The organism is Pantoea sp. E956-1 (assembly GCF_982223955.1).
Map to the genome: position 1 here is coordinate 1 of NZ_CEUYZP010000012.1, position 56,295 is coordinate 56,295.

At 55.3% G+C, this 56,295-nt stretch carries 54 protein-coding genes, 1 other RNA gene and 1 pseudogene (1 of these 56 only partly in view); 28 read left to right on the top strand and 28 right to left on the bottom strand.

Annotation, left to right across the window (positions count from 1 at the left end; translation table 11 throughout):
- Positions 1-1,474 precede the first annotated feature (1,474 nt).
- From AC0T7J_RS21335 to ddlA, 5 genes are all read left to right on the top strand, one after another.
- On the top strand, positions 1,475-2,161 hold the full coding sequence (locus tag AC0T7J_RS21335) for a DUF1120 domain-containing protein (protein WP_473796803.1): 687 nt from the start codon (positions 1,475-1,477) through the stop codon (positions 2,159-2,161).
- Positions 2,162-2,216: 55 nt separating this feature from the next.
- Positions 2,217-2,906 (top strand): fimbria/pilus chaperone family protein, encoded by a 690-nt coding sequence (locus AC0T7J_RS21340; protein ID WP_473796806.1) that lies wholly within the window; start codon positions 2,217-2,219, stop codon positions 2,904-2,906.
- Positions 2,907-2,924: 18 nt separating this feature from the next.
- Positions 2,925-5,288 carry a fimbria/pilus outer membrane usher protein gene (locus AC0T7J_RS21345; protein ID WP_473796809.1) on the top strand — a complete coding sequence of 788 codons (2,364 nt, stop codon included), beginning with the start codon at positions 2,925-2,927 and terminating at the stop codon, positions 5,286-5,288.
- Positions 5,285-5,836: a DUF1120 domain-containing protein gene (locus AC0T7J_RS21350; RefSeq protein ID WP_473796812.1), complete on the top strand. Its 552-nt coding sequence runs from the start codon at positions 5,285-5,287 to the stop codon at positions 5,834-5,836. The genes AC0T7J_RS21345 and AC0T7J_RS21350 overlap by 4 nt, the downstream gene beginning before the upstream one ends.
- Positions 5,837-5,929: 93 nt before the next feature.
- Positions 5,930-7,027, top strand: a complete 1,098-nt coding sequence (gene ddlA / locus AC0T7J_RS21355; RefSeq protein WP_473796816.1) for a D-alanine--D-alanine ligase — start codon at positions 5,930-5,932, stop codon at positions 7,025-7,027.
- A gap of 20 nt (positions 7,028-7,047) precedes the next feature.
- On the opposite strand, the gene AC0T7J_RS21360 is transcribed toward ddlA, so the two are convergent.
- From AC0T7J_RS21360 to AC0T7J_RS21375, 4 genes are all read right to left on the bottom strand, one after another.
- The gene (locus AC0T7J_RS21360; RefSeq protein WP_473796819.1) at positions 7,048-8,469 is read right to left on the bottom strand and encodes a GGDEF domain-containing protein; all 1,422 of its coding nucleotides are present in this window, start codon (positions 8,467-8,469) and stop codon (positions 7,048-7,050) included.
- Positions 8,470-8,738: 269 nt separating this feature from the next.
- The gene (locus AC0T7J_RS21365; protein ID WP_473796822.1) at positions 8,739-10,214 is read right to left on the bottom strand and encodes a SulP family inorganic anion transporter; all 1,476 of its coding nucleotides are present in this window, start codon (positions 10,212-10,214) and stop codon (positions 8,739-8,741) included.
- Positions 10,211-10,846 carry a carbonic anhydrase gene (locus tag AC0T7J_RS21370; protein ID WP_473796825.1) on the bottom strand — a complete coding sequence of 212 codons (636 nt, stop codon included), beginning with the start codon at positions 10,844-10,846 and terminating at the stop codon, positions 10,211-10,213. The genes AC0T7J_RS21365 and AC0T7J_RS21370 overlap by 4 nt, the downstream gene beginning before the upstream one ends.
- Before the next feature lie 580 nt (positions 10,847-11,426).
- Complete coding sequence (locus tag AC0T7J_RS21375) at positions 11,427-12,236, bottom strand: 5'-nucleotidase, lipoprotein e(P4) family (protein WP_473797053.1); 810 nt, start codon at positions 12,234-12,236, stop codon at positions 11,427-11,429.
- Positions 12,237-12,342: 106 nt separating this feature from the next.
- On the opposite strand from AC0T7J_RS21375, the gene AC0T7J_RS21380 reads away from it, so the two are divergent.
- The gene (locus tag AC0T7J_RS21380) at positions 12,343-13,050 is read left to right on the top strand and encodes a purine nucleoside phosphorylase YfiH/LACC1 family protein (RefSeq protein ID WP_473796828.1); all 708 of its coding nucleotides are present in this window, start codon (positions 12,343-12,345) and stop codon (positions 13,048-13,050) included.
- 4 nt (positions 13,051-13,054) lie between these two features.
- Here the strand turns inward: AC0T7J_RS21380 and AC0T7J_RS21385 are convergent, their stop codons facing one another.
- Positions 13,055-13,201: a hypothetical protein gene (locus AC0T7J_RS21385; protein WP_473796831.1), complete on the bottom strand. Its 147-nt coding sequence runs from the start codon at positions 13,199-13,201 to the stop codon at positions 13,055-13,057.
- A 116-nt stretch (positions 13,202-13,317) separates the two neighbouring features.
- Between AC0T7J_RS21385 and AC0T7J_RS21390 the strand changes: the two genes are divergently transcribed.
- The gene (locus AC0T7J_RS21390; protein WP_473796834.1) at positions 13,318-15,336 is read left to right on the top strand and encodes a 2,4-dienoyl-CoA reductase FMN-binding domain-containing protein; all 2,019 of its coding nucleotides are present in this window, start codon (positions 13,318-13,320) and stop codon (positions 15,334-15,336) included.
- Here the strand turns inward: AC0T7J_RS21390 and rlmG are convergent, their stop codons facing one another.
- Positions 15,337-16,455 (bottom strand): 23S rRNA (guanine(1835)-N(2))-methyltransferase RlmG, encoded by a 1,119-nt coding sequence (rlmG, locus tag AC0T7J_RS21395; protein WP_473796836.1) that lies wholly within the window; start codon positions 16,453-16,455, stop codon positions 15,337-15,339.
- Positions 16,456-16,538: 83 nt separating this feature from the next.
- Here rlmG and AC0T7J_RS21400 point away from each other — a divergent pair, with 83 nt between their 5' ends.
- Positions 16,539-17,042, top strand: a complete 504-nt coding sequence (locus AC0T7J_RS21400) for a M48 metallopeptidase family protein (RefSeq protein ID WP_473796839.1) — start codon at positions 16,539-16,541, stop codon at positions 17,040-17,042.
- Here AC0T7J_RS21400 and AC0T7J_RS21405 read toward each other — a convergent pair.
- A complete protein-coding gene (locus AC0T7J_RS21405) occupies positions 17,039-18,727 on the bottom strand; it encodes a chloride channel protein (protein WP_473796842.1) in 1,689 nt (562 codons plus the stop codon). The genes AC0T7J_RS21400 and AC0T7J_RS21405 overlap by 4 nt on opposite strands.
- Positions 18,728-18,873: 146 nt before the next feature.
- Here AC0T7J_RS21405 and AC0T7J_RS21410 point away from each other — a divergent pair, with 146 nt between their 5' ends.
- From AC0T7J_RS21410 to sstT, 3 genes are all read left to right on the top strand, one after another.
- Entirely contained in the window at positions 18,874-19,860 is a 987-nt protein-coding gene (locus AC0T7J_RS21410) for a Gfo/Idh/MocA family protein (RefSeq protein WP_473796845.1), read from the top strand.
- Positions 19,861-20,117: 257 nt separating this feature from the next.
- Entirely contained in the window at positions 20,118-21,086 is a 969-nt protein-coding gene (locus AC0T7J_RS21415) for a TerC family protein (protein WP_473796848.1), read from the top strand.
- A gap of 235 nt (positions 21,087-21,321) precedes the next feature.
- Positions 21,322-22,554, top strand: coding sequence for a serine/threonine transporter SstT (gene sstT, locus AC0T7J_RS21420; protein ID WP_473796851.1), 1,233 nt, complete (start codon positions 21,322-21,324; stop codon positions 22,552-22,554).
- Between the two features lie 295 nt (positions 22,555-22,849).
- On the opposite strand, the gene AC0T7J_RS21425 is transcribed toward sstT, so the two are convergent.
- The 3 genes from AC0T7J_RS21425 to uxaC are packed head-to-tail and all read right to left on the bottom strand — an operon-like array spanning position 22,850 to position 27,211.
- Positions 22,850-24,340 carry a UxaA family hydrolase gene (locus AC0T7J_RS21425; RefSeq protein WP_033769824.1) on the bottom strand — a complete coding sequence of 497 codons (1,491 nt, stop codon included), beginning with the start codon at positions 24,338-24,340 and terminating at the stop codon, positions 22,850-22,852.
- A 4-nt stretch (positions 24,341-24,344) separates the two neighbouring features.
- Entirely contained in the window at positions 24,345-25,793 is a 1,449-nt protein-coding gene (locus AC0T7J_RS21430; protein ID WP_473796855.1) for a tagaturonate reductase, read from the bottom strand.
- 2 nt (positions 25,794-25,795) lie between these two features.
- Positions 25,796-27,211, bottom strand: coding sequence for a glucuronate isomerase (uxaC, locus tag AC0T7J_RS21435; RefSeq protein WP_473796858.1), 1,416 nt, complete (start codon positions 27,209-27,211; stop codon positions 25,796-25,798).
- A 399-nt stretch (positions 27,212-27,610) separates the two neighbouring features.
- Here uxaC and AC0T7J_RS21440 point away from each other — a divergent pair, with 399 nt between their 5' ends.
- The 10 genes from AC0T7J_RS21440 (at position 27,611) to AC0T7J_RS21485 (ending at position 34,382) form a co-directional block, all read left to right on the top strand.
- Complete coding sequence (locus AC0T7J_RS21440) at positions 27,611-28,915, top strand: MFS transporter (protein WP_473796861.1); 1,305 nt, start codon at positions 27,611-27,613, stop codon at positions 28,913-28,915.
- An 86-nt stretch (positions 28,916-29,001) separates the two neighbouring features.
- Positions 29,002-29,778: a transcriptional regulator ExuR gene (gene exuR, locus AC0T7J_RS21445; RefSeq protein ID WP_022623920.1), complete on the top strand. Its 777-nt coding sequence runs from the start codon at positions 29,002-29,004 to the stop codon at positions 29,776-29,778.
- Positions 29,779-30,101: 323 nt separating this feature from the next.
- Positions 30,102-30,776, top strand: a complete 675-nt coding sequence (locus AC0T7J_RS21450) for a DedA family protein (protein ID WP_003850219.1) — start codon at positions 30,102-30,104, stop codon at positions 30,774-30,776.
- Positions 30,776-31,123: an EnvZ/OmpR regulon moderator MzrA gene (mzrA, locus tag AC0T7J_RS21455; RefSeq protein WP_473796864.1), complete on the top strand. Its 348-nt coding sequence runs from the start codon at positions 30,776-30,778 to the stop codon at positions 31,121-31,123. The genes AC0T7J_RS21450 and mzrA overlap by 1 nt, the downstream gene beginning before the upstream one ends.
- Positions 31,124-31,317: 194 nt before the next feature.
- Positions 31,318-31,692, top strand: a complete 375-nt coding sequence (locus AC0T7J_RS21460) for a DUF1090 domain-containing protein (protein ID WP_473796867.1) — start codon at positions 31,318-31,320, stop codon at positions 31,690-31,692.
- Positions 31,693-31,727: 35 nt separating this feature from the next.
- Positions 31,728-32,033, top strand: a complete 306-nt coding sequence (locus AC0T7J_RS21465; protein ID WP_010256532.1) for an ElaB/YgaM/YqjD family protein — start codon at positions 31,728-31,730, stop codon at positions 32,031-32,033.
- Positions 32,034-32,035: 2 nt separating this feature from the next.
- Positions 32,036-32,431 carry a phage holin family protein gene (locus AC0T7J_RS21470; RefSeq protein WP_010256529.1) on the top strand — a complete coding sequence of 132 codons (396 nt, stop codon included), beginning with the start codon at positions 32,036-32,038 and terminating at the stop codon, positions 32,429-32,431.
- Entirely contained in the window at positions 32,431-32,715 is a 285-nt protein-coding gene (locus tag AC0T7J_RS21475) for a YqjK-like family protein (protein ID WP_473796871.1), read from the top strand. The genes AC0T7J_RS21470 and AC0T7J_RS21475 overlap by 1 nt, the downstream gene beginning before the upstream one ends.
- A 202-nt stretch (positions 32,716-32,917) precedes the next feature.
- Complete coding sequence (locus AC0T7J_RS21480; protein ID WP_473796874.1) at positions 32,918-33,331, top strand: DoxX family protein; 414 nt, start codon at positions 32,918-32,920, stop codon at positions 33,329-33,331.
- A gap of 76 nt (positions 33,332-33,407) precedes the next feature.
- Complete coding sequence (locus tag AC0T7J_RS21485) at positions 33,408-34,382, top strand: glutathione S-transferase family protein (protein ID WP_473796877.1); 975 nt, start codon at positions 33,408-33,410, stop codon at positions 34,380-34,382.
- A 165-nt stretch (positions 34,383-34,547) separates the two neighbouring features.
- Here AC0T7J_RS21485 and AC0T7J_RS21490 read toward each other — a convergent pair whose 3' ends face one another.
- The 4 genes and pseudogenes from AC0T7J_RS21490 to rsmI all read right to left on the bottom strand — a co-directional run bounded on the left by AC0T7J_RS21490 (position 34,548) and on the right by rsmI (position 37,823).
- On the bottom strand, positions 34,548-34,961 hold the full coding sequence (locus tag AC0T7J_RS21490; RefSeq protein WP_473796880.1) for a hypothetical protein: 414 nt from the start codon (positions 34,959-34,961) through the stop codon (positions 34,548-34,550).
- A gap of 13 nt (positions 34,962-34,974) precedes the next feature.
- A pseudogene (locus AC0T7J_RS21495) lies at positions 34,975-35,667 on the bottom strand (hypothetical protein).
- An 877-nt stretch (positions 35,668-36,544) separates the two neighbouring features.
- An RNA gene (rnpB, locus tag AC0T7J_RS21500) (RNase P RNA component class A) lies at positions 36,545-36,923 on the bottom strand.
- A gap of 33 nt (positions 36,924-36,956) precedes the next feature.
- Positions 36,957-37,823 carry a 16S rRNA (cytidine(1402)-2'-O)-methyltransferase gene (rsmI, locus tag AC0T7J_RS21505; RefSeq protein ID WP_045139595.1) on the bottom strand — a complete coding sequence of 289 codons (867 nt, stop codon included), beginning with the start codon at positions 37,821-37,823 and terminating at the stop codon, positions 36,957-36,959.
- 62 nt (positions 37,824-37,885) lie between these two features.
- Between rsmI and AC0T7J_RS21510 the strand changes: the two genes are divergently transcribed.
- The 4 genes from AC0T7J_RS21510 to dolP are packed head-to-tail and all read left to right on the top strand — an operon-like array spanning position 37,886 to position 41,452.
- Complete coding sequence (locus AC0T7J_RS21510) at positions 37,886-39,910, top strand: penicillin-binding protein activator (protein ID WP_031594360.1); 2,025 nt, start codon at positions 37,886-37,888, stop codon at positions 39,908-39,910.
- Positions 39,868-40,263 (top strand): YraN family protein, encoded by a 396-nt coding sequence (locus AC0T7J_RS21515; protein WP_031594359.1) that lies wholly within the window; start codon positions 39,868-39,870, stop codon positions 40,261-40,263. Before AC0T7J_RS21510 ends, AC0T7J_RS21515 begins: the two co-directional genes overlap by 43 nt.
- A 14-nt stretch (positions 40,264-40,277) precedes the next feature.
- Positions 40,278-40,865 (top strand): DnaA initiator-associating protein DiaA, encoded by a 588-nt coding sequence (diaA, locus tag AC0T7J_RS21520; RefSeq protein WP_010256507.1) that lies wholly within the window; start codon positions 40,278-40,280, stop codon positions 40,863-40,865.
- A 14-nt stretch (positions 40,866-40,879) separates the two neighbouring features.
- Positions 40,880-41,452 carry a division/outer membrane stress-associated lipid-binding lipoprotein gene (dolP, locus tag AC0T7J_RS21525; RefSeq protein WP_010256504.1) on the top strand — a complete coding sequence of 191 codons (573 nt, stop codon included), beginning with the start codon at positions 40,880-40,882 and terminating at the stop codon, positions 41,450-41,452.
- Positions 41,453-41,504: 52 nt separating this feature from the next.
- Here the strand turns inward: dolP and AC0T7J_RS21530 are convergent, their stop codons facing one another.
- Positions 41,505-42,209 carry a pirin family protein gene (locus AC0T7J_RS21530; RefSeq protein WP_473796886.1) on the bottom strand — a complete coding sequence of 235 codons (705 nt, stop codon included), beginning with the start codon at positions 42,207-42,209 and terminating at the stop codon, positions 41,505-41,507.
- 129 nt (positions 42,210-42,338) lie between these two features.
- Here AC0T7J_RS21530 and AC0T7J_RS21535 point away from each other — a divergent pair, with 129 nt between their 5' ends.
- Entirely contained in the window at positions 42,339-43,238 is a 900-nt protein-coding gene (locus AC0T7J_RS21535) for a LysR family transcriptional regulator (RefSeq protein ID WP_013359142.1), read from the top strand.
- A gap of 9 nt (positions 43,239-43,247) precedes the next feature.
- Here the strand turns inward: AC0T7J_RS21535 and AC0T7J_RS21540 are convergent, their stop codons facing one another.
- The 11 genes from AC0T7J_RS21540 to pmbA all read right to left on the bottom strand — a co-directional run bounded on the left by AC0T7J_RS21540 (position 43,248) and on the right by pmbA (position 52,946).
- Positions 43,248-45,170, bottom strand: a complete 1,923-nt coding sequence (locus AC0T7J_RS21540) for a BglG family transcription antiterminator (RefSeq protein WP_473796889.1) — start codon at positions 45,168-45,170, stop codon at positions 43,248-43,250.
- 107 nt (positions 45,171-45,277) lie between these two features.
- The gene (gene dagF / locus AC0T7J_RS21545; RefSeq protein WP_473796892.1) at positions 45,278-46,018 is read right to left on the bottom strand and encodes a 2-dehydro-3-deoxy-phosphogluconate aldolase; all 741 of its coding nucleotides are present in this window, start codon (positions 46,016-46,018) and stop codon (positions 45,278-45,280) included.
- Positions 46,015-47,136 carry a DgaE family pyridoxal phosphate-dependent ammonia lyase gene (locus AC0T7J_RS21550; protein WP_473796895.1) on the bottom strand — a complete coding sequence of 374 codons (1,122 nt, stop codon included), beginning with the start codon at positions 47,134-47,136 and terminating at the stop codon, positions 46,015-46,017. Before AC0T7J_RS21550 ends, dagF begins: the two co-directional genes overlap by 4 nt.
- Entirely contained in the window at positions 47,120-48,250 is a 1,131-nt protein-coding gene (locus AC0T7J_RS21555; protein ID WP_473796898.1) for an amidohydrolase/deacetylase family metallohydrolase, read from the bottom strand. The genes AC0T7J_RS21550 and AC0T7J_RS21555 overlap by 17 nt, the downstream gene beginning before the upstream one ends.
- Before the next feature lie 43 nt (positions 48,251-48,293).
- On the bottom strand, positions 48,294-48,935 hold the full coding sequence (locus AC0T7J_RS21560; RefSeq protein WP_010256482.1) for a DUF4310 family protein: 642 nt from the start codon (positions 48,933-48,935) through the stop codon (positions 48,294-48,296).
- A gap of 11 nt (positions 48,936-48,946) precedes the next feature.
- Entirely contained in the window at positions 48,947-49,723 is a 777-nt protein-coding gene (locus AC0T7J_RS21565; RefSeq protein WP_010256480.1) for a DUF4311 domain-containing protein, read from the bottom strand.
- A gap of 128 nt (positions 49,724-49,851) precedes the next feature.
- Positions 49,852-50,151: a DUF4312 family protein gene (locus AC0T7J_RS21570; RefSeq protein WP_010256479.1), complete on the bottom strand. Its 300-nt coding sequence runs from the start codon at positions 50,149-50,151 to the stop codon at positions 49,852-49,854.
- Between the two features lie 2 nt (positions 50,152-50,153).
- Positions 50,154-50,510, bottom strand: a complete 357-nt coding sequence (locus AC0T7J_RS21575; protein WP_010256477.1) for an SFCGS family glycine-rich protein — start codon at positions 50,508-50,510, stop codon at positions 50,154-50,156.
- Between the two features lie 13 nt (positions 50,511-50,523).
- Positions 50,524-50,859 (bottom strand): glycine dehydrogenase, encoded by a 336-nt coding sequence (locus AC0T7J_RS21580; RefSeq protein ID WP_473796903.1) that lies wholly within the window; start codon positions 50,857-50,859, stop codon positions 50,524-50,526.
- A gap of 295 nt (positions 50,860-51,154) precedes the next feature.
- Complete coding sequence (gene cybC / locus AC0T7J_RS21585; RefSeq protein ID WP_473796906.1) at positions 51,155-51,541, bottom strand: cytochrome b562; 387 nt, start codon at positions 51,539-51,541, stop codon at positions 51,155-51,157.
- A 64-nt stretch (positions 51,542-51,605) separates the two neighbouring features.
- Entirely contained in the window at positions 51,606-52,946 is a 1,341-nt protein-coding gene (pmbA, locus tag AC0T7J_RS21590; protein ID WP_473796909.1) for a metalloprotease PmbA, read from the bottom strand.
- A gap of 115 nt (positions 52,947-53,061) precedes the next feature.
- Here pmbA and yjgA point away from each other — a divergent pair, with 115 nt between their 5' ends.
- Positions 53,062-53,607 (top strand): ribosome biogenesis factor YjgA, encoded by a 546-nt coding sequence (yjgA, locus tag AC0T7J_RS21595; RefSeq protein WP_473796912.1) that lies wholly within the window; start codon positions 53,062-53,064, stop codon positions 53,605-53,607.
- A gap of 40 nt (positions 53,608-53,647) precedes the next feature.
- Here yjgA and AC0T7J_RS21600 read toward each other — a convergent pair whose 3' ends face one another.
- Complete coding sequence (locus AC0T7J_RS21600) at positions 53,648-54,388, bottom strand: oligogalacturonate-specific porin KdgM family protein (protein WP_115758027.1); 741 nt, start codon at positions 54,386-54,388, stop codon at positions 53,648-53,650.
- Positions 54,389-54,741: 353 nt separating this feature from the next.
- Complete coding sequence (gene mpl, locus AC0T7J_RS21605; RefSeq protein WP_473796915.1) at positions 54,742-56,094, bottom strand: UDP-N-acetylmuramate:L-alanyl-gamma-D-glutamyl-meso-diaminopimelate ligase; 1,353 nt, start codon at positions 56,092-56,094, stop codon at positions 54,742-54,744.
- A gap of 168 nt (positions 56,095-56,262) precedes the next feature.
- Between mpl and fbp the strand changes: the two genes are divergently transcribed.
- Positions 56,263-56,295: the 5' end (the start) of a class 1 fructose-bisphosphatase gene (gene fbp, locus AC0T7J_RS21610; protein WP_010256459.1), read on the top strand. Its footprint extends 975 nt past the window's final position; only the first 33 of its 1,008 coding nucleotides appear in the window; it begins with the start codon at positions 56,263-56,265; its stop codon lies off the right edge, out of view.

Here is a 56,295-nt window from a genome sequence, read left to right on the forward strand (position 1 = left end):
GGTTCTGGTTCTGGTTCTGGTTCTGGTTCTGGTTCTGGTTCTGGTTCTGGTTCTGGTTCTGGTTCTGGTTCTGGTTCTGGTTCTGGTTCTGGTTCTGGTTCTGGTTCTGGTTCTGGTTCTGGTTCTGATAAGATGATAGCGAGCAAATGAGGCCCGAGCCTGGCCGCTATCCTTTTTTAGATATATTGCAAAAGTATTCACCCAATAACTATATAGCAATAAAATCAATAGATTATGTTGTGATCCTTAACTTTTGGAGGCAAAGTGGCGGCAGCGATTTTGCCAGTATCTATCAGATTTTTTAATCATAATTTCTTACTTGTTGATTCGATCCCAATAGGCATTCACAGCCCTACCGTTTTTATCGGAACGTTAGGCGGTGAATATTCAATCAATTCTCACAACTGTTTTCTCCTTGTCCCTTTTATGTATCTCTCACATAGTTGAGATAATGAATTGATTGAACAATCATTACTTAATTCCTTTAAGGTAAAGGTTGGATTCAAGGAATTTTAGAAAAAGACTTAAGATTACACACCAAAATCGTTAACAATGGAGATAAATAATTGATATTCATGAGGTTAAGCAAACTCATGACTATTTAACTGAACATTATAAAGATTCTGAAGACCCAATATCTCCACCCGGAATTAAAAGCCCGGATTTATTACAATCTGCAATGGCACAACCGTTTATGACTGCAGGAGGAAAAGATACTTAGCCTGAAATAATGGATAAAGCGTCAGTCCTTTTTCATGCAATCATACATTTCATAACGGCAATAAAAGAGCAAAATTATTATTAACCATGTGTTATCTGGATAAAGAAGGATATTAGCCAGACAAATTCTCAGACCCTGATTTTTTCGATTTCACAAGAAAAACTGCTGCCCATGAAATACCAAAAGACCGTAAGGATGAAGTCAAACCTATTTAAGCGCACCTTAAAAAACTGCAGGCTATAAATCAGATGTAAAAAACATCACTCAAGAAGCATGACATGATATGCACATAAGGCTCTCCATTAAAACGTCGTCATTAAAGCAACACCTCAGGAAAAGCACTCATTTAAAAGCAGATAATTAAATAAACTTAAAGGCAGGACGTACACCATTCTGCCTTAGTTAATTTTTATTAACCTCAACACACCCATTATTTAATACACCCTCCCTAACTCACTAAAAAACCTCTCATTTAAAACAGTTGCCCAACAGGTAATATCATATGATGATAATTTTACTTATATGCGACCCTAACTACTAATAAAAATTATGGTAATCTATCCAACCTGAATAAAATCAAACATCAGGGTATAAAATTAATTAGGGTACTCGCCCTATATTAATGGAAAGGATGAATTTCTTCTCGCGCCTGTTATTCATACGGGGATGCGTCCTGATTAATAAACACAGCAACTGAGTCAGGTTACACGTTTAACTCTACTCATTATCTACATGATTAAATTGAGAGCTATTATGCGTAAATTATTTTTAAGCACCGCCGTTGTCGCCGCTATGGCGTCTGTCAGCTTTGCAGGTCAGGCAGCTGAGTCCGCGACTCTTGCCGTTACCGGTACTATCACCCCAGCTACCTGTGATGTGTCACTAAGCTCTGCAACCGTTGAATTTGGTAACATCCCAGCGTCTACGCTGACCGAAGATCATAATGCCAAAGCCGGTACCGATATTACTCTGAATGTGGATTGCGACGCCGCTGCCGCTACTGCCATTCAGACCACGGATAACCGGGCAGCCAGCGCAATGACGCTGGCGGAAATTAGTGAGCAGATGAAATTCACTACAGATCTTCTCAGCACCAATCTTTTTGGTCTGGGAACCGACAGTGCGCAGGGCAAAGTGGGTTTGATGGCTTTAGGGCTCACGACCGCAACGGCGGATGGCACGGCTAACACCCACCTGCTGACCAGTACCGACAAAGCTGCCTGGACCGCAACCACGTTATCACCCACAACCACTAAAGTGCTGGAAAAAGATGGCTACTTTGCCCTGGCTTCTGATGCCGACACAACGGCACCCACTGCTCTGACCAAATCCACCTTTACCCTTTCTCCAATGATCATTCTGAAGAAAGGGACCCTCTATCCGACCGGTGAAGAAGTAGCAATCGACGGTAACGTCACTTTCTCTGTTGTTTATCTGTAATTTTTAATAATTTCCAGCGAAGGCTATAAGGCCTTCGCTTCATTGAGCTACGGGTATGAAAACGATAATTAAATTTCTCTCTCTTGCCGTTCTGTTTTCATTTTCTGCGTCAGCACTATTTGCAGCAGGAATGAAACCCGAGGTGCCGGTATTATTTCTCGACGACCAGAACCGTGAAGCCACTATTAATGTACTGAACACCGATAACAGCACCGCACTGCTGCACAGTAGGCTGCAGACCATCCCTGAAGATCCGGAAAATAAGTTGATTATTACGCCACAACTGGTGCGCGTTGAAGGTGGAAAAAAACAGCAGATTCGCGTGGTGTTAAAAGATGGCGTGAAGCTTGATAAGCAAAAAATGCAGCGTATTGATTTTGTTTCTATCCCTCAGGATGATGGCAAGAAAAATCGCGCCCGCATTCTGATTGGCCAGAATATTCCGGTAATTCTTTCACCTGCCAATCTGCCATTAAATACTACACCCTGGACCGGTCTGACTTTCCATCGTACAGGATCATCGCTCAGCGTTGAAAATCCGACGCCTTATATTGTCAGGCTGACAAAACAGGTTGATCTGCTGCCAGTCAGGCAGTCGGTTGAGCTGAAAAACACCTACATTTTACCAGGCGAAAAATTTAACGTGGCGCTGCCTGCGGCTGCCGCAGACAACGTGAAATCAGTTCGCCTGCATCCCGTTACCCGGTACGGAATATTGACCACGCCTTACGATGCGCAGTTATAAGCCCGCCTGCTATCAGCCATGAAATCAATTTTATTGCTCAGCATGTTTCTCAGTTCAGCCAGTGCGCTGGCGGCAAACGGCTACGACCAGGAGATGCTGAAAGCGCTCGGCTATGACGCCAGTGCCGCAGAGCTGCTTGATGCAGGCACGCATTTTCTTCCAGGCGAACAGCCCGTCAATATTGTCGTTAATGGTCAGAGCAAAGGCGTACACATCCTGACCTTCGATCAGGCTGGCAATCCCTGCTGGTCAGCAGACCTGTTGCAAACAGTGGGCGTCAATCCTGAACGCTTTAATCGCGTGGATCACGCTGCCTGTTTGCAACTACCGGCAGAAAGCCCGATCCTGATGGAACAACAGGTCGATCGCAGCAGCCTTTTACTCAAGGTTCCGGCCAGCGATCTGTTAAATGACCCACACTATTCCAGCGGCGGTAATGCGCTGGTCGTTAATTATGATGGCCGACGTTACCAGTATCAGACGCGCGGCGGAGAGAACCACGACTCCCAGGCGATGACCTCTGAGCTCGGTGCCAACATCAACAACTGGATTTTCCGCAGCGGGCAGAGCTACTCCAGCCAGGATGAACAGCATCAGCTTACCCGGCTCTACAGCTACGGGCAGCGCTCGATCCCCGGCTGGGCTTCCGTGGTGCAGATTGGTGAGATCACCGCGGGCGATTCACTGTTCTCGGGTATCAACCTGCTGGGCGCACAAATCGTGCCGGAACGCGGGATACAGAATGGCGTAAACGGTGGCGTTTCGCTGGATCTGCTGGTGTCGCAAGCGGGTACCGCTGAGGTCTGGCAGGCTGGCATTTTGCTGAAGACATTTCAGGTCACAGCCGGTATGAACAAACTGGCTGATATCCCGGCCATCAACCAGACAGACGATTTTGAGATCATCAGCCACGATCAATCCGGCAATAGTCAGCAGCAGACCCTCCCCTACATTCAGGCACAATCCAGTATTACGCTGGAAGATACCGGAAACTCTCTGGCCGTCGGGCGTCTGCGTTTAACCGACGAGCAGTTCCCGTTAGTGGTAGGTTCTGCCGGTCTTTATCAGAATCACTTTATGGCGCTGATGGCGGGCGGACTGGTGAGCGAGAATTATCAGGCCGCCTCCTGGCGCACCACGTTGCGGCTGAGCGAACGCCTGATGGCCTCTGTAACCCAGACCGCCTCACTGACGCAGGATGCCGCTGAAAGTGAAGGTAACAAACAGGGATTAAACCATCAAATCAGCCTCAGCGCAGGCGTAACGCCCCAGTTATCTCTGACCTCTTCCGCCAGCTTTCGCAGCCGCGACTATATGGATCCGGGCAGCTCATGGAGTTCAAAAAAAACCAGCGAGCAGAATGGACAGACCAAATCTCAATATGCTGTCGGGCTAAGCTACAGTCAGCCCTGGCTTGGCGTGCTCTCATTTTCCGGTAGCCTGTCTCACAGCTGGCAGGGTTCAGAAAGTCGGGGCTATATGTTCAGTTGGGGCCGTACCTTTGGGAAAGTAAACGCTAATCTCGGCATCCAGAAAAACCGGCTCACGCTCGATCAGCGCCATACCGACGACCGCTACTTTTATCTCAACCTTTCTGTTCCATTGGGTAAAAGCAGCAGCATGCGCAGCTGGGTCAGTGATACACATCATAAAACGCGGGCGGGCATCGGTTTTGACAGCACCCTGAATGACAAATTTGCCTGGAGCCTGTCGGGTGAAAAGAGTCAGCAGGAGGATGCGTCGATGGCCGGCTCAGCAACCTGGACCACCAAATATAGTCAGTTAAGCGGTGGCGCGTCGCATAATGAAAATAGCACCAGCTATAACTTTGGCGCACGCGGCGGTGCTGTACTGCACAGCGAGGGGCTGACTTTTACCCCCCGAAAAGTAGGCGATACCTTTGGCATTATTTCACTCAATAGCCCACAGCCGGATGTGAAAATTCGTACCCCTGGCGGCACGGTATGGAGCGATCGCAGCGGTCATGCCATTACCTCCTGGACGCCATGGCAGAAGAATACCGTGCAAATCGAAAATCAGAGCCTGCCAAGAAACGTCCAGGTTATCAATGGCATTGCCGACATCACGCCATACCGCGGTGCGGTGGTGCCGGTTATTCTGCCCGCCTTCACTGTACGCCGTGCGCTGGTGAGCTTCCCGGACAATGAAGCCCCCGCTCCGGGCGCACCGGTAAAAAGTGGCAAAGGAGCGTTGGTCGCTTTTGTTAATGAAGATGGCACGCTGTTTTTCGACGACCTGCCGCAGGAGCCGCTGTTTAGTCTGCGTCGCAATGGTACCCCGTGCGCGCTGAACATGATTACGCCCTGGTATGACGAACCCGGCACCCTTTATGCTTCACTTTCCGCGAGATGCGTCCTATGAAACAGCAATCCGTTCTGTCACTGCTGCTGGCAATCAGCAGCCTTTTTACTGCCGCAGTCGCCCATGCAGAGTGCCAGATTCAGCTCAGCGAGACACAAATCAACTATGGCGAAATGACACGCGGGGAGTTGATCTCCCGCCCCGGAAACTCCCTTTCCGCCGCAGAGTTACGCCTGGGTGACGAACATGAGTCTGACATCACCGTTATCTGTGACCGTCCGACGCCGCTGACGCTGATTTTTAGCGGGCCAGCGAAAGATAACGAGAGCTATCTGTTTGGCGAGCAGGGTCGGGTAACGCTGACCCTGCACGATGTGACCATTGACGACCGCCCGGTAATGATAGATAGCGCCGGAAATCAGGCCGCGACAATGGCGTTTATGGCCAGTAATCCGATGCGATTCCGGAAAGAGGGCCAGATCGCCTCGGGCAGCACCTTACGCGCTAAATTAACCATTGCGACCTGGCTGGCTGCCAGTGCCACCCGCGTCAGCGATCGTCAGCACTGGCAGCTGAATGGCCGCTTTCTGGTTAATGGCGAGGGTTAATCGTCTGCCCACAATTATCTGTCGCCCTGCCCTGTTTTCCCGCGCAAACCGCATGCTATCTTGTGGTTTTGATTTTTTCAGTGGGCAAAATTGATGACAAAGTTGCGGGTAGGGATCGTGTTTGGCGGGAAATCGGCTGAGCATGAGGTGTCGTTACAGTCGGCCAAAAATATCCTTGAGGCGATCGACAAAACCAGGTTTGACGTGGTGTTACTGGGCATTGATAAGCAGGGACACTGGCGTCTTAACGATGCGTCAAACTTCTTACTTAACGCTGAAAATCCGGCGCTGATCGCGCTGAATCACGCCGCTGAAGATGTGGCACTGGTGCCTGGTACGACTCAGCAGCAGATCATCACCCGTCATAACGCCCATCCGCTGTCGCAGATCGACGTTATCTTCCCGATCGTGCACGGTACGCTGGGTGAAGATGGTTCCCTGCAGGGCCTGCTGCGTATGGCCTCGTTACCCTTCGTCGGTTCCGACGTGCTGGGTTCTGCGGTCAGCATGGATAAAGATTTTACCAAACGCCTGCTGCGCGACGCCGGCCTCAACGTCGCGCCGTGGGTGAGCGTCACCCAGGCCCAGCGCGCACAGCTGGATGCCAGCGCAGTCATTGCCCGCTTTGGCCTGCCGCTGTTTATTAAACCCGCCAACCAGGGTTCATCAGTGGGCGTCAGCAAAGTGGATAGCATTGAAGAATTTGATGCCGCGCTGGCGCTGGCCTTCTCCTTTGACCGCAAGGTGCTGATTGAGCAGGGTATCAAAGGTCGCGAGATCGAGTGTGCGGTGCTGGGCAACGATGCCCCCGAAGCCAGTCCCTGCGGTGAGGTGGTGGTGCATGACGCCTTCTACTCGTATGACACTAAATATATCTCCGAGAGCGGTGCGCAGACGGTGGTCCCGGCGGCTATTGCATCGGAAACCAGCGATGCGATCCGTGAGGTTGCCATCAAAGCCTTTACCGCGCTGGAGTGCTTTGGCATGGCCCGCGTCGATGTGTTTTTAACTGACGACGGCGAAATTATCGTCAACGAAGTGAATACCCTGCCCGGCTTCACCAATATCAGCATGTACCCGAAACTGTGGCAGGCGGCCGGACTCAGCTATCAGGATCTGATCAGCCGTCTGATCGATCTGGCGCTTGAGCGCCACCAGCAGGCCAGCACGCTGAAAAGCAGCGTCAGCTGACAGTAAACGGCGGCGTGGCGTTATGCCACGTCGCTGGTAATGGCACGGTAATTAACCGGTGAGGTCTGATTACGGCCATTGCGTTTCGACAGATAGAGGTTTTTATCAGCTGCGGAGATCAGCCGATTGATCACGCGGTGCCACTCCGTCACGTCACCAGCACTGCCATGCGCCAGCCCCAGACTGACGGTCACTGTAGCCGTACTGCCCTGCAGCCAGAACTTCTCTTTCGCCATCTTCTGCCGGATGCTCTCGGCAAGAAAATAGAGCTTTTCCGGATTCTGGTCGAACAGCACCACCACAAACTCCTCTCCGCCAAAACGACAGATACGCCCCTCTTTGCCCACAACGCGCTGTATACGGCGGGCGATCTCTTCCAGTACGCTGTCGCCAGCATCATGTCCAAAATTGTCATTAATCGCTTTGAAGTAGTCGACATCCAGCAGGATGACGCCTGCTTTGCGCTCAGGGGTGATCGGCTCCGCACGCAGGCTTTCATAGAGGCCGGAACGTGACAGCAGCCGGGTCAGAAAATCATAGTTCGCGCGCAGCGCCAGCCGTTGATTAAGCTGGCGGATTGCATCCATGCTCGCGGCCACAATCAGCGGGCTGATCGCGATTGTCGCCACACCCAGCCGCGCCGAGGTCAGGTGGCTGACAGGCAGCAGAGCGTCATCGCCCTGAATGTTCATCACGCCGTGAGAGACCAGAATGATTTCGGTAATGCCGGTCAGCAGAATCACCAGACTGGTGAGCGGCATCGGGAGCACAATGGCGCACCAGACCAGCGCAGGAACAGGAAATGTCAGGCTGCCCGCGCCGCCCATCATCGCCCCAATCATCAACGAAAAGATCAGGGCGATAAGCGGAGCCAGCTTGCGCATCTGCAGAAACTGGCGGGGCAACAGCGACGACCAGTCGCGCGTCAGCAAAAAGGGCAGCAGCATCAGCCCGGTTGAGAACTGTTCGCTGAACCAGTCACCCCACGCCGTCGCCAGTCCGGCAGCGAAATCAGCCTGCTGTGCCAGCGCTCCCCAGCTGGCACAGGCCAGCGCGGCCAGCAGACAGGCCGGAAAGATACGCAGCACACTGGTAATACGCTCGCTGCCGGAGTCGTGCTGAAGATGCTTTACCAGCAGCGTCACCGCCACCAGCACAAACAGAAGATTTGCCAGGTTGAGGGTAAAAGCAGAGAGCGCCCAGCCCGAAAAAATGGTGTCGTTGAACACCATCGCGGCGAAGGTGGAGAGATAATAGCGGGTCTGATGCAGAAAAGGATTCCGGACGATCACGCCAGTGACGATCGCATTGACCGGCCAGAACAGCGACAGTTCCTGGGGAATGCGCAGATGTCCGCCGATAAAGCAAAACAGCAACGTGATTAAAAACAGTGAAAATGCGTTCTTCTTAACGTTGTGCTCTTCAAACAGCTGTATGCGCATACATCCGGACCTTGTCGCAGAGAGGCTGGCTGTCCACGCCAGCCTGGACAGGTGCGTGGTTTCAGAATGATTAAATCCTGAATATCCTCAGTGTCATCCGGCGATCAAACCGCATTTCACGGGCTAACTCAGAAAAGTTACCCTGCAGAGGTTAACCTCATCAGATGACAGCAGAAATTGGGGTCTCATTATGCCTCGCAAATAAAAAAATCGGATATCCGAGATATCCGATTTTTGCCTTTCTGACGACTTTACCGTTGCGCTAAGCGCTATTTCACCGCAACCGGCCACTGACTCAGGCGAATACCGCGCTTATCGGCGTTATCACCAAAATCTTTCAGCACCGCTTTGACGTCGGGATCGATATATTCCGCATTATCGTTATCCACGATGACCACACTGTTCTCCGGGATTTCATCCAGCAATCCCTGCAGCTTTGGATTATGCATAAAGGTCAGATTCTGCTGAAAGCGCAATACGTAGTGGTCGTCATAGCGGGTGAGTTGCAGTGCGTTGCGATGACTTTTGTAGATGCTGTAAAGGATCTGCGTGCCAATACCGATGCCAATACCGACCAGCATACCCAGCGTGATAATCCCGACGATGGTGGCCAGAAACGGCACGTATTGCTGTGCACCCATTCGGAACTGCTCAACAAAGAGTCGCGGTGTCGCCAGTTTATAACCCGTGTAAAGCAGCACGGCAGCGAGGCTGGCCAGCGGAATGGCGTTCAGCATCTCGCTGAACCACATACCACAAATCAGCAGCAGCACACCGTGAATGAAGATCGACAGTTTGGTCTGTGCGCCCGCACTGACGTTAACCGAACTGCGCACAATCACCGCCGTGATCGGCATTGCGCCAAGAAAACCGGCCGCCAGGTTACCGATGCCCTGGGCGAACATCTCTTTGTTGGGTGACGGTGCGGGCGTCTGAGGGCGCAGTTTTTTCAGCGCCTCCTGGCTCAGCAAGGTCTCCAGACTGGCGACCAGGGCTAAGGTTACCGCCACGACCCAGACCTGCGGATTCTGCCAGGCCATCCAGTCGGGCGTTTCCAGTTCAGCCACCAGCGCAGAGACGCTGTCAAAAGCAGGCAGCGAAATGCGCGCCAGCCCCTGGGTCATCTCAGGGAAGAGTCGCCCTCCCACCACGGTAGCAAGACAGCCGATCAGCACGGCAATCAGCGGGCCTGGGATCCAGGCGAGCGCTTTAATGCGCTTCACCGGCGCGGTGGTCCAGAGACATAAAATGGCCAGGCCAACACCCGCTACCGCTATCGCAGGTAACGAGAAGGTCATCTCACCGGTCACCAGTGAAACCAGCTCTGCATCGCCAGCGGCACCCAGCGCCACCGGGATCTGCTGCATGATCAGCAGCAAACCAATCGCCGCCAGCATCCCTTTAATGACGCTGCCCGGCACCAGCGAAATAAACCGTCCGGCACGCAGCAGGCCAAACAGACATTGCAGAGCTCCGGCGAGAATCAGCGCGGTGAGAAAGGCGGAAAAGCTGCCCAGTGACGCCATCGAGGCGACGACGATGGTGACCAGGCCTGCCGCCGGGCCACTGACGGCAAACCGGGACGGACTCAGTGATGTGACCACCAGGCCGCCAATCACACCGGTCAGCAGACCGGCAAACGGCGGTAATCCGCTGGCCTGGGCAATGCCAAGGCAGAGCGGTAAGGCGACCAGAAACACCACCAGACCCGCAGGAATATCGCGACGCAGGGTATCGAGGTTCATAATGAAGGTTCCTCTGCAGATTGATGAATCAGCTCTTTAAGATGGCCGGAGCGCAGGTCATAAACACAACCAAACACCTCCAGTTCCTGGCCCGATTGCCAGATTTGCCGAACCGGTTCAGATTTCACCAGTCTGGCGAATTGCGCCTTAACGTTAGCCTCAACCAGCCGATCGAGCTTTTCACCCGGCTCCGCGTCTGAAAGGGGGCTTTCCGCCAGGCCATGCTGAATGTCATGACGCAACGTCTGAATGCGTCTCGCCAGCGCGCTCTCCTGCCCGTCCAGCACGCTGCCCGGCAGATTCAGCGCGGCTTCCACCCCACCGCAGCCATAGTGGCCGCTTAATACAATGCGTTTTACACCGAGAAAGAAGAGCGCGTACTGCAGCACGCTCAGTAAATTGTCATCGTCCTCAATCACCATGTTGGCGATATTACGATGCACAAAGAGTTCGCCAGGATGGGAGCCGGTTAAGACTTCTGCCGGAACGCGACTATCAGAACACCCTATCCAGAGTGAGTGCGGCTTTTGCTGATGAAGGAATTTTTTAAAGTAGTCTGGATTACGCTGGCGGCGCTGTAATGCCCAACTGCGATTTTTCGCTAATAAGGGTTTAAGTGTCGTCACAATCATCTTCTCTCTACTACCGGGATGTCGCATCCTGGCTAACCACAAAGTGTATCGGCTCACAAATAAAGCATGAGCCGCCAGGTAAATAAGAACTGAGTCACAGAAAAAGGTTATAGCCGCTAACCATTACCAATGCACGAGCAATATTTCACAGCACTTTAACATCATGCTATTTGTCAATTCACCGTCAGTAAGAGTCAGGGTTAAGTAAATTTAATTAAGCAGAAGAGACGTGAGATAATTATCGGTAATTACTTTAAAACTAAGATTATCAATAAATTAAAGGAGTAAAGTTAATAAACTAAAGTTATCGCTGACAAAAAAATACAATCATTAACCGAGGGGATATTCACTGCCATACCAACCGCCGTGCTTTTTACCAGGAATCCTCTTAATTAAAAAATTAACCATTAGCACAATCAACCGCCTTAATTGCTGATAGCCAGTTAAATATGCCTGAGTTTAGATAAGAATGAAGCAAGAGATAATTAATTTAATTTGCAGCAAAATAGTGACGGGAGAAAGTAAATCAGTGCCACGTTTTAACAGAGCCTGACCCGGTCAGGCTCTTTTTCTTGACGAATTATTTACCGTTCCAGCTTTGCAGGCGAGATTCCCGCACTGACAGCTGCTGTTCCGGTGTCAGTTTATTGTAGTTTTGCGCCATTCCGCTCTCCCAGTCGCCGTAGAGCGGATTCGGCAGCACGATGAACTGCGTTCCAAACTGCTGATGGTTAAGATTCACAAAATCACGTCGTGTCTGATTGCCCTGATGCCAGGTTGCGCCACCAAAATCGTTGAGGTTATCGCCAACGTAGAGCACCACGTTATAGCCGGCATTTTTAATGGCATCGAAACGCGCCTGCTTATTAGAGCTGTCAGTATTCAGACGTACCGTTTTATCGCTGACGTTGGGGAAGCCGAGCTGCTGCATGTTAGCGACCGTGGCCGCGTAATCTTTCTGATCGCGGTTAGACACATAGAACAGCGTGCCGCCATTCTGTGTGACATGACGTGCAAACTCTATCGCGCCAGGCACCGCTTTCGCCTGGCGCGCCTGTGTCCAGGCTGACCAGGTTTTGCTGCTGAACGGCTGGCCGTTCTTCGCCTGCCACGCGCTGTAGGCGCTGTTATCCAGCATCGTTTCATCCAGATCGACAATCACCGCTTTAGGTTTGCCGGTCAGCGAGGGTGCCTGATCAAACGCCATACGCGCGGTATTAAATGCCTGCCAGGTCAGCGCCTGATATTCACCAGACTGCTGGAACCAGTTTACCGCCAGCACCGATTGCTGACCGAGTTGCTGTTGCGCGGTCTGATGTGACGACGAGGCGCAGCCGGTAAGCAGCAGCGCGACCAGTCCGGATGCAGCCAGTTTTGCGGAGGTTTTCATCATTTCATCCTTAAGGTGAGAAAGGTCTGAGGAGAAGCTTCAAAAATGTAGCAGTTAACGTAAGCTGTGGGCAGCCCAACTCACGCTGTTATAACAGGAGATTCCTATGGCCGTGATCCCGCGCTCGCCATTGCTCGATTCGCTGGAATGGCTCGATTATGCGTTTCAGCCAGCCGGTGAGTCACCCCCCGCCGATGCCGCCTATGGACATCAGCGCCACAGCGCGACCGTGGTCACCGATATCGAGAACATCCCACCCAAAAGCTGCGAGTCTGATGGCATGATCGGCAGCGGGACGCGCCCGGTGGCGGTCTACACTGCCGACTGCCTGCCAGTGCTGTTCGCCGATCGCCAGCAGCGGATCGTGGCCGCGGTTCATGCCGGACTCAAGGGCACGCTGGCGGGTGTGCTGACCCGCGCGGTTGAAAAACTCTGCGAGCAGGGTTGTGAGCCACAGAACCTGATGGTGGCGATCGGTCCGGCGATGGGCCCCTGCTGTTATGAACTGGCCGGACCGCAGCTGGCGGAGATTGCGCAGAACCCGGCAGTTGCCAGCGGGCTGCGCTGGCACCAGAACCAGCCGGTTAATCCTCTGGCGCAACGTCCACAGGCCGCTGCCCGCCAGCAGGGTGTCTGGTTCGATCTGCCTGCGCTGGCCACGCAGTTGCTGGTAAACGCGGGTGTGCCGGCTGCGCAGATCGATAACGTCAACGTCTGCACCTACTGCATGGCTGAGAGCGGTTCAAGCTACCGCTTCAATACCCACTTTAGCAGCGGCTATCACTCCCGCTATTCGTGGATCCGTATACGTTAATGGGTTATCTGGCACCGCGCTGACAGCAGATAGCGGAACCTGAACTGCGATGGGCGCTGACGCCTGCCGCAAAGCCACGCGGGCCACGGATGGCGGTCTTCACCACTTTGCGCAAGGCACGGGCTACCTCCGCCCACTCTTTGTTACTCACCTCACTCCCCTGCCGTTGTTTATGATTTCACTCACACCCTGACATTCTTTCACTTTTTTTTAACGCAGAAGTGGCTAGAGTGAACTCATCCGACCACTTTACCGTGAGTGACTAGCATGTCCGTTAATCCTGACTATCCTGCGCTGTTTACGCCGCTGGATCTTGGCTTTACCCGACTGAAAAACCGCTTTCTGATGGGGTCGATGCACACCGGACTGGAAGAACATCCGGATGGCGCAGCCCGGCTGGCGGCTTTCTACGGCGAGCGGGCGCGTGAAGGTGTCGCGCTGATCGTCACCGGCGGCATCGCCCCCAATGCCCAGGGTGTCACCACCGCGCATGGCGCGATGCTCACCGACGAGACGCAATGTGACTGGCACCGGCAGATCACGGAGGCGGTACATCAGCATCAGGGCAAAATCGCCCTGCAGATCCTGCATACCGGTCGGTACAGCTATCAGCCCGATCTGGTCGCCCCCTCGGCACGCCAGGCGCCGATTAACCCCTTTACGCCACAGGCGATGAGCGAGGCGGCGATTGAACAGACCATTGATGACTTTGCCCGCTGCGCCCGACTGGCTCAGCAGGCGGGCTATGATGGCGTGGAGATCATGGGTTCCGAAGGCTACCTGATTAATCAGTTTCTGGTGAAACACACCAATCAGCGCACCGACCGCTGGGGAGGCGACTTCCGCCAGCGGATGCAGTTCGCACTGGCAATTACCCGCGCCGTTCGCGCCGCGACCGGCGACGCCTTTATCATCATCTTCCGGTTGTCGATGCTCGACCTGATCGAAGAGGGCAGCACGCTGGAGGAGACGCTGTTGCTGGCGGGCGAACTGGAGCAGTGCGGCGTCACGCTGTTCAATACCGGCATTGGCTGGCACGAGGCGCGCATCCCGACCATCGCCACCTGCGTGCCGCGCGCGGCCTTTGCGTGGGTGACGCAGCGCCTGCGTGAACAGGTGAAGGTGCCGGTCATCGCTACTAATCGCATCAACCATCCCGCCGTCGCCGAGCAGCTGTTGCAGTCGGGCTGCGCCGATATGGTGTCGATGGCCCGCCCTTTTCTCGCCGATCCCGCCTTTGTCACTAAAGCCCAGCGCGGTGAACCGGACAGCATCAACACCTGCATTGCCTGTAATCAGGCCTGCCTTGACCAGGTGTTCGCCGGTAAAATCACCTCCTGCCTGGTCAATCCGCGCGCCTGCCACGAGTCGCTGATGCCGGTCATCGCCAGCACCGCCCCGCGCACGCTGGCCGTAGTGGGTGCCGGTCCGGCCGGCATGGCGTTTGCGCTGCAGGCGGCCCAGCGCGGCCATCAGGTAACCCTCTATGAGGCCGCGCCGGAGATAGGCGGCCAGTTCAATATTGCCCGGCTGATCCCCGGTAAATCGGAGTTCAGCGAAACGCTGCGCTATTTCAGGCATGAGCTGGCTGCCGCAGGCGTGACGGTTAAGACGGGCAGTCGGGTGACGGCGGATCAGCTGAGTGACGCCGATGAAGTGGTGCTGGCGACCGGCATTCAGCCGCGTACGCCCGACATTCCGGGCATCGACCACCCCAGCGTGCTGAGCTACCTGGCGGTGCTGCGCGATAAGCGCCCGGTGGGTAAACGGGTAGCGATTATCGGCGCCGGTGGTATTGGCTTTGATGTGGCAGAGTATCTGTCACAGCCATCCCATGACGAGGATCTGGCGGCGTTTTATGCCGAATGGGGCATCGACCACAGCCTGACGCGGCGCGGCGGCGTGATGAAACCCGAGCCGCCCGCCGCGTTACGGCAAATCTGGCTGCTGCAACGCCGATCGGGAAAACCGGGTGCCGGGCTGGCAAAAACCACCGGCTGGATCCATCGCGCCAGTCTTCAGGCACAGGGCGTTGAGATGTGGGGCAGCGTTGAGTATCTGGCGATTGATGACAGCGGCCTGCACCTGCGGCGCAACGGCGAAACGCTGTTGCTGGAGATCGATAATGTGATCATCTGTGCCGGACAGGAGCCGCAGCGCGAACTGGAAGCTGCGCTGCGTGCAAAAGGACAGAGGGTGACAGTCATTGGCGGTGCAGATGTGGCGCAGGAGCTGGATGCGCGCCGTGCGATTGCGCAGGCGACGCAGCTGGCATTAACCGTCTGACTAACGCATTTTCACCGCGCGCAGCACCACGAACTTCTGGTTAGAGGCGATCAGCGTACAGTTACCAAACAGCTTCTTCAGCTTGTGGTGATAATCGAGGTGGCGGTTGCCGACAATGCGCAACTCGCCGCCATACTGAAGGCAGCGTTTGGCATCGCGGAACATCTGCCATGCCAGGTGATCGGTCACCGCGTGCTGCTGGTGGAACGGCGGGTTGCACAGCACCGCGTGCAGCCGATCTGACGGATAGCCACTCAGCACGTTGTTCACCAGGAACTGACAGCGTGACAGATCCTCAGGACGGTTCACTTCCACATTAAGCTGGCTGGAGGCGACCGCCATGTAAGACTCATCAAGGAAATGCACTTCGGCCTGCGGGTTCTGCTCCAGCGCCACCAGTCCCACCACGCCGTTACCACAGCCGAGATCGGCAATCTCGCCCTCAATGTTTTCCGGCAGATGCTGCACAAAGAGCCGTGCGCCGATATCCAGCGAAGCGCGTGAGAAGACGTTGGCGTAGTTGTGAATCTGATAAGGGGTGCCATCCAGCGGCCAGACCAGCGTCGGCGTGGCCTCACGCAGTGCAGGCTTGCTGAACTGGCTGTAGATCAGACGCGCTTTTTTCCATGCCAGTGAGGTTTTGGTTTCACCAATGATCTGTTCGAACAGCTGCAGGGTAGAGTTATGGATCTCTTTGGCGCGCGCCGCCGCCAGAATCACCGTATCAGGCGTGACGACTTCGCGAATGGCGCGCAACTGGTGCTCCAGCAGCGCCAGGGTTTTAGGCACCTTGATCAGCACAGCCGCAGGTGAAGCAGGCAGGTCAGCCAGGCTATCAACAAAGTGAACGTCGCTGTCATCCAGCCCATTAAAGGTCAGGTTCTGACGGGCGGCCTGCTGGCTCAGCCAGGAATCGCTGACGTGCCAGACGGTACGCGGATTCAGGGCGCAGGTTAAGGCCCCGAAACTGTCATTGAAGACCAGCACAGGCCCCTCTGGCAGCGCCTGCTGTAACAGATATTCATCAGCCGCATCCCAGGCTTGTAATGGACTTTCGTCACGCATCTGCGGGAAGCGATGCAGGATCAGTGTGCGATCGTTCAGTTCAAGTTGGCTCATGAATTCTCCGGCGTGGTACACTTTGGTTGATTTTCGCCCCAAAATCGGGGGCGCAGTATACTGTCTTTCGCCTGGAATCCCTAATGTCCTCACTGATCTACCTTCAGGGTTATCCTGCCCCCCTTCTTGAGCAGGTTCAGTCGCTGATCGCCCATCAGCGCTTAAGTGCGTTCCTGCAGGAACGTTATCCCGACACCCACGACGTCATGAGTGATAAAGCGCTGTATGACTACACGCAGGCGCTGAAAAATCGCTATATGCGCAATGCGCCGCCGATCAGCAAAGTGATGTGGGATAACAAGATTAAGGTGATGAAGCATGCACTCGGGCTGCACACAGCCATCTCACGGATTCAGGGCGGTAAGCTTAAGGCGAAAGCGGAAATCCGTATCTCGACCTTTTTCCGCCTCGCGCCGGAGCCGTTTCTGCGGATGATCGTGGTGCATGAGCTGGCACACCTTAAAGAGAAAGATCACGATAAGGCGTTCTACCAGCTCTGCTGCCATATGGAGCCGGATTATCACCAGCTCGAATTTGATGCACGACTGTGGATGACGGACCAGGCGATGCGCGGCAACGCAGCTTAAAGAAACTCCTGCGCTTTCTGAATCAGGCTGGTTTTGGTCAGCGCGCCCAGAAAGCGCCGTTCCTGCGGATTGTTGAGCACCGGCAACCGCTCCAGCGTCACCGCCGCAAAGGCTTCCCATCCCTCACGCATACTCTGATTCTGATACACCACCGGGAAATCCTGATCCATCACGCACGCCACCGGTGAGTCGAGGGTGATTTCCTGGGCCAGCACCCGGCGCGAAATCTCATGAATCGAGACCACGCCGAGGAAAGCGCCCGCAGCGTTGATCACATAAACATAGCGTTCACGCTTCAGGGAGCTGACCGCCAGCGCCTGCCCCACCGACTCCTCCGGCTGCAACGCCGCACCCGCAATAATCAACTCGGCAATGCGCATGTTATCGAAATCATATTTCGCTTCTGAACGGCTGAAGTGATGACTCACGACCGGATAAGTACTGGCGGATTGCAGGCGATAGACCACCATTGACGCCAGCACCGTGGCGATCATCAGCGGAAACAGCAGGCTGCTGTTGAGCGTCATCTCCAGCACCATCAGCATCGCCATCAACGGCGCCTGACTGACCGCCGCCAGCACCGCCGCCATACCAATCGCGGCATAGAGCAGCACATTGCCGAGCGGCAGATGCAGCGCCGCCCCCACCGTCGCGATGATCACCCCCAGCAGCGCACCAATCAGCAGCGAAGGGGTAAAGAGTCCGCCGACGGCGTTCGATCCTACCGACAGGCTGGTAGCGAGGGTTTTCAGCACCAGCAGCAGCAGCAGACCCGGCAGCAGGTAGTGCCCTGCCATCACTTTGACGATCACCTCGTAGCCGTTGCCGAGGATATCAGTGGAGATCAGCGCCAGTAAGCCAACCGCAAAGCCGCCCGCCCCGAGGCGCAGCGGCAGGGAGGCGACCCGGCTGAACAGCACTTTGCTGCGGGCGATGCATTTAATCACGATCCAGCCCGCCAGACCGGCGCACAGACCAATTACCACCGTCATCAGCAGGCTGCTGAGATCCATGGCGAAGTTCGCGTCTGCAAGCGGATAGAGCGCGCTGCGAAAACCCAGCGTCCACATGGTCATCACCGCCGTCGCCGAGGCGATAATCAGGGGGATCAGCCGCTGCAGCGCAGAAATACCGAAAGCGATTTCCGCCACAAAAATCGCCGACGCCAGCGGCGCATGATAAACCGACGCGAGTCCCGCCGCCGCCGCCATCGCCACCACGTCACTGTTTTTCAGGTTAAGTGAGGCGGGTAACAGGCGGCCAATCGCGCTGCCGCACAGTGCCGAGAGCTGTACCATCGGCCCCTCTTTACCTATCGACGCGCCGCTGCCAATACTGGCAATCGACGATAAGGCGCGGAACAGTGAGGTTTTGGTCGGCACCGCATCGAGCCGGGCGTTGATCACTTCAAGATAATCCGTTTTCACCGTCTGCTGCTGCTCAATGGCAACGGCATAACGCAGAAAATAGCCTGCCAGAACGCCGCCTGCACCCACCAGCAGCGGCCAGAAGATCCACGGCCAGAGATGCAGGGATTCGGTAATTTCGCCACTGCGGGCAAACAGCAGATGGTTGATCAGCTCAATCACGCCGCGAAAAGCCAGCGTCACCAGCGACGCCGCACATCCGACCGGAATGGCGAGCAGGAGTGTGGTCCAGTTTAATGCGTGCTTACTTGCTTTCACCTGCGCTCCCTGGTTGGTGCATAAACATCATCGCTTCCGCATATTATTGGAATGCGGATCGCAGGATCAATCCCTGCCCGCCCGGCACCATTGCACAGCGTGGATGAGATGGTACTCTGCCGCTTTACAGCTGCCGGAGAGATGACGTGATTCGTTTTGCCATTGTGGGAACAAACTGGATTACACGCCAGTTTATTGATGCCGCTCATGAAACCGGAGCGATGAAGCTCTGTGCGGTCTATTCACGCAGTCAGCAGCAGGCCGAGGCCTTTATCGCCGATTATCCCTGCAAACAGACCTTTACCTCACTGGAAGCCCTGGCCGCCAGCCCGGAGATCGATGCGGTCTACCTGGCCAGCCCCAACGCCCTGCACTGCCAGCAGGCGCTGCTGTTTATGTCGCACGGCAAGCATGTGATTTGCGAAAAACCTCTGGCCTCTAACCTGGCAGAAGTGGAGCAGATGATTGCCTGCGCCCATGCGCATCAGGTGGTGCTGTTTGAGGCGTTTAAAACCGCCAGCCTGCCGAATTTCCTGCGGCTGCAGCAGGCACTGCCTGACGTGGGTAAACTGCGAAAAGCGCTGCTGAATTACTGCCAGTACTCCTCACGTTACCCACGCTATCTCAACGGTGAGAATCCCAATACCTTTGATCCGCGCTGGTCGAATGGCTCAATTATGGATATTGGTTATTACTGCCTGGCCTCGGCGGTAGCGCTGTGGGGTGCGCCAGATCGCGTGCAGGCCAGCGCAACCCTCCTTGCCAGCGGCGTTGACGCGCACGGCGTGGTGGTGCTGAGCTACGGCGATTTCGACGTGACGATTCTGCATTCGAAGGTGAGTGATTCCAGCCTCCCCAGCGAGATTCAGGGTGAAGCAGGCGCGCTGGTGATAGAAAAGTTATCGGAGTGCCAGAAACTGACCTTTGTGCCGCGCGGCGCGGAAAAGCAGACGTTAAGTCAGCCGCAGCATATCAACACCATGCTGTATGAGGCCGCCGCTTTTGCCCGGCTGGTTGAGCAGCGTCAGGTGGACCACCCTTCGCTTGAGGTTTCGCGGATAACTGCGTCACTGCTGACTGAGATCCGCCGCCAGACCGGCGTAATCTTCCCGGCCGACCAGCCTGCTGTGTAAATATTTCTAAATATGACTGAGAGTGATTGCTTCCTGTGCGGCTAAACCGTAACTTAGCCTCCTGCAAAGGGGAGTAACTTGTAAGCTGATTGATCGTCATTACGATGCGAAAGCATCCGGTCATCAGGCAACCCGGAATCGATTTCTGTGTTGTAAGTGAGACCTTGCCGGAAGGCGAGGTTTGCTTACAAAAAAGTAAGCGGCTGACGTCTTCTGACTTCAGCCGTTTTTTTTTATTTTTCGGACAGGATACGAATATGCAAACTGTGGGTACGCCTTTATTGTGGGGCAGCTTTGCGGTTGTGGTGCTTATCATGCTGGCTATCGACCTGCTGTTGCAGGGACGCCGTGGCGCGCAGACCATGTCTTTCAAGCAGGCGGCCATCTGGTCGCTGATCTGGGTTTCAGTCTCACTGCTGTTCAGCGCCGCCTTCTGGTGGTATCTGGAGGGCAACGCGGGACGTGAAGTTGCTAACACGCAGACGCTCGCCTTCCTGACCGGTTACGTGCTGGAAAAAGCGCTGGCGGTGGATAACGTCTTCGTCTGGCTGATGCTCTTCAGTTACTTCTCTATTCCGGCCAATCTGCAGCGCCGGGTGCTGATCTATGGAGTATTAGGCGCTATCGTGCTGCGTACCATCATGATCTTCGCCGGTAGCTGGCTGGTCACGCAGTTCAGCTGGATCCTCTATGTGTTCGGTGCCTTCCTGCTGTTCACCGGTGTGAAAATGGCGCTGGCGAAAGAGGATGATAGCGCGGTGGGCGAAAAACCTGTGGTGCGCTGGCTGCGTAAGCATCTGCGCATGACTGACGATCTCGATGGCGAGAAGTTCTTCACCCGCAAAAACGGCGTGCTGTTTGCGACGCCACTCCTGCTGGTGCTGATCATGGTGGAAATCAGCGACGTGATCTTTGCGGTCGACAGTATCCCGGCAATCTTCGCCGTGACCACCGACCCGTTTATTGTACTGACCTCAAACCTGTTCGCTATCCTGGGTTTGCGTGCCATGTACTTCCTGCTGGCAAACGTGGCGGAACGGTTCTCGATGCTGAAGTATGGCCTGGCGATTGTGCTGGTGTTCATCGGCTTTAAGATGCTGATTGTCGACCTCTACCATATCCCGGTCGGTATCTCGCTGGGTGTGGTCGGTGCCATTCTGGCATCAACCCTGCTGATTAATGCCTGGGTTAACCGCAAAAGAGACCAGAAAAAGCTCGCACCATAATTACCTGCAGGGGCAGCCGATGCCCCTGTTTTATTTTGTGGCAGCCTGTGACGCCATTTCATCCCTCTGTCACACTTCTACTATCCAGCATAATAAAAATCTGACCTGCTCCACAGTGACAGAACTTTCTCTTTTCTCGTCCGATCTTTTCCTTATACTCCGCCGGGCAAACCGTTTTAGCCGATGCAAAACATCGCGTCTGAAACTACATCCGCGACAAAATATAGAAAATATTATGCAGAAAACTCTCTCCACACGTCTGGGCACGCTGCTCGCCGGAAGCCTGGTGAAGCAAATCATGATTGGGCTGATCGCCGGTGTGGCGCTCGCCTGGATTTCACACGATGCCGCTATCGCGGTCGGTCTGCTGGGTGAACTGTTTGTCAGTGCGCTGAAAGCGGTCGCGCCATTGCTGGTACTGATGCTGGTAATCGCCTCGATTGCCAACCACCAGCAGGGCCAGAAGAGCAATATCCGGCCAATTATTATGCTTTATCTGCTGAGCACCTTTTTCGCGGCGGTGGTCGCGGTGGTCTTCAGCCATCTTATCCCGCAGACGCTGACGCTGGCGGTGGGCACCACAGAAATCACACCACCATCCGGCATTACCGAAGTGTTACGCGGACTGCTGATGAGCATGGTGTCGAATCCGATCACGGCCCTGATGAATGCCAACTACATCGGCATTCTGGTGTGGGCAATCGGCCTCGGACTGGCGTTCCGTCACAGCAGTGACAGCACCCGCACCTTACTGAATGATGCCTCTCATGCGGTGACCTGGCTGGTACGCTGCGTGATTCGCTGCGCACCGATCGGTATTTTCGGTCTGGTGGCCTCGATCCTCGCATCTACCGGCTTTGGCGCGCTGTGGCAATATGCCCATCTGCTGACGTTACTGATCGGCTGTATGCTGCTGATGGCGCTGGTGGTGAATCCCTTGCTGGTATTCAGCAAAATCCGCCGTAACCCTTATCCGCTGGTCTTTACCTGCCTGCGCGAAAGCGGCGTGACTGCCTTCTTTACCCGCAGTTCTGCCGCCAACATTCCGGTGAATATGGCACTGGCGAAACGTCTGGATCTGGATGAGGATACCTATTCGGTGTCAATTCCGCTGGGCGCAACCATCAGTATGGCGGGGGCATCGATCACTATTACCGTGCTGACGCTGGCGGCGGTGCATACGCTGGGGATCAGCATTGATGTGCCAAGTGCGATTCTGCTGAGTCTGGTGGCGTCACTCTGTGCCTGTGGTGCCTCTGGCGTGGCGGGCGGTTCGCTGCTGCTGATCCCGGTGGCCTGCAACATGTTTGGCATTCCGAATGATCTGGCAATGCAGGTGGTGGCGGTCGGCTTTATTATCGGCGTCTTGCAGGATTCGGCGGAAACCGCGCTGAACTCCTCAACCGATATTCTGTTTACCGCAGCCGTCTGTCAGGCTGAAGCAGATCGCAAAACCAGCCGGGCCTGATTCAGTTAACATCAAAATGGCGACCCGTATGAATAATTACGGATCGCGTAAGACTGCTGCTATGCCCATATCAGGGTTAATCCAGCCGCAACGGATAAACTCAACGCGCAGGGAACACGGGCAGAAGAGGAAAGCGTCCCGCGCCAGGGATGGCGCGGGCCGAGCGTGTCATGGATGACGGCCTTTGCGACTTTCCGATCTGACCGTGTTCCCTTCGCAGGCTCGGTCTCACCGCCACAGAGCCGGACTTTATCAACGATCTCAAGCGACCCGCACTTTAGCGGGTCGTTTTCGTTTAAAGCGTCACACCGCTTTTGAAAATCGCCAGCTCGCGGAAATCGTTCTTCTCGTTGTTGGTCGGCTGACCGCTGGCAATCGCCACAATGCTGTCGACAAAATCTTCCAGCATCGCATCCATACTCATTCCCTCAATCAACCGTCCGGCATTAAAATCGATCCAGTGTGGCTTCTTCTCCGCCAGCGGCGTGTTGGTGGCCAGCTTCACCGTTGGCACAAAACCGCCATAAGGCGTGCCGCGTCCGGTACTGAACAGCACCATGTGGCAACCGGCACCTGCCAGCGCACTGGTGGCGACCGCATCATTGCCCGGCGCACTCAGCAGATTCAGCCCCGGCGTTTTTAACCGTTCGCCATACTTCAGCACATCGACCACCTGGCTCTGCCCCGCTTTCTGGGTACAGCCCAGCGACTTCTCCTCCAGCGTGGTGATACCGCCCGCTTTGTTGCCTGGTGACGGGTTTTCGTAGATCGGCTGCTGGTGATCGATAAAATACTGTTTGAAGTCGTTGATCATCGCCACCGTTTTGCTGAAGGTCTCCTCGTCGCGACAGCGACTCATCAGAATCCGTTCTGCGCCAAACATTTCCGGTACTTCGGTCAGTACGGTCGTGCCGCCATTGGCGATCATCTGGTCCGAGAAACGTCCCAGCAACGGATTGGCGGTGATGCCAGACAAACCATCCGAACCGCCGCACTCCAGACCAAACTTCAGCTCGCTGAGTTTGCCCGGCTCGCGCTGGTCGTGACGCATTTTTTCATACAATGCGTGCAGCCGCTCCAGCCCGGCTTCTACCTCATCGTCATGCTGCTGGCACACCATAAACTCGACCCGGTCGCTTTCAAACGCGCCGAGGGTGTCACGGAAGGCATCAACCTGATTGTTTTCACAGCCGAGACCAATCACCAGCACCGCGCCAGCATTAGGATGGCGCACCATATTCTGCAGCATGGTGCGGGTGTTTTCGTGATCCTGCCCCAGCTGTGAGCAACCGAAGGTATGGCTGAACAGGAACGCGCCGTCAATGTCTTCTGCCTCCTGCGTCTCCTTCAGAAAACGCTGCAGGATCTGACGCGCAATGCCGTTGACGCAGCCAACGGTCGGCAGGATCCACAGCTCATTGCGGATGCCGACCTCGCCGTTAGCACGGCGGTAAATCTGCACCTCACGGTCACCCGGCTGCGGCGGCAGCGTCACAAACTCGGGTTGATACGCATACTGATCCAGATCGCTGAGATTGGTGCGGGCGTTCTGCGAATGGATTAACTCACCGGCGGCCACAGGCTGCGTGGCATGGGCAATCGGCAGCCCATATTTGATCACCAGCTCATCCTGCGCGATAGGCTGCAGGGCAAATTTATGCCCGCGTCCGACCGCCTGTTGCACCGCCACACTCAGTGGCGGCAGCTCTATCGTGGCGCCGGCGTCTAAATCACGTAACGCCACGGCGACATTGTCGCGGGGATCAATTTTGATTGCGTCTTGCATAGCGTTATCTCAGTTGGCTCAACGCCTCACGCATTCCGTGGGCGATGATATTTTGCAGGTGTTGGGTGACAGCCGCAGCCAGTCCGGGCTGACGGGTTAAATCTTCACCCCAGTGTTGCGCGTCGCTGAGTACGCCGTCCACCAGCTGTTGCGGTGACAACTGATCCGCATCAAGTGCTTTCCAGGCGTCAGCGTAGCGCTGTAACCATTGCGGCTCGTCCTGCAATGGCCAGCTTTTACCGGCTGACTCGCCGCGATAAAAAGCGATCAGTGCGGCCAGCGCAAAGGTGATATGTGTCGGCCACTCGCCGGTTTGCTGATGCGCGGCAAGGAGTGGCGTCAGCAGACGGGTGCGGAATTTGGTCATGCCATTAAGGGCAATCGACAGCAGCGCGTGGCGAATAAACGGATTGCGGAAACGGCGCTGTACCGCATCGGCAAACGCGTGCAGTTCATCGGCAGGCAGATCCAGCGTCGGGATCACTTCATGACGCAGCAGCTTATCCACAAATCCGGCGATAGCCGGATCGGCCATCGCCTCTCCCACGCTCTCAATACCGGCCAGAAACGCGACCGGTACCATGGCAGTGTGCGCGCCATTGAGAATGGCCACTTTCTGTGCTTTATAGGGCGCAATGTCATCCACATGCCGAACCTGCGGCGACAGTGCCGCCAGCTTCAGTTCATTAAACAGCGCCGACGGCCCCTGAATCACAAACTGATAATAGACTTCGCCCGCCACCAGATAGCGATCTTCATAACCCAGCTCGCGTTGCAGCTGCTCGCTTTCCGCCGGAAAGCCGGTGACGATGCGGTCGACCAGGGTGTTATAGAACGCGCAGTGCTGATGAACCCAGGTTTTAAATTCTGAGGGCAGATGCCACTGATCGGCGTAGCGCAGCACCAGATCGCGCAGCGTGTCGCCGTTATGGTCAATCAGCTCGCATGGCACCACCAGCCAGCCCCGGTCGCTGGCGCCATTAAAGTGGGAATAGCGCGCCCACAGCAGCTGCGTCAGCTTGCCGGGGAAACTGCTGGCGGGCTGATCGGTAAGCTGATCCGTGCCGACAAAGGCGATGCCCGCTTCGGTGGTATTGGAGAAAACCATGCGCAGATCCGGATTACGTGCCAGCGCCATAAACTCGCCAAACTGCTGCCAGGGCTGGATTTCACGGTTGAGGCTGCGGATCAGCCGGGTTTCGCTGACCTGCTCGCCCTGATCGTTCAGCCCACGGATCAACGTGGTGTAGAGGCCATCCTGCTGATTCAGGCTGTCGCTGACTTCACGGTTGCGCGGCCGCACCACCACGATCCCGGCGTCGGTGCTCTGATGTTCATTCAGCCAGTCGATCTGCCAGTCAATAAAGGCGCGCAGGAAGTTGCCTTCGCCGAACTGGATCACCCGGTCGCGATAGACCGCGCCCGGAAAGTCGTGACGGTTTAGCCTTTTCATTATCAGGCTCCCAGCTCAATGCCGAAGTAATCGCGGGCATTGTTGAAGCAGATGTTCTGTACCATCTGGCCTAACAGTGCTTCATCGGCTGGCGCTTCACCCTGCTCCACCCAGCGGCCTATCATCTGGCACAGCAACCGGCGGAAATATTCGTGGCGGGTGTAGGAGAGGAAGCTGCGGCTGTCGGTCAGCATGCCGACGAAACGGCTCAGCAGGCCAATCTGCGCCAGCTGCGTCATCTGACGCTGCATGCCATCCAGCTGGTCGTTGAACCACCAGGCTGAACCAAACTGCATCTTGCCCGCCTGACCTTCGCCCTGGAAGTTACCCGCCATGGTGGCCAGCACTTCGTTGTCGCGTGGGTTCAGGCAGTAGAGAATGGTTTTAGGCAGCGCATTATTGAGATTCTGCGCGCCCAGCAGGCGTGCCAGCGGTTCGGCCAGCGGCTGGTCGTTAATCGAATCGAAGCCGACATCCGGCCCCAGCAGCTGGTACTGACGCGGATTGGTGTTGCGGAGTGCGCCAATGTGATACTGCTGCACCCAGCCACGGCGGGCATATTCGCTGCCCAGCCAGACCAGCACCGCCGTTTTAAACTGTGCCGTTTCCTGCGGGTTGGGCGTGGCACCGCTGCGACGACGCGCCAGAATCGCATCCAGCGTGGCGTCATCCGCCTCAGCGTAGCAGACCACATCCAGCGCGTGATCGGAGACTTTACAGCCGTGCGCCGCGAAGTGATCCAGCCGCTGATGCAGTGCGCTGCGCAGATCGTCAAAACGCTGCACGCTGATGTCTGTCAGCTGCTCCAGCGTCTCGATCCACGGCAGGAAGGTTTCCGCTTCGATATTAAACGCTTTGTCCGGCCGCCAGCTTGGCAGCACTTTAACGCTGAAACTGGCATCGTCTGCCAGCGCGCGGTGATGGCGCAGGTCATCCAGCGGATCGTCAGTGGTGCCCACCATCTTCACCTTCATCTGCTGCATGATGCCGCGCGTGGTAAAGCTATCCTGCGCCAGCAGTTCATTGCAGCGATGCCAGATGCTGTCAGCCGTTTTCTCAGAAAGCAGCGTATCGGTGATACCGAAAGGCCGGCGTAACTCCAGGTGAGTCCAGTGATAGAGCGGGTTGCCGATGGTGTGCGGCACGGTGCGCGCCCAGGCGTCAAATTTTTCACGATCGCTGGCGTTACCGGTACAGAACGCCTCAGCCACACCGTTGGCGCGCATGGCCCGCCACTTATAGTGATCGCCCTTCAGCCAGATGTCATAAAGGTTGGCGAAGCGATAATTTTCGGCAATCTGCTGCGGCGGCAAGTGGCAGTGATAGTCGAAAATCGGCTGATCCTTCGCGTAGTCGTGATAGAGACGACGGGCGAATTCGGTATCCAGCAAAAAATCTTCGGTCATGAAACGTGACATACATGCTTCCTCATCGACTGAACCACTGATGGCCCAAAGTTATCATACCAATTTTAGTCCGTTACGGGTTTATTTGCGATCCTGCTCACATAAACGGCGGTGGCTGGCTGCCGTTATGGACGTTCTTGTCGCCCGCATCGCGCTAAATGGCTGTCATTACGCAGGTTTCCAGTATCCCACAGTGCAGAAAGGGTTTTTGTGATGGCTCTCAACTTTTAAAGTTGTATAACAAGTTAGGCTCTCGCCCCATCGTGAGGTCGTTAGCGACTCACAAATGGCAAGGTCATAACAGGGTTGCTCACACAGAACCTGCGGGCGTGAGCAGAGCTGCATCACGTGCTGTCCCGCTCCAGATAACAACAGCGGCAAGACCGCATACAGAACTGGAAGAGGTAGAGGATGCGTAAGATCAAAGGGTTACGCTGGTACATGATTGGACTGGTGACGCTCGGTACGGTGTTAGGGTATCTGACCCGTAACACCATTGCCGTGGCGGCCCCGACATTAATGTCAGAGCTGCATATCACCACGCAGCAGTACTCCTACATAATTGCGGCCTATTCAGCCTGCTACACGCTGATGCAACCGGTGGCAGGTTATGTGCTGGATCTGCTGGGCACCAAAGTCGGTTACGCGGTGTTTGCGGTGCTGTGGGCGATCTTTTGTGCCGCCACGGCGATGGCGGGCAGCTGGGGCGGCTTAGCTCTGGCGCGTGGCGCAGTCGGTGCGGCTGAAGCGGCAATGATCCCGGCTGGTCTCAAGGCGAGCAGCGAATGGTTCCCGGCCAAAGAGCGTTCGGTCGCCGTGGGCTATTTTAACGTCGGTTCGTCTATCGGCGCGATGCTGGCTCCGCCGCTGGTGGTCTGGGCGATCGTGGCGCACAGCTGGCAGCTGGCATTTATCATGACCGGTGTGCTGAGCATGGCATGGGCGCTCTGCTGGCTGGTGTTTTATAAGCACCCGAAACAGCAGAAGAAGCTGAGCGATGAAGAGCGAGACTATATTATCTCCGGTCAGGAAGCGCAGCATCAGACCGGCAACACCCGCAAAATGTCGGCGCTGGAAATTATCCGTAACCGCCAGTTCTGGGGTATTGCCCTGCCGCGTTTTCTGGCAGAACCGGCGTGGGGTACGTTTAACGCCTGGATTCCGCTGTTCATGTTTAAGGTTTACGGCTTCAATCTGAAAGAGATTGCGCTGTTCGCCTGGATGCCGATGCTGTTCGCGGATTTCGGCTGCATTCTGGGTGGCTATCTGCCGCCGCTGTTTCAGCGCTGGTTCGGCGTTAACCTGATTGTCTCCCGCAAGATGGTAGTGACCATGGGTGCGGTGTTAATGATTGCGCCGGGTACGATCGGGCTGTTTACCAACCCCTATGTCGCCATTGGTCTCCTGTGCATCGGCGGGTTTGCGCATCAGGCCCTCTCTGGCGCGCTGATCACCCTCTCCTCAGACGTTTTCGGCCGCAATGAAGTCGCTACAGCTAACGGCTTAACCGGCATGGCAGCCTGGACCGCCAGTACCATGTTTGCGCTGGTGGTAGGTGCACTGGCCGATACGCTGGGCTTCAGCCCGCTGTTTGCCGCGCTGGCGGTGTTTGATCTGCTGGGTGCCGTCGTTATCTGGACAGTTCTGAAGAATAAACCCATTTCAGAGCTGAATGCCGAAGCCGTTATTCCGCAGGCCAGCGCCGTTCGCAGCTAATCTGCCGGGCTGGCGTAAGCCAGCCCATTTCCTCGCACGTCCTGAAGTGGTATAACAACTTATCTGTCTGCTACCAGGATTGTGCTATGGATTTCACTGAATCCCGTCGACTTTATCAACAGCTGGCCAGCGAGCTGAAAAGCCGCATTGAAACCGGGATCTACCCGGTAGGTGACAAACTGCCTGCTGAGCGCCTGATTGCCGAAGAGATGGAAGTGAGTCGCACCGTCGTACGCGAAGCGATCATCATGCTGGAAGTCGAAGGCTATGTTGAGGTCCGCAAAGGATCGGGCATCCACGTCATTGCCAGCCAGCAGCAGAACCGTATCGCCTCTACAAGTAGTCAGCTGGAGTTCGCCACGTTTGGTCCGTTTGAATTACTGCAGGCGCGCCAGCTAATTGAGAGTAATGTGGCGGAGTTCGCTGCCACTCAGGTGACGCGTCAGGACATTATCGACCTGATGGCGATTCAGGAAAAAGCCCGCCAGGAGGATCACTTCCGCGACTCCGAGTGGGATATGCAGTTTCATGTACGTATCGCGCAATCCACCCAGAACAGTGCCCTGGCCGCCATCGTTGAGAAAATGTGGCTGCATCGCCTGCACAATCCCTACTGGCTCAAACTTCACGAACACATCGACCAGCGCAGCATCCTTAGCTGGTGCGACGACCACGATCAAATTCTTAAAGCCCTGATGCGTAAAGATCCCGCCGCCAGCAAACTGGCGATGTGGCAACATCTGGAAAATACTAAACAGATGCTGTTTAACGCGACAGCGGATGATTTTGAATTTAACGTGGATCGTTACATGTTTGGTGAAAATCCGGTCATCCTGCCTGATGGGTCCAATAACGCCCGCTAAAAGTGCCTGAAAATGCCCTGAGACGGTCAGTTAATCTGCAATAGTGTCAGGTCATGTAAAGCTCCTTTTTACACGCCCTTTCACAAGGTAAAACTCCTGTTCGCCAGCGAGTTTTCCTGTCTCAGACAGGCGATTTTTGTTACAGTTATCGCCCTTTTATTACCCTTTGCGACAGGGGGTTATAAAGTCGCTGATTTAACAATCAATTCTGGAAGGATCCGGAAAATCCCGCCCAGGCTGCGCTCCTAAAATTTATAACGAAATGCCGGTCTGCGTTTAAGTCCCTGTGGGACATGTTTAACAATGATGTTCAGGAATGATTGATGGATATTTTGCAAGCGTTGCTGCATGCCCTGTGGCAACAGGACTATGAAACCCTCTCCGATCCCACGCTGGTATGGGCCATTTACGGCGTGCTGTTTATGATTTTGTTTTTAGAAAATGGCCTTCTCCCCGCTGCTTTTTTGCCGGGTGACAGTCTGCTGATTCTGGTCGGCGTACTGATTGCTAAAGGCACCATGAGTTTCCCATTAACGATTCTGGTTTTAACCACCGGCGCCAGTCTGGGCTGCTGGGTGAGCTATATACAGGGCCGCTGGCTGGGTAACACGCCCACGGTACAGAAATGGCTTTCGCATCTTCCCGCCCAGTATCATTTACGCGCGCACAGCATGTTCCACCGCCACGGCTTATCTGCCCTGCTGATTGGCCGCTTTATCGCGTTTGTGCGTACTCTGCTGCCTACCATCGCCGGGCTGTCAGGACTCAGTAATGCCCGCTTTCAGTTCTTCAACTGGGTCAGTGCGTTCCTGTGGGTGGTAATTCTGACCGTTATCGGCTTCGCGTTGGGTAAAACCCCGATTTTCCGTCGTTATGAAGATGAGATGATGTTCTTCCTGATGATGCTGCCGCTGGCGCTGCTGGTCTTTGGGCTGGTGGGATCGCTGGTGGTTTTATGGCGTAAGCGTCAGGCGAATCAGAACGGGAAAGCCGAGTAATGAAACTGCTGCAGGCTATTCCTAAACGGTGGTTACCGTGGTTAATCGCTGGCGCGTTTGCGCTGGCCGCGCTTTGTGTGGTCCCTGGTCTGATGAAGCACGAGACGGTGGTGCAGATTCGGGTTTCCCATGCTGGCGCAACCCTGCCCGATGGTTTTTATCTCTATCAGCAATTAAGTGCGCAGGGTATTCGGATCAAAAGCATCACGCCTGCGGGTGATGCACTGATTATCCATTTTGATAGCGAAGAGCAGAGTCTGGCGGCACAGAAAGTGTTACGCCGTCTGCTGCCACAGGGCTTTATTGTGGCGCAGCACGAGCACTCTCAGCACCTCTCACTGGCGTAATCTCCCGACGTCCTTCTCCTTTTCAGACCGCCGCGCCAGGGTATGGCGGCCTGAAAGGCGCTCTATCTCCCGGTCTTCTTTGAACTTTTTACTATGGGTGTCTATGCTTAACCGAGAGTCGATCCGGAGCACCCGCAGCCCTATCATTACGCGGATGATGACGGATCAGGTCGCAATGGAAGGGTCCAGGACCGATGAAATATCAAGTATTACTGGGAATCGCGCTGTTTTCGCTGTCGGGTTCGCTGCTGGCGGCGGAGTCGCTGTGCGAGCAGAAAGAGCAGGATATTCAGCGCGAGATCGACATGGCGCAGAAGCATAACAACCAGCGTCGGGTTAATGGTCTGGAGCGCGCGCTGACTGAAGTCCGGGCAGATTGCAGTGATAAAAAGCTCGAGGCAGCTCATCTGGAAAGAATTAACGCGCAGAAACAGAAAGTTGCTGAGCGTGAACACGCACTCAGGGAAGAGCGTGAAGAGGGCCATGACAAGGAGAAGATTGCTAAGCGACAACAAAAACTGGATGAAGCGCGCCGGGAACTGAAAAAGTTACAGGCGGAGCCCTATTAATCGGAATTAACCAACTGATGTTAAAGGAGTATTTTATGTCTAAAGACACATCATCGGAACATTTGCGTGCTGAACTGAAAAACCTTGCCGATACCCTGGAAGAGGTGCTGAGCAGCAGCACTGAAAAATCAAAAGGCGAGCTGGATAAACTTCGCAATAAAGCGCGTGTGGCGCTCGATAGCTCACGTGAACGCCTGGGCGAATCAAGCGAGCGTATTGCTGCAACCACCCGCGAAGCGGCGCAAAAAGCCGAAGGCTACGTGCGTGAAAATCCCTGGCATGGTGTGGGTATCGGTGCAGCGATTGGCGTCGCACTGGGCATGCTCATTTCGCGTCGATAATTATGGCTGACTCACAGCATAACCACGGCCCGGCTAAAGGGGTCATTAACATCGGTCAGCGTATTGTTACCACGCTGGTTGGCATGGTCGAGACGCGCGTTCGTCTGGCAGTGGTGGAACTGGAGCATGAGAAAGCTAACCTGATTCAGCTGCTGTTGATGGTTGGCCTGACAATGCTGTTCACTGCATTTGGTCTGATGAGCCTGATGGTGCTCATCATCTGGGCAGTGGATGCACAGTACCGTCTGATGGCCATTGGCATCACGACCGGGACGCTGTTATTGCTGGCGGTTATTCTGGGGCTCTGGACGCTTCACAAATCACGTCAGTCCACGCTGTTGCGCCACACGCGTAAAGAGCTGGAAACCGACCGTGATTTGCTTGAGGACCAGCGCTGATGAGCCGCCGCGAGCGTGAAGAACGCATCCATGAACTGCTTAAGCATGTGCAGCAGGAGCGGCTGGATTTAAGCGCTGCGCGGCGTGACTGGCTTGAAGGCACTGCCCACTACGATCGCGGCTGGTTCACCTTCCTCAGCTTACGTCGCTATCTGGCTATTGGCAGCAGCGCGCTGGCCATCTACTCCGTTCGCAGTCCCAACATGCTATTACGCTGGGTAAAACGGGGATTCGGCGCGTGGAGTACCTGGCGTATGATTAAGTCAGCGCTTCCACCGCGTTAATTCTGCTAAAAGCCGGCCCTGAAAAGGCCGGCTTTTCTTCATCAGAATTTCTGAAAAACACTGACAGTATATCTCGCTTACAACCTTTCCACTCCGCGACTATCATCTCCAGCCATCAACCCAATGAATGCAACACTGCTTTCAGCGGGCATAAACCCTGCGGGCAACCTGCCCTGTATCCCTGATAGCGCTGGAGTAAATGATGAAAAAATTCGAAGACGTTGGTTTGTTACTGGCTCGCATCCTGATGCCAATTCTGTTCATTGCGGCTGGCTGGGGCAAAATCACTGGTTATGCAGGCACTCAGCAATACATGGAAGCAATGGGCGTCCCTGGCTTTATGCTGCCGCTGGTTATCCTGCTGGAGTTTGGCGGCGGTCTGGCTATCCTGTTTGGTTTCCTGACCCGTTTCACTGCCCTGTTTACTGCAGGCTTCACCATCCTGACCGCGTTTCTGTTCCACAGTAACTTTGCCGAAGGCGTGAACCAGCTGATGTTCATGAAGAACCTCTCTATCGCCGGTGGTTTCCTGGTGTTAGGTCTGGTGGGTCCTGGTGCATACAGCATTGATCGCCTGATCAGCAAAAGAAAACCGCAGCCAGCGATTGCGCGCTAATCTCACATAAAGCGTAATGCCACATATACTTAGCAGGGCGGGGACATTTCCCCGCCCTGTTTGCATTGGAGCCATTATGGGACAGTTAATTGACGGTGTCTGGCATGACACCTGGTACGACACCAAATCTACCGGCGGACGCTTCAAGCGTTCAGAGTCGGCTTTCCGCAACTGGGTTACCGCGGATGGCAGCGCCGGTCCGGTAGGTAAAGCGGGATTTGCCGCCGAACGCGACCGCTATCATCTTTATGTCTCGCTGGCCTGCCCCTGGGCGCACCGCACGCTGCTGATGCGCCAGCTGAAGGGCCTGGATAGCATGATCGATGTCTCCGTGGTGCATCCGCTGATGCTGGAGAATGGCTGGACCTTCGATGATAGTTTTCAGGATGCGACCGGCGATAAGCTCTACCAGAATGAGTTCCTCTATCAGCTCTATCTGCACGCCGATCCGCAATACAGTGGCCGCGTAACCGTGCCGGTATTGTGGGACAAGCAGCAGAACACCATCGTCAGCAATGAGTCTGCCGATATCATCCGCATGTTCAACAGTGCGTTTGATGCTGTCGGTGCCCGCGCCGGGGATTATTATCCTGTTGCTCTGCAAGAAAAGATTGATGAACTGAACGGCTGGATTTACGACACCGTGAACAACGGCGTTTACAAAGCGGGTTTTGCCACTTCGCAGTCCGCTTACGACGAGGCAGTCACTGCGCTGTTCCATTCGCTGTCGCGGCTGGAGCAGATTTTAGGCCAGCATCGCTATCTTACTGGCGATCAACTGACCGAAGCGGATCTGCGGTTGTGGACTACGCTGGTGCGGTTTGATCCGGTCTATGTGACCCACTTTAAATGCGATCGCCATCGCATCGGTGACTACAGAAACCTGAGTGGCTTTCTGCGTGATATCTATCAGATGCCGGGTATCGCGGAGACGGTTAATCTGCCGCATATTCGTCATCACTACTATTGCAGCCATAAGACCATCAACCCGAACGGCGTCATTTCGCTTGGCCCGGCGTTTGACTGGGATGAGCCGCACGGCCGCGGTTAAGCTGCCTGCACATACCCTACAAAGCAAAAACCCCGCCGAAGCGGGGTTTTTGGTTAAAGGCCGATGCTGACCGTTCAGGCAGATTGCTTTAACCACACGTCGCGTATCTGTTTTTGGGGGGAAGAGTCGCTTGATTAGTGCTGGAGATTGGGTCCCTGAAGATTGTCAGCGAAAATCTACCTTACTTAGCGTTAGCGAATGTGATTTGCTGTCATGAGATATATAGAAGTAAGGCGTAACATTGCCTTCCTTTTCCCATTTTTCAGACAATCCATTATGCTCCACCGCCCTGTAACCTAAGGACGCCAGATAATTTTTTACCTCTACTAAAGGAGCATCCGTGCTGTAAACAATACTACTTTCCTGCGGTTGACTACCATCCTGCGCGGTAAACGTAAAATGATATGATTCAGATGCACGTGGGGCCCACCTGATATCCCTGTCAGTGTATAGATAATATGCCCATAGATTTGACTGAGTGTAACCTTCATCCCGTTCAGCCACCTTCTGCATACTACAATCAATCAACAGAAAAATAATGATGATGACAGCGCCAATTGCAGCGATCCTTTTTAACATTTTCACTCTCTGTTTACTGAAATGCGTTAATGATTCCGGCTTTATCATTAGACCGTCGCACTATGTCATCATTCGGAGTAAATTTATATGGCATAACCTGTTTTATAAATCGCGGAAGCTGACCTTTATAAGGGCGTGGGCAGGTGAATTTTTCTATAGGATCAGGAAATAACTAGGGTAAAAAACCCGTGTTCTTATAACGACTAATCGGTCCATAATGGTCCCATCGGCGTAGGGCTGATTCTTTGCTGGCAATCTTAAGTTCTCCCCAATATACGCGGGGATAATTAACTTTATAGAAACCAAATAAGTCCGATACAAGATCCTCGCCACTGAAACCGCTATCAGTATACCAACTGAACCAGGGCATTGACTGCCAATTTTCAAAAGCGACAGCAGTACTCATCATCATCGCCAATGCAATACTCTGCCTTTCTGTGAGAGTTCTCCCTTTTTTTATCTCCCAGACATTAAAGCGACCAGTAGCAAACCGGCTGATCCCCATAGTTTGTTCATAACGCACCCGGTAATAAGAATCGCTGCCAGCTTCACCAGTGGAGAACTGTGCCATAAGTTTACGAACATCATCTCCGCGAGCGTGACCCATATCAAGCCAGCCAGGCACTCCTGAATAAAGAAGCCCATGCCTAATCCCGTTTTCTGAACCAAATCGGAATGAATCCAGGATTTCTCCACGATTGCTCAAATTGGGTACCTCACAAATCCACGAATCATAATTCCCTCTATTTAATTTCCATTTTCCCTGTGAGGAATATTACAAAATTTAACCACAATAACAATAAGCACAAACCACAGGAAAAGTTCTATTTAGTGAATATCAGCTGCACGGTAACCTGCGAAAAAATGATGCAACGGCATTAGCTGTCCCTGTTCCCAGTATCGAATATTTTGCTATATAGGTAATGCTTCGACTTTGTGATGTATATCAAGCTGTAATTGCTGTTGATGTACATACAAAAAGTTTTTCATTCTTTATAGTCGTCTACTCAGGGACGCTGAGCATGATGCACCAAACTTCGAAATAGACCGCCGCCTGCACATACCCCACAAAGCAAAAACTCCGCCGAAGCGGTAATGCCAGTCAGTTAACGACAGGTGATAACGCAGTCTGGTGCCGCTCAGGGGCTGGCGGTCCTCGCGCCGCTGCTGCTGAAAGGGCTATCCGCAGCGCTGAGGCGTGACGGTGGGCCAGAAGTCCACGCCGGGAAGCGTGGACCGTTCGGGGCCGGCCAGGGAGAGCCGATCCCCGAACGGTTCGTCGGCACGACGTCAAAGCCGAAGGTACCGCGTGAGCGGCGCGAGGACGGCCCGGCAGCAGCAGAGTTGCTCAGGCCCGCACTGCGGCTCGCCCGCCCGGAAAAAAAGCTGCCACGTTTGACCGTGACAGCCTTTACAAATCTAATCTTAACTGATCAGCATTACGCCGAAGCGGGGTTTTGGTAAAAAGCCGAGGCTGACCGTTAAGCCGCGTTCTTTTCTTAGAAAGCGTCGTGGGCAGTCATTCATCCTGTCACCGCGCACCACAAAGCAAAAACCCCGCCGAAGCGGGGTTTTTGATAAAAAGTCGAAGCTGACCGTTAAGCCGGGTTCTGTCGTGGACAGTCATTCATCTAGGCCAGCAATCGCTCACTGGCTCAAGCAGCCTACCCGGGTTCAGTACGGGCCGTACCTTGTGAACCCCTATTTGGCCTTGCTCCGGGTGGAGTTTACCGTGCCACGAACTGTTGCCAGTCGCGCGGTGCGCTCTTACCGCACCCTTTCACCCTTACCTGATCCCATTTCTGGGCCATCGGCGGTTTGCTCTCTGTTGCACTGGTCGTAGGCTTGCGCCTCCCAGGCGTTACCTGGCACCCTGCCCTATGGAGCCCGGACTTTCCTCCCCTCTGCCCGTCTCCCCACAAGTGAGGACGACGACAAAGCGGCGACTGTCTGGTCAGCTTCGGCGCGGGATAATAGGACATTCGCCGGCGTTTGTCACGCCTCTTGCTGCTCCAGCGCATACTTATAAAGCGCATTTTTCTTCACGCTGTGGATCTCAGCGGTCAGCGCAGCCGCGCGTTTCAACGGCAGCTCTTTTTGCAGCAGCGCCAGCGTACGCAGCGCATCAGCCGGTAACGCGTCTTCATCATCGACTTTGTACCCTTCGACAATCAGTACCATCTCGCCTTTGCGACGATTCTCATCTTCTTTTACCCACGCCAGCAGCTCGCCGACCGGTGCACCGTAAATGGATTCCCAGGTTTTGGTCAGCTCGCGCGCCAGCACCACGTAGCGTTCGGCACCCAGCTCACTCACCATATCCTGCAGGCTGTCGATCAGACGGTGGGTCGACTCATAGAAAATCAGCGTGCGCGGCTCCTGCACCAGCGCCCGCAGGGCGTCGCAACGGCCTTTGGTTTTGGCGGGCAGAAACCCTTCGTAACAGAAACGATCGGATGGCAGTCCTGCAGCACTCAATGCAGCAATGGCGGCACAGGCACCCGGCAGCGGTACCACACGGATGCCCGCTTCACGGCAGCGGCGCACCAGATGGTAGCCCGGATCGTTGATGAGCGGCGTGCCAGCATCAGAAACTAAGGCTATGCTTTGCCCCTCCTGCAGCTTCGTCAGTAGCAGTTCAGCCTTGTGCTGCTCGTTGTGGTCATGAAGTGAGAAGAGTCGCGCATTGATGGCGAAATGTTGTAGCAACAGTCCGGTATGACGTGTATCTTCCGCAGCGACCAGATCGACGCTCGAAAGCACCGTCAGCGCCCGCTGGGTGATATCACCCAAATTACCAATCGGGGTTGGAACGATGTAGAGCGTGCTGGCAGAAATCTCTGCCCGATCGAGTTGTTTCATTGTTTCATCCGAATTGCCGATTTAATATTGAGCATCTTGAAAAAAACATCACTGGATACAGTATGCTTCCTTCAAAAGTCGTTCGTCATAAAGCAGGACGCTTTCTGCCTGTCATTCTTGCCGGGCTGATTTTAGCCGCATGTAGCGGTCAGGGGCCGCAAACCTCAACCGTCAATATTCAGGGGCCCGTCACAGCCAGCTCCGCTTACTATCTGCAGCAAGCGCAGCAAAGCAGCGATGATAGCAAGACCGACTGGCAATTACTTGCAATCCGCGCCCTGTTGAAGGAAGGAAAGTATCCTGAGGCGACTCAGCAACTGAGCCAGTTGCCGCAGCAGCTCTCTGAGACGCAGCAACAGGAATCCCTGCTGCTGAAAGCGCAATTGTTGATTGCACAGCAGAAGATCAAAGACGCCGAACCGCTGTTAGCGGCAGTGAAAACCGGCGCACTGTCGCAGGATCAGCTGGCGCGTTATTACAGCCTGCAGATCGCCAGCGCACAGGGTCGCCCTTCACTCTCGCTGCTGCGCAACTATATTGCCCAGGAGCCGCTGCTGAAAGGCACCGATCATCAGGGCAATATCGACGCCACCTGGCAGACACTGACCCAGATGTCGCCGCAGGAAGTCAGCAACCTGGTCATCAATGCCGATGAAAATGTGCTGCAGGGCTGGCTGGATCTGCTCGCGGTCTGGCGCGCCAACACGCAGGATGCTGAGATGCTCAAGTCAGGCATCAAAGACTGGCAGACCCGCTATCCGCAGAACCCGGCGGCCAAAACGCTGCCGACGCAGCTGAGCCAGATGCAGAACTACACCAAAGCTTCAACCAGCATTATTGCGCTGCTGCTGCCGCTGAATGGCCAGGCGCAGGTGTTCGCCAACGCGATTCAGAAAGGCTTTAATGATGCGAAGAATGGCATCTCCGCGCCGGTCGCTCAGCCAGCAGCTGCTCAGCCCGCCGCTGCTGATGCAACAGCCAGCACCCAACCCGCTGCCGCTGCTGGTTCTTCCACCGATCCAATCAGCGCGCCGCAGCAGCAACAACCTGCCGACACGACGCCACAGCCTCAATCTCAGCCTGCTGCCGCAGAACCGGCCAGCAACGCACAGATCAAGGTCTATGACACCAGCAGCCAGCCGATTGAGCAGGTGATGCAACAGGCACAGCAGGATGGTGCCACCATCGTGGTCGGCCCGCTGCTGAAGAGCAACGTTGAGAAGGTCGCCAACAGCCAGACGCCACTGAATGTGCTGGCGCTCAACGAGCCGGAAAAGATCCAGAACCATCCGAATATCTGCTACTTTGCGCTTTCTCCTGAAGACGAAGCGCGCGATGCGGCGCACCATATCTGGGATCAGGGTAAACGCCAGCCGCTGTTGCTGGTTCCGCGCAGCGGACTGGGCGATCGCGTCACCAACGCCTTTGCTCAGGAGTGGCAGACGCTGGGTGGCAGCACGGTGATGCAGCAGCGCTTTGGTTCGACCTCAGAGCTGAAACAGGGCATTAACAGCGGCGCGGGCATCAGCTTATCCGGTACGCCAGTGAACGCTGCACCTGCCGAGCCGCAGGGTGTTACGATTGCGGGCCTGACTATCCCGGCACCGCAGCAGAACACGCCAGATGTGGTCAGCACCAGCAGCGGTGGTGGCGTCGATGCGGTCTACATCGTCTCAACGCAGGACGAACTGCAGCTGATCAAACCGATGATCACCATGCGCACCGGCAGTCGCAGCAATATCTCGCTCTACGCCAGTTCGCGCAGCGCGCAGGCAGGTGCCGGCCCGGACTTCCGTCTGGAAATGGATGGCCTGCAGTTCAGCGATATTCCGCTGCTCTCCGGCAGCAATCCTGGCCTGATGCAGCAGACGTCGAAGTCATTCAATAATGACTATTCGCTGGTGCGTCTCTATGCCATGGGAATGGATGCCTGGACGCTGGCGAATCACTTTAACCAGATGCGTCAGTCACCTGGCTTTACGCTGGACGGCAATACCGGCAAGCTCAGCGCCAACACGGATTGTGTGATCAACAGGAAGTTGACATGGAACCAGTATCGTCGGGGCGAAATCGCACCGGCCAACTAAATCGGCGTCAGACCGGCGCCAGGCATGAAGAAGATGCCCGGCGCTATCTGGAGCAGGCTGGCCTGAAATGGGTCGCCAGTAATGTTCACTTTCGCAATGGTGAACTTGACCTGATAATGCGTGACGGGCACTGTTGGGTGTTTGTTGAAGTTCGCTACCGACGCGATGCGCGTTATGGTGGCGCGCTCGCCAGCGTAACCCGGAATAAACAACAAAAGCTGCTGCGCGCTGCCGCTCTCTGGCTGGCGCAACGCGGCGGCAGTTTTGAAACAGTGAATTGCCGTTTCGACATCATCGCCATTACCGGCACGGCGCTCGAGTGGCTGCCGAATGCCTTTAATGCAGACGTTTAGAACCAGGTGGTCGTGTGCAGGACAGAATTAAAGCGTGTTTTACCGAAAGTATTCAAACTCAGATTGCCGCAGCCGAAGCGTTGCCCGATGCCATCTCCCGCGCCGCTATGACGCTGGTGCAGTCGTTACTGAATGGCAATAAAATCCTGAGCTGTGGCAACGGTGCCTCATCCGCCAATGCACAGCACTTCGCCGCCAGCATGATCAACCGTTTCGAGACCGAACGCCCAAGCTTACCGGCGCTGGCGTTGAGTGCCGACAACGTGATGCTGACCGCGATTGGTAATGACCGCCTGCACGATGAAATCTATGCCAAGCAGGTGCGCGCCCTGGGACACGCAGGCGATGTGTTACTGGCTATCTCAACCCGTGGCAACACCCGTGATATCGTTAAGGCCGTAGAAGCGGCGGTAACACGCGATATGACTATCGTTGCGCTTACCGGGTATGATGGCGGAGAGCTCGCCGGACTGCTGGGTCCGCAGGATGTGGAGATCCGCATTCCGTCGCACCGCAGCGCCCGTATTCAGGAGATGCATATGCTCACCGTTAATTGCCTATGCGATCTGATCGATAACACTCTCTTTCCCCATCAGGAATGACCGAAGGAGCACGAATGAAAGCATTGAATGCTATAGCTATTCTGTTAACCGCCATGCTGCTGCAGGGCTGCGTTGCGGTTGTGGCGGGTGGCGCAGCGGTTGCCACTAAAACGGCCACTGATCCACGCTCGGTGGGTACGCAGGTTGATGACAGCACGCTGGAGCTACGCGTGACTAACGCGCTGGCTAAAGATCAGCAGATTAAAACCGATGCCCGCATTATCGCGACGGCCTATCAGGGCAAAGTGTTGCTGACCGGTCAGGCGCCTTCGCAGGAGATCGCCGGTCGTGCCAAACAGATCACCATGGGTGTTGATGGCGCAACCGAAGTCTATAACGAGATCCGCATCGGCCAGAAAGTGACGCTGGGCACCACATCGTCCGACACCTGGATCACCACCAAAATCCGCTCGCAGCTGCTGGGCAGCGATCAGGTGAAATCCTCCAATGTGAAAGTGACGACGGAGAATGGCGAAGTGTTCCTGCTGGGTCTGGTGACACCGCAGGAAGCGCAGGCAGCGGCTGATGTCGCCAGCCGCGTCAGTGGCGTGAAGCACGTCACCACGGCCTTCACCATGCTGAAGTAATACGCAAAACGCAAAAAAGGCGGCCATGGCCGCCTTTTTTATTGCCCGATGTTCAGACCGGAATGTCGATGACCAGCGCGCGGGTCGCGGTTTTCGCCTTCAGCTGCAACAGCTTCTCTTCCTGCAAAAAGGCACCATCGCCACAGCCCAGCTTCTCCTGATGATCCGTGCCGGACATCGCTTCCAGCGAACCGTGAATCGACTGCAGATAGGCTCGCGGCCCCTGTAACCGCAGCGAATACTTTTCGTTTGGTGCCAGCTCGACCTGGTGAATCCACACCTGCTGACGCAGTTGCAGACTGTCGTCCATGCCATCCGGCGAGGCGATCAGCTGGGACAACCGGCCATCCGTCAGGGCGATTTTCTGCATCCGCGAATTTTCGCGCTCCGGACAGGCGGCCAGCCAGAGCTGCATGCGTGTCAGCGGGCGATCTTTGCTCAGATTCATTTCGGTGTAACTCACACCCGGCTGGGCAGAGAGCAGCAGCGCCTCCCCTTCCCGCACGCTGATCGTGTTGCCTTCGCTGTCGCGGTACTCAGCTTCACCCTGCAGCACGATGTTCAGGACATCAACCTGGGGATAGGTGCGCGGCTGAAAAGCGGCACCCGGCGCCAGCACTTCCTGGTTCAGTACGCGCAGCGACGCGTACCCCATCAGTTTGGGATCAAAATAGTGGCCAAAAGAAAAACTGTAGCGCGCCTGTAACCAGCCGAAATCGGCCTGACCACATGCGGACGCACTGCGTGTCGTTATCATTGTTTACCTCCAGCATCCGGTGACGAGGATCGGCCACGGACTATATGCTCCCATGGTAAAAGTCTGGACGCCGGATTGTTAGCCAGTTAATCTGCCGGGCATGTTCAAATTTCCTGACAGAGAACCGGGATGGCTAAAGAGCGTGCGTTAACCCTTGAATCTTTACGCGTTATGGATGCGATTGATCGGCGTGGCAGTTTTGCCGCGGCAGCGGATGAACTGGGGCGCGTCCCTTCTGCCCTCAGCTACACCATGCAAAAGCTGGAAGAGGAGCTGGATGTGGTGCTGTTTGACCGTTCCGGTCACCGTACCAAATTTACCAACGTGGGACGCATGCTGCTGGAGCGTGGCCGGGTACTGCTGGAAGCGGCTGATAAGCTCACCACCGATGCGGAAGCGCTGGCGCGTGGCTGGGAAACCCATCTGACCATCGTCACCGAAGCACTGGTGCCCATTGATGCACTGTTTCCGCTGGTGACGCGGCTGGCCGACAAAGCCAATACGCAGTTTTCGCTGGTGACGGAAGTGCTGGCGGGCGCGTGGGAACGGCTGGAACAGGGCCGGGCCGATATCGTGATCGCCCCCGATATGCACTTCCGCGCTTCCACCGAGATCAATACCCGCAAGCTCTACACCATGATGAGTGTTTACGTCGCCAGTGCTGACCACCCGATTCATAACGAGCCTGAACCCCAGTCTGAAGTGACGCGGGTGAAATACCGTGGCATTGCGGTCGCGGATACCGCGCGGGAACGTCCGGTGCTGACCGTGCAGTTGCTGGATAAGCAGCAGCGCCTGACCGTGAGCAGCATGGACGACAAGCGCCGTGCGCTGCTGGCTGGCCTGGGCGTGGCGACTATGCCCTATTCGCTGGTGGAGCAGGATATTGCGGAAGGCCGTCTGCGGGTGGTGAGTCCGGAATATACCCGCGAAGTCGATATTATTATGGCGTGGCGGCGTGACAGTATGGGCGAAGCCAAATCCTGGTGCCTGCGCGAGATCCCGCGCCTGCTGGCGAAGAAAAACTAATGCGGCGATTCAGGGCGAGGGCCAGGAGCGGCTCAGGCAATCCATCGCCACCGCTCTGAAGCAGGTGAAATCGGTGCTGTCCCGCAGACGGGTCATCGCCCTTTCACGCAGGAACGTCACAAACAGATCGTATATCGCCATCGCCTCTTCATATTCACTTTTGCTGATCGCCAGCAGGAAAATGACATAGGCGGTATCGTCCCCCCAGGCGATGCCGTGCGGTGCCAGCACGGTATAAACCACGGTTTTATTTGCCAGCAGCCCCAGCGAGTGCGGCAGCGCAATGCCTTCACCGAGCATGGTGCTGACAATCGCTTCGCGTTCTTCAACCGACGGATAGAACGCCGCATCCACAAATCCCTCGGCCTCAAGTTGATCGCACAGCTGGCGGAACAGTTCAGACTGGGTCATCGGCCTGTCGACGATATGAAAGTGCTGGGCATCAAAAAATTTCGCCAACATATAGGGCCGGGTACGGTCCACCAGCACCAGCTTGCCAATCTGTTCCAGCTGAAAACTGGTGGGAAACGGCGATATCACCACCACCGGTTTCTCTTTTTCGCTGAGCCGGATGGTAGAGATCACAAAATCTTCGTCGATGCGGCTACGCGCCTCATACTCGCGCTGTGACAGACGCGCCGTGACCTGCAACTGCGGATATTTGCGCAGCAGCATCGCCTCAATCATTCGCAGCGTGGAGTTACCGCTGTCGCAGACCAGCAGCACCTGCGGATGACGCTGATAACCGACGTCATAGTGGCGCTCCAGCCCGACACCGATATGCAGCACCAGAAAACCAATCTCATTCTCGGTGATCACGTAAGGGGTATATTTTCCCCAGCTGGTCACCGCCGCTAAGGTGACATCATAGGCCATGGGATAGTGCTGTTTGATGTTACTGAGCAGCGGGTTGGGAATATGAATCTGATAGCGCACCCGCGTAATCATGGTTTTGATGTGGGTGAGCAGGTCAGCACGCAATTGCTGATCGTTTTGCAGATTGAAGTTGTAGTGCGTGTTGATAAAGCTGAGCAGGTAATCCACCAGCGCGTCGGCGTCATCCGCATTGATGGCACTGGGCGCAATCGCCTGAATGCGTCGCGCGGCGATATTGACCCGCAGCCAGTTCTCTTCCGCCGGTGAAATCGGTTTGCTGACCAGCGGGCGCATCAGATTAATCAGGTGATGGGCCGCTTCACGCACCTCATCACCAATCTCCTCTGCACCCGGATCGTTAAGCGGATAGCCTTCACTGATGCGCCGCACCGCCACGGCGCAGTAAAGCCGCAGATAGCGTTCGCCCTCATCGCTAAGCCGAATGTTGTGCTGAGCAAAACAGCTTTGCAGCAGCGGGCGCAGCGTCTCCAGCATGCCGCTGTTCAGCGCTTCGATAGTCAGCAGCGGACTCTCGGGCTGCGCCTGATCGATTTGCCATAACAGGTCGGTCAGGCAGGTACGAATTGCCACTTCGCTGCCAAACAGCTTCATGCCGTAGTGTGGCTTGCTCTCAATGGTAAGGTGATAGCGCCCCAGCCATTCGCGCACCTCCGCCATATCATTCTGCAGGGTGGCGCGGCTGACAAACCACTCCTCTGCCAGCTCTTCAAGTTTCAGGGAATAGGCGGCGGTAAGAAAGCGGGTCAGCAGGTAGCGAACCCGATCCGGCGAGGTACGCGGTACCCGCAGCGGCGACGCGGTATGCTGTTGCAGATGCTGAAAGCGCTGAGCATCCTCAATCTTCAGCTGATAGCCCGCGCCACGATTGAGGATAAACTGCGCGCCATGTTCTGCCAGCAGCGCATTCAGCGCCGTGATATCGGTGCGCACGGTGCGTGTCGAGACGGCGAAACGCCGCGCCAGCTCATCCTGAGGCAGCGTTTCGTTTTGCATGGCATCGAACAGTTGCGCAAGGCGCTGATTGGGAAATCTCACAAGCGTTACCTGTTTGCAGACAGAAAGTGGGAACATCAGCCTACGGAGATCGTCTCGCAACGTCCATGTTGCGCGATCTGCCTGTTGCAGACGGATCGTGTTGATCTCTAAGCCAGCAGCGTTTTACAGATAGCCAGCAACTGTTTCACATCTTCAATGCGGGTCTCTCCGCTGGCTTTGTCGATGATCGAACTGTAGACGTGCGGGATCACTTTGCTGACGCCCGCCTCCAGCGCTATGCGCACGATCTCACCGAAATTTTCCAGATCGATGCCGCCGGTTGGCTCCAGCCAGAAATCCAGTTTTGCACAGGCTTCCGCCACAGCGCGATACTCATCCACCGCCTGCAGACCGCCCATCGGGAAATATTTTACCGAGCTGCCGCCCATATCCTGCAGCATCGCGATCGCCGTTTCGACGGGCACGATCCCGTCACGCAGTTTTGAGCTGCGGGGGCCGGTGGAGATTTTCACCTGCCCTGGCGTGCCGGTGGGCGAGATCAGACCGTTCACTACCGTCTGCGACTGCCCCAGCAGCGCACGGCTGGTGGCAACGCCGGTAAAGACCTGATTCACATGCTGCGGTTGCAGCACTGCCGCGATCTCACTCACCATCTGTGACTGGTTGGGATCGCCCGCACCCAGACCAATCGAGAGCGCATTATCGATCAGCGCGGCATATTCGCGCATATCGGCGATAGCGGCTTCATTGCTGGCGTAGTTTTTCGACAGCACGCCGACCAGCACATGCCCTTCTGCCGCCTGCCAGATGGCGCGCGCATTCTCTTTCGATCCCGCCAGTACGTTAAGGCAGAGACGATCCTGATAAAAATGGGGTGTCAGCGTCATGCGTTTTTCTCTCCGTGTAACAGTGCCTGAATGCGGGTGAAAATCGTGTGCAGTTGATCGGCGCTGACGCTGCGTACGTCCGCCTCAATGATCCCTTCGTTGGCTTTGTATCCACGGAAGTAGATCGCCACATCACCACTTTTCAGCGCCTGCACCAGATCGCCGGTGCGCTGCTGGATCGCGGCTTCGTCGAACTTGATCTCACCACGTGCGATGTCGCGTCCTGCTGCGTCCCACACTACCCGGGCCGTCACGCCATTCAGACTGTTGAGCTGTTCAATGAACGTCGTCATTTTTTCTACCATCTGCGCGCCACTGATTTTTGGCTGCGTCAGATAGTTTTCAATCGCCTGGGTCAGCCCCAGGATCCCCTCTTTGCCCACTTTCATCGCGCGGCCAATACCGTTGGTCTGGCGTTTGACCCACTCAACGTAGTGGTGTCGGCCAATCACCAGCCCGCTGGTCGGCCCTTCAATCGCTTTTGCTCCGCTGTAGATCACCAGATCGGCACCCGCCTGGTAGTAGCATTGCAGATCCTCTTCCGCCGCCGCATCGACGATCAGCGGGACGCCATGCTGGCGCGCAACGGCTGCGGCCTGCGCCACATCGAGATGGCTCTTCTGTACACAGTGGTGCGATTTTACATAAAGGATCGCCGCGGTCTGTGGGGTGATCGCCGCCGCCAGCTGGGCGGGTGAGCACTCGTTGCTGTAACCCGCTTCTACCAGTTGCCCGCCACCCAGTGCCACCATGCTGCCGACCGGTGCGCCATAGTTCACGTTGTGCCCTTTCGGCACCACAATCTGATGCGGGACGGTCAGCGGCGCGGCATGCAGGTTATCCACCAGCCAGTCGTTGTCTTTCACAATCACCGCCGCCACGCTCTGGGCGATACCGGCCGAGGCGCAGGAGACCACCAGCGCGTTCTCCACCTTCAGCAGACCGGCGATATAAGCACCGGTCTTATCCACCAGATCTTTCATTTCGAAGTAGTGATCGAGGCCATATTTTACCGTATCGATCACCTCACTCGATGGCGTAGAGACGCCGAGGATCGTCATACGGCCAGAGGCGTTAATCACCGGCTTCAGGCCATACTTTTCATATACCGAGGTCATGCGCTATTCCTTCTTCAGTCGCGATCCACTTACCAGCGACCACTGCCGCCAGCGGGACCAGATGCTTCTCACCTGCGACCTGTTCACCTTCTGAATCGATGAATGGCCGGGTTTCCTCTTTGACGCTAAACACCGTCAGATCGGCGTCGTAACCGACTTTCAGCTGGCCCTTGCGCTGCAGGCGCAGTCCTGCCGCCGCATTAACCGTTACACAGTCAATCACCTGCGGCAGCGTCATACCGACACTGAAAAATTTCGACATCACATGCGCCAGGTTGTGAACCGGTCCGGCCAGACGATTGCGGCAGTAGATGTCAGAGCTGATGGTGTCGGGCAGAATGCCCTGCGCAATCGCCGCGCGGGCGACTTCAAAGCTGAAGCTGGCACTGCCGTGGCCGACATCGAGTCTGACACCACGCGCAATAGCCTGTTTTACCGCCGCTTTAAGTTCGCCCTGCGGCGTCAGGATACGGTTGGGTTTGCCATTAAAGCAGTGCGTGATGATGTCGCCCGTGGTGAGCAGATCCGCAATCTGATCGAGATTGGGCGGATTATTGCCAATGTGAACCATCAGCGGCAGCCCGCCGGTTTCCTGCTGGATCGCCTTCGCTTTGATCAGCGGCTGCACACCATTCTCGCCCACCACGCTGCTGCTGATGCGTGCCTTGAGGCCGACAATAAAATCGGGCAGCCGCGCCACCGCCTGCTGCACCGCCTCGCCATCTATCTGCGTCATGTCAGCCAGCTCATTCTGGGTGACGATACCGGTGCGGGCGATATTGATCAGCGCATAAACCTGGGTCTGTGCCGCGCGTGTCAGCCGGTAAAAGTCATCAATGTGCTCTGCGCCGGTGCTGCCCGCATCGACAACCGTGGTGACGCCATGCGCTACGCCAATCGCATCCGCTTCATCATGATAAATCGGTGATTTGGGATAGCAGTGAACGTGGGAGTCGATCCAGCCTGCGCTGAGATAGTAATGGCCAGCCAGATCGCGCTCGCGTTGTGCGTTGCCCTGCACCTTGCCTATGGCGGCGATGCGGCCATCCTGCAGCGCAATGTCGACCACCTGCTCATCGCTGAGACGCGCACCGCGGATAATCAAGTCGTACATGGTTTCTCCTTAACGGCAGCCCGCAGCCGGGCTGCCGGTGAGATCAGAGAGCAATCGGAAACAGTGCCCCGAGGATCATCGCGCCGAGGATGGCGCCGCCGGTAATGGGCTTGTTCCAGAGATAGAAGAGCAGCGCGCCCAGCAGCGACCCCAGGCCAATCGGAATGGATGCCGCCATGGCTGACAGGATGATCAGCGGGCCCAGAAAGCGCCCCGAGGCATTACCTGCTCCCATCATCACGTCTGCGCCGTAGGTTGAGTCGCTCTGATTGATGGTGAATTTACGCGCCAGAATAATCAGGTAGCCAATCGCCACACCAATTACCAGGCCCGTCGCCAGCGAGGCAGCGAAGTTCGCCACCGGGAAGACGATGCCCGCACCCAGCAGCAGTGCCGGTACACCCAGCCCGACGCCGGTCTGAATCGCGCCGCCGATATCCAGAATGCCCACCAGCGATCCCTCAATGATGCGGGCGAACAGGAAGCTGGCACCAAAGGCGGCGACCGCGCCATAGACACCGGTCTCCATGCCTGCGCGCAGCATCGACACAAACGCCACTTCGTTGAACGCGCCGATGCCATAGAGGTAATACATGTGTGTCCCGGCAAAGACGCCAGAAGAGAGCAGGCCAACAAAGATCGGGAAAGACCAGTCGGCGTACCAGAAGCCTTTATTTTCGTTCATCGCATCGCCTCTTATTTGCCGCTGACTGAGTTGTGGATCATGTCGAGCCAGCCGGGAATGCCGAGCTGGAAGGACTGCAGCAGCTTCATGTCGAAACCACGGAAGAAGCCGCTCAGCACAAACAGCAGCACGATGGCGGTCATCATGACTTTGGTGACCCGGTTCCAGCCGCTCTCTTCCACGCCTTTACCGATCAGGATACCCAGCACCAGTCCTGGCACGGCATTACCCATGATCAGCTGCGCCAGACCGCCAAAAATGGTGGCCCAGAAGCCTGACTTTCTGCCTGCGTCGATCGCCGCCAGCCAGAAGATCACCGGCATGACGGTGTTCACCAGCAGGTTAGCAGCGGGCACCAGCACTTTGACCGCCGTGACCTGCAGTGCAGCCGGAACAGCCGAGGCGGTGGAGTTGAGGAAGGCGACCACGATCATGCCGATGATGCCGCAGGCGATGGCCATTTTTTTCGGATCGTGCAGCGTCTCCGCCACATTACGATTTTTCACCATCAAGGCGGCCGCACCCCAGTTTGGAATGATGCGATGATCCACATCCTGAGTGAATGAACCGGCTGCAACAGACGATGCCCAGGCATTGAAAAAGAAGCCAAGACCAAAGGAGAAGTGGGATGCCGGATCGCCCTCGCACGAGTTCAGCTCGCCCAGCGTACGGAAAGCGCCCATGCCCTGAGTGGTTGGCGCGTGGAACATGCGCGCAGCACCCGCACCGACGCCGACCCCTACCAGCCCGCCAATGATCAACGACTTAAACAAAATGATTAAAAACATGTTGTTGTACCTTGTTGTCGTTTTTACCTGCCCTCTCGCACGCCGCCGCATCGCCCACACCTGATCATCGCGATGTCGCGACAGCAGAGCATCGGGCAAACGACTGGCTGGCGTTAACAGGCTCTGTTTTACGATGCCGCCGTGAACGCCACCTGTTCGGTGTCGAAAACGGTGACGCTGACGGTGATCTCCAGCGTGACGCTGAAGCTCCGCCGTTGGCGCGCCAGAAAGAAGAAGAGAAACTTCTCGGTTTTGACGCTCTCCTGCGCGCGCAGCACCCGGACATCCTGAGGTTCAATGCGCAGCAGAATTTTTTGCGTCGCGCGCAGAACCTGGTTCTGCACACGACTCAGGGCATCGGCAAAGGCTTTCGCTTTGGTGTCGCCTTTGCCCTCGACCGTCACCTGGGTAACGTATTGTTCTTTCATAATCAGCTGCCGTGCTTCTTGTTCCAGGCTTGCACCAGCCGCTCACCTAACTCTTCTTTATCCATAAAGCCGAAGCCCAGCACCGTGGCACCTTCATTGATGGCGGTGACGCCTTCGTCGACAGAACGCATGCCATGTTTTGCTTTGTAGCCATATTTGTTCTGAGCGGTGATAGCACCGGCGCCGCCGCTGCCGCAGAACGAGATGCCGAAATCGGCGTTTTCCGCCTTCATTACGTCACCCAGTTTCATGTCAGCGGCGACACCGGGCACCACGACAGCACGGCCACCCGCTTTTTCGATGCCCGCAGCCACTTTCTGTCCTTTACCTAAACGATCGCCAATCACTACTGTTACCATGTTGTGTTCCTCTCTAGTTGTTTGATCGCGCGACTTCAATATGCACTGACAGCAGCCAGGCCTCTTCGCGGGGCAGGTTGCCAAACAGATCGACGACCTGCTGCGCCAGCGCTAACGTTTCCGGCGGAATATCTTCAAACAGCTCCGCTTCGACTTCCGGCAGCGGCTCACCGCTCAGCGAGCGTGACGCCATGGCACCGACATGCGATTGCAGCATCTGCTGCTGAACCGCATTGGGCTGAATACCCTGTTGCTGATAGATCGCCGCAATCTGCGTCATCACCCTGTCAGCCAGCTGTTGCACTTTCTCAGGTGGCGCTTCATACACCGGGACGCCGTTATTGCTCACCTTGCTACTCCTGTTAAACCGGATAATTCGCGTTAGAAATAAATTAACGGTCAACACCCCGGCTGTGGAGAGGCAACATTTCCAGCAGCAAGTGGAAATTGAAGTGAAGGTTGTGCGTCAGATCGCAGGCTGCACGCTTAGTGCGACATGCGTCGCATAATGCGCAACTTGATGGGTTTAACCGTGAAAATCGGTGATGTTGTGCGGCGACAAGCCAGACATGCGGGGCTTCAGGGTGCGGTGATAAGCAGAAGTGATGGTAAAAAACCGCCGGCCTGGCTGGCCGGCGATCTGATTAACGGAATTTCTTATGGTTGGCGTTGCGGATGTCGTCGAACTTCGCTGCTTCGCGTTTCGCTCCGTCCACGTTGTTGGCTTTCGCCAGTGTACTGACCACATCTATCTGCGCGATCAGCGAATCGATACCGGCATGGAAATCTTTCACCTGTGGGCTGTCAGCTGGCTGGCCTTCCAGCTTATCCGGCGTGCCCTGTCGCGCATCCTGTGCTGCGGTACGCATTTTGGTCAGCGCCTGCTGCATCTCCTGAGCATCGTCGGTTTTTTTGACGATCTTCAGATTGGCATTCAGCGTATCCATATCCTGCTCCAGATCGGCCGCATAGAGGCTGGCACTGGAGAACAACAAAGAAGCAGACAACATTGCAATCACATGCTTACGCATCGCTCTTTCCTTTCTTATTGTGATGAAAAAAAAGCAGCCAACCGGCTGCTTTCAGAATCCATCTTTATTGTCCCGCTATCTTCATCTCAGGCAGTAACACTGAACCGCACTGGATATTGCTGCGGGTTTCAATATCGTCACCGATGGTCACCATATTGCGCCACATCTCTTTGAGATTGCCGGCGATAGTCACTTCGCTGACCGGGTACTGAATAACGCCATTCTCGACCCAGAAACCGGCCGCACCGCGTGAGTAATCACCGGTAATCGCGCTGACGCCCTGTCCCATCAGCTCGGTCACCACTAATCCGGTGCCCATCTGCTTCAGCAGGTCGTCAAAGCTGTGGCCCTGACCTGCAATGCGCCAGTTATGAATGCCACCAGCGTGACCGGTGCTGGTCAGGCCCAGTTTACGGGCTGAGTAGCTGGTTAACAGCCAGGTCTGCAGCACGCCATCTTTGATGATGTCGCGCGCCTGGGTACGCACCCCTTCGCTGTCGAATGGCGTGGAGGCGAGCCCTTTCAGCAGATGCGGCTGTTCATTGATGTTGAGCCACTCCGGCAGAATCTGCTGACCCATAGAATCCAGCAGGAAGGTCGATTTACGGTAAACGTTGCCGCCACTGATCGCGCCAACCAGATGACCAAATAAGCCGGTTGCCACTTCTGAGGCGAAAATCACCGGGGCTTTCATGGTCGGAAGTTTACGCGGTGCCAGACGGGAGAGCGTGCGGCGCGCGCACTCTGCACCGACCCACTCCGGGCTCTTCAAATCTTCAAACGCGCGGCCAATGGTGTAGGCGTAGTCGCGCTCCATGTTGCCATCCTGCTCGGCAATCACGCTGCTGGAGAGCGAGTGACGGCTTGAGCAGTAGCTCTGCAACATACCGTGGCTGTTGCCAAAGACTTTGATGCCGACATGGCTGTTGAAGCTGCCACCTTCGGTATTAGTAATACGCTTGTCGGCGCGCAGTGATGCCTGTTCCGCCTGCGCAGCCAGTTCAATGGCGCGGTCAGCATCAATCTCCCACGGATGGTAGAGATCCAGGTCTGGCGCATCATAGGCCAGCAGCTCTGCATCGGCCGGACCGGCAAAGGGATCGGGCGAGGTATAGCGCGCAATATCAATCGCCGCCTGCACGGTGCGTTTGATCGCGTCCGGGCTGAGATCGGTCGATGAGGCGCTGCCTTTACGATTCTGATGATAGACGGTGATGCCCAGCGCACCGTCGCTGTTGAATTCGACGTTTTCCACTTCGCCATAGCGGGTGCTGACCCCGATGCCGGTGGTTTTACTGACCGCCACTTCCGCGCTGTCAGTGCTTGCTTTAGCCAGTTCAAGTGCCTGCGCAATGGCCTGCTCCAGTACTTTTCGCTGTTCTGCAACCTGAGTAGATACGTTCATCGACCTGCCGTCTAATCTTATGTGTGAATGATTTGAGTCTATCAGAGTCAGAGAACAATTTCGCAGTCACCCGATAAACTGGTAGGATTAGCCTCTTTTTTTTGGGAGCCCGGAAATGACCAAACAGCCCGATGAGTGGCTCGACGATGTGCCAGATAATGACGAAGAAGAAGATGAAGAGATTATCTGGGTCAGTAAGAGTGAAATTAAACGCGATGCAGAAGAGTTAAAACGCCTGGGAGCCGAACTGGTTGATCTGGGTAAAAACTCGCTGGATAAAATCCCGCTGGATGAGCGCCTGCGTACCGAAGTTGAACTGGCACAGCGCATCAAGAAAGAGGGTCGCCGCCGTCAGCTGCAGCTGATCGGTAAACTGCTGCGCAGTATTGATGTGGAGCCGATCCGCGTTGCGCTGGACAAGCTCAATAATCGCCATAACCAGCAGGTTGCGCTGTTCCATAAACTGGAAATGCTGCGCGATCGTCTGATTGAACAGGGTGATGACGCGATGGGCGACGTGATTGCGCTTTATCCCGATGCCGATCGTCAGCAGTTACGCAGCATGATCCGTAACGCGCAGAAAGAGAAAGCGGGCAGCAAGCCGCCGAAGTCTGCCCGTCAGATTTTCCAGTATCTGCGCGAACTGGCCGAAGCGAAGTAACGCCATGGCGGGCAGCCTCGCCCGCCTCCCGGCAGCGCATTCATCGATAGATGTAGAGAATACCGGTACGCAGCCGCAGCTGGCGTTCGCTCGATGTCGCAGAACGTCCGATATCGCCAAAGGTGACGTAAGGCACCCAGACGCGATCGTTGCCAAGCGCATAATCGAACTGTAACTCCTGTTCGTAATCATCATGTTTATTGGCAAAGAGTTTCGCATCCGCGTGCTTATACACCAGCTTATAGGTGGTAGTCAGCCGATCGCTTTTATTTCTCAGATAGAGGTCAAAACGGTTGGCAGTACGATGCCGGTCTGTATCGCAATAATCAATACCTCCGGTACGGCATTGATCGTCATGCGCGTAATCGGTCAGTTCAAGACGATAAAGGCCACCGAGAGACCAGCGATCGTTAAATTTATACCAGGGTGCTACACCAAATTTCCATTCGGTGCGCGAGGAGTTAAACTCAGGCTGAATAAAAGGCGACACTGTCCAGTTCCCCCAGTAATACGATTTCAGAAAGGTCACCTCCACCACATTTAACACGGTGTCGTTATAATATTTGTCTTTTGGGTCTGCGCCGCCGGTTTTGAATTTGGTTTCAACGCCGAGAAACATATTGTCCGGCAGCGTGGTGCTCAGACCCAGCTTGTCGTAGTGTGTGCGGTCGCGAAGGCGGTACTCATGCCGATAATCAACGGTGGCAGTGGCCAGCGCCGCAGCAGAACTGCATAACAGCGCGGCGCCCAGTAAAAACGGCAATGAAATATTATTTCCCATATGAACATCCTTATTAGTGGTAATCAGAGCAATGAATTATCAGAACGCATTCATTTAACTCAAAGTTAACTTATATTTAAAATCATCATCAATATAAGACCGCGCATAAAGATAACCCGTTATTTATTCCTTTAACTTTAACGCTTTAATTATTATTCCTCAGCAACATCAGGGATGATGCTAGAAATAACCGGCAAGAGCGGCCTTTCTGTTTCAGACACTAATAAGAAAAATATGGCAACGGCAGGAAGAGTGAGCAGATCGAATTCAAAAATATGCGGGATTTATTGAGGGGATAATATTTACGGGAATAACGCTTTTAAAAAAAGCGCCCGAAACGGGCGCCTGTGATGTTATGCCAGCCTGTCCAGCAGCTTCTGATGAATGCCGCCAAACCCGCCGTTGCTCATGACCAGAATCGTGTCGCCTGGCTGAGCGGCTTTGGCCACCATTTCCACCAGGGTATCGATATCTGCGCTCCAGTGCGCAGGTGGAATGCACGCTTCTGCGACATCGGATACCTGCCACGGAATATGGTGCGGCTGGAAAAGAAAGACCTCATCAGCACGCGCCAGCGACGGTGCCAGATCGTTCTTGCTGACGCCCATCTTCATGGTATTAGAGCGTGGCTCCAGCACAGCCAGAATACGCGCTCTGCCGCCAACTTTGCTGCGCAGAGCAGCCAGCGTCGCCAGAATCGCGGTCGGATGGTGGGCAAAATCATCATAGACTTTGATGCTGTTCACTTCGCCGCGCAGCTCCAGCCGTCGACGCGCATTGATAAAGCTGTTCAGCGCCTGGCCTGCATCTTCCGGCTTCACACCCACATGGCGGGCGGCAGCAATCGCCATCAGCCCGTTGTGCATATTGTGTTCACCCACCAGCGCCCAGTTCACTTCCCCGACTTTTTCGCCGTCGAGCCAGATTTCCCAGTGAGAGGCATCGTTGGTGAGCTTTTTCGCCTGCCAGTGTCCGTGCTCGCCGACGTTCTCCTGCTCGCTCCAGCAGCCCATTGCCATCACCTGTTTGAGGTTAGGATCATGTTCCGGCAGCAGGATCTTGCCCTGGCCCGGTACGATCCGCACCAGATGGTGGAACTGCTTCTGGATCGCCCGCAGATCGTCAAAGATATCGGCGTGATCAAACTCAAGATTATTGAGGATCAGCGTACGCGGGCAGTAATGGACAAACTTGGAACGCTTGTCGAAAAACGCGCAGTCGTACTCGTCCGCCTCAATCACGAAGAATGGACTTTTTCCTAATTTTGCCGAGACATCGAAGTTTCCGGGCACACCACCAATAATGAAGCCTGGCTCAAGGCCGCAGGCCTCAAGAATCCACGCTGCCATGCCGGCTGTGGTAGTTTTGCCATGAGTTCCCGCCACCGCCAGCACCCAACGATCGCGCAGCACGAAATCGTGCAGCCACTGCGGGCCAGAGAGGTAAGGAATGTTGCGTTCCAGCACCGCTTCCACGCAGGGATTACCCCGCGTCATCGCATTACCGATAATCACTAAATCAGGCATCGGGTCAAGCTGACTGGCGTCATAACCTTCTGTTAATTCAATGCCTTGCTGTTCAAGCAAAGTACTCATTGGTGGGTAAACGTTGGCGTCTGACCCGGTCACCTGATGACCAAGTGAACGGGCCAGCATCGCCAGGCCGCCCATAAAAGTGCCACAAATCCCGAGGATGTGAATGCGCATTACGTGATCCATTACTCAAAAGTTCGGCGCACAGTGTAACGCCGCTCGCAGACGGAAGAAACGGATTAGGACTATGGTTTTTGAAGTTCAATCGGCTAAACTGCGTACGCATCCGTTGGCAGACTGTTACGCGTGCTGCCACTCCATCGAAGATTCAGGGAATGTTTTATGAAAACGTTGGGCGAATTTATCGTCGAGAAG

What these genes read in the sequence shown, in the direction of transcription:
- AC0T7J_RS21335 (WP_473796803.1), top strand. Translation starts at nt 1,475, where the DNA reads ATGCGTAAATTATTTTTAAGCACCGCCGTTGTCGCCGCTATGGCGTCT.
- AC0T7J_RS21340 (WP_473796806.1), top strand. Translation starts at nt 2,217, where the DNA reads ATGAAAACGATAATTAAATTTCTCTCTCTTGCCGTTCTGTTTTCATTT.
- AC0T7J_RS21345 (WP_473796809.1), top strand. Translation starts at nt 2,925, where the DNA reads ATGAAATCAATTTTATTGCTCAGCATGTTTCTCAGTTCAGCCAGTGCG.
- AC0T7J_RS21350 (WP_473796812.1), top strand. Translation starts at nt 5,285, where the DNA reads ATGAAACAGCAATCCGTTCTGTCACTGCTGCTGGCAATCAGCAGCCTT.
- ddlA (WP_473796816.1), top strand. Translation starts at nt 5,930, where the DNA reads ATGACAAAGTTGCGGGTAGGGATCGTGTTTGGCGGGAAATCGGCTGAG.
- AC0T7J_RS21360 (WP_473796819.1), bottom strand. Translation starts at nt 8,469, where the DNA reads ATGCGCATACAGCTGTTTGAAGAGCACAACGTTAAGAAGAACGCATTT.
- AC0T7J_RS21365 (WP_473796822.1), bottom strand. Translation starts at nt 10,214, where the DNA reads ATGAACCTCGATACCCTGCGTCGCGATATTCCTGCGGGTCTGGTGGTG.
- AC0T7J_RS21370 (WP_473796825.1), bottom strand. Translation starts at nt 10,846, where the DNA reads ATGATTGTGACGACACTTAAACCCTTATTAGCGAAAAATCGCAGTTGG.
- AC0T7J_RS21375 (WP_473797053.1), bottom strand. Translation starts at nt 12,236, where the DNA reads ATGAAAACCTCCGCAAAACTGGCTGCATCCGGACTGGTCGCGCTGCTG.
- AC0T7J_RS21380 (WP_473796828.1), top strand. Translation starts at nt 12,343, where the DNA reads ATGGCCGTGATCCCGCGCTCGCCATTGCTCGATTCGCTGGAATGGCTC.
- AC0T7J_RS21390 (WP_473796834.1), top strand. Translation starts at nt 13,318, where the DNA reads ATGTCCGTTAATCCTGACTATCCTGCGCTGTTTACGCCGCTGGATCTT.
- rlmG (WP_473796836.1), bottom strand. Translation starts at nt 16,455, where the DNA reads ATGAGCCAACTTGAACTGAACGATCGCACACTGATCCTGCATCGCTTC.
- AC0T7J_RS21400 (WP_473796839.1), top strand. Translation starts at nt 16,539, where the DNA reads ATGTCCTCACTGATCTACCTTCAGGGTTATCCTGCCCCCCTTCTTGAG.
- AC0T7J_RS21415 (WP_473796848.1), top strand. Translation starts at nt 20,118, where the DNA reads ATGCAAACTGTGGGTACGCCTTTATTGTGGGGCAGCTTTGCGGTTGTG.
- sstT (WP_473796851.1), top strand. Translation starts at nt 21,322, where the DNA reads ATGCAGAAAACTCTCTCCACACGTCTGGGCACGCTGCTCGCCGGAAGC.
- AC0T7J_RS21425 (WP_033769824.1), bottom strand. Translation starts at nt 24,340, where the DNA reads ATGCAAGACGCAATCAAAATTGATCCCCGCGACAATGTCGCCGTGGCG.
- AC0T7J_RS21430 (WP_473796855.1), bottom strand. Translation starts at nt 25,793, where the DNA reads ATGAAAAGGCTAAACCGTCACGACTTTCCGGGCGCGGTCTATCGCGAC.
- uxaC (WP_473796858.1), bottom strand. Translation starts at nt 27,211, where the DNA reads ATGTCACGTTTCATGACCGAAGATTTTTTGCTGGATACCGAATTCGCC.
- AC0T7J_RS21440 (WP_473796861.1), top strand. Translation starts at nt 27,611, where the DNA reads ATGCGTAAGATCAAAGGGTTACGCTGGTACATGATTGGACTGGTGACG.
- exuR (WP_022623920.1), top strand. Translation starts at nt 29,002, where the DNA reads ATGGATTTCACTGAATCCCGTCGACTTTATCAACAGCTGGCCAGCGAG.
- AC0T7J_RS21450 (WP_003850219.1), top strand. Translation starts at nt 30,102, where the DNA reads ATGGATATTTTGCAAGCGTTGCTGCATGCCCTGTGGCAACAGGACTAT.
- mzrA (WP_473796864.1), top strand. Translation starts at nt 30,776, where the DNA reads ATGAAACTGCTGCAGGCTATTCCTAAACGGTGGTTACCGTGGTTAATC.
- AC0T7J_RS21460 (WP_473796867.1), top strand. Translation starts at nt 31,318, where the DNA reads ATGAAATATCAAGTATTACTGGGAATCGCGCTGTTTTCGCTGTCGGGT.
- AC0T7J_RS21465 (WP_010256532.1), top strand. Translation starts at nt 31,728, where the DNA reads ATGTCTAAAGACACATCATCGGAACATTTGCGTGCTGAACTGAAAAAC.
- AC0T7J_RS21470 (WP_010256529.1), top strand. Translation starts at nt 32,036, where the DNA reads ATGGCTGACTCACAGCATAACCACGGCCCGGCTAAAGGGGTCATTAAC.
- AC0T7J_RS21475 (WP_473796871.1), top strand. Translation starts at nt 32,431, where the DNA reads ATGAGCCGCCGCGAGCGTGAAGAACGCATCCATGAACTGCTTAAGCAT.
- AC0T7J_RS21480 (WP_473796874.1), top strand. Translation starts at nt 32,918, where the DNA reads ATGAAAAAATTCGAAGACGTTGGTTTGTTACTGGCTCGCATCCTGATG.
- AC0T7J_RS21485 (WP_473796877.1), top strand. Translation starts at nt 33,408, where the DNA reads ATGGGACAGTTAATTGACGGTGTCTGGCATGACACCTGGTACGACACC.
- AC0T7J_RS21490 (WP_473796880.1), bottom strand. Translation starts at nt 34,961, where the DNA reads ATGTTAAAAAGGATCGCTGCAATTGGCGCTGTCATCATCATTATTTTT.
- rsmI (WP_045139595.1), bottom strand. Translation starts at nt 37,823, where the DNA reads ATGAAACAACTCGATCGGGCAGAGATTTCTGCCAGCACGCTCTACATC.
- AC0T7J_RS21510 (WP_031594360.1), top strand. Translation starts at nt 37,886, where the DNA reads ATGCTTCCTTCAAAAGTCGTTCGTCATAAAGCAGGACGCTTTCTGCCT.
- AC0T7J_RS21515 (WP_031594359.1), top strand. Translation starts at nt 39,868, where the DNA reads ATGGAACCAGTATCGTCGGGGCGAAATCGCACCGGCCAACTAAATCGG.
- dolP (WP_010256504.1), top strand. Translation starts at nt 40,880, where the DNA reads ATGAAAGCATTGAATGCTATAGCTATTCTGTTAACCGCCATGCTGCTG.
- AC0T7J_RS21530 (WP_473796886.1), bottom strand. Translation starts at nt 42,209, where the DNA reads ATGATAACGACACGCAGTGCGTCCGCATGTGGTCAGGCCGATTTCGGC.
- AC0T7J_RS21535 (WP_013359142.1), top strand. Translation starts at nt 42,339, where the DNA reads ATGGCTAAAGAGCGTGCGTTAACCCTTGAATCTTTACGCGTTATGGAT.
- dagF (WP_473796892.1), bottom strand. Translation starts at nt 46,018, where the DNA reads ATGACGCTGACACCCCATTTTTATCAGGATCGTCTCTGCCTTAACGTA.
- AC0T7J_RS21550 (WP_473796895.1), bottom strand. Translation starts at nt 47,136, where the DNA reads ATGACCTCGGTATATGAAAAGTATGGCCTGAAGCCGGTGATTAACGCC.
- AC0T7J_RS21555 (WP_473796898.1), bottom strand. Translation starts at nt 48,250, where the DNA reads ATGTACGACTTGATTATCCGCGGTGCGCGTCTCAGCGATGAGCAGGTG.
- AC0T7J_RS21560 (WP_010256482.1), bottom strand. Translation starts at nt 48,935, where the DNA reads ATGAACGAAAATAAAGGCTTCTGGTACGCCGACTGGTCTTTCCCGATC.
- AC0T7J_RS21565 (WP_010256480.1), bottom strand. Translation starts at nt 49,723, where the DNA reads ATGTTTTTAATCATTTTGTTTAAGTCGTTGATCATTGGCGGGCTGGTA.
- AC0T7J_RS21570 (WP_010256479.1), bottom strand. Translation starts at nt 50,151, where the DNA reads ATGAAAGAACAATACGTTACCCAGGTGACGGTCGAGGGCAAAGGCGAC.
- AC0T7J_RS21575 (WP_010256477.1), bottom strand. Translation starts at nt 50,510, where the DNA reads ATGGTAACAGTAGTGATTGGCGATCGTTTAGGTAAAGGACAGAAAGTG.
- cybC (WP_473796906.1), bottom strand. Translation starts at nt 51,541, where the DNA reads ATGCGTAAGCATGTGATTGCAATGTTGTCTGCTTCTTTGTTGTTCTCC.
- pmbA (WP_473796909.1), bottom strand. Translation starts at nt 52,946, where the DNA reads ATGAACGTATCTACTCAGGTTGCAGAACAGCGAAAAGTACTGGAGCAG.
- yjgA (WP_473796912.1), top strand. Translation starts at nt 53,062, where the DNA reads ATGACCAAACAGCCCGATGAGTGGCTCGACGATGTGCCAGATAATGAC.
- AC0T7J_RS21600 (WP_115758027.1), bottom strand. Translation starts at nt 54,388, where the DNA reads ATGGGAAATAATATTTCATTGCCGTTTTTACTGGGCGCCGCGCTGTTA.
- mpl (WP_473796915.1), bottom strand. Translation starts at nt 56,094, where the DNA reads ATGCGCATTCACATCCTCGGGATTTGTGGCACTTTTATGGGCGGCCTG.